The sequence below is a fragment of the Streptacidiphilus sp. EB103A genome (genome assembly GCF_041261405.1).
Taxonomy (GTDB): domain Bacteria; phylum Actinomycetota; class Actinomycetes; order Streptomycetales; family Streptomycetaceae; genus Streptacidiphilus.
Window position 1 is genome coordinate 114,246 of record NZ_JBGCAQ010000023.1, and the last position, 44,894, is coordinate 159,139.

Consider the following 44,894-nt stretch of genomic DNA (forward strand, 5'->3'; position numbering starts at 1 on the left):
GGGCCGTGTTCGTTCCGAAGCTGCGGCGCAGGCCGCGGAACTCGACGGTGGCTCCGGCGCTGTTGTCAGTGGCGGCTGCTGGAACGGGATCAGTGAGGGACGGGGTGTCGGCTGTGGGGGCCGTCTCGGTCATCTGGGGCTCCCTGGAGCGGGTCGTGGACATGTGGTCACTGGTTCGCGGGGGTGGCGGCGCCGCGGCGTCCGCCGCCGGCCGACAGGACGAGCAGCAGCAGCCAGGTGAGCACCAGGCTGACGATCGAGACGGCGACGGTCACCGGCCCCTGGCCGGCGGCGTTGCCGTTGACGATCCAGACGGCGAAGGGGACGTACCCCAGGATCGAGGAGACCGTGAACTCCCCGAGCACCAGCGCCAGGGTGAGGAACGCGGTGTTCAGCAGGGCGCCGCGGAGGTTGGGCAGGATCACGGTGACGATGGCGCGGGTGCGCCCCGCCCCGTTGTTCTGCGCGGCCTCCAGCAGGGTGCGCACGTCCAGCGCCCGCATCCCGGCGTCCAGGGTGCGGTACGCCAGCGGCAGCGCCATCACGACGTAGGCGAGCAGCAGGATCACCGGGAAGGTGGGGTTCTGGATGTCGATCAGCAGTTGCTGGATGAAGGTGGTCTGGCCGGGGACCATGTTGTCGCTGCCCCAGCGGAGCACGCTGGTGATCCCGGCGGTGAGCGCGATCGAGGGGACGACCAGCGGCAGGGTGCAGGTCAGCTCGACGAAGGTGCGCAGCCGTGGCCCGCCGAGCCGTACCGCGACGACCGCGGGGATCAGCAGCAGGTACACCACGGCGATGGTCGCCGCGGCGAGCTCCAGCGAGAGCTGCAGGGCCGGCCAGAGGCCGGCCACGCTGAAGATCTGGCTGTAGGCGCTGAGGTTGAAGCCCTTCACCGGGTCGTCGACGGTGAACAGGAAGGAGGCCAGGATCGGGACGGCGAAGTACAGACCGAAGATCACCAGCACGGCGGCGCGTCCCAAGCGCGGATGGCCACGACGGCCTGCGGACTTCTGCTTGCCGGGCGGCGGGTCCATCGCCTCGGTCAGCGTTGCTGCGGTCATACCAGCCATCGGGCGCTCCGGCGTTGCAGGGGCAGGTACACGGCCATCACCAGCACGGCGATGACCACCATGTCCAGGCTCATGGCCAGGGCGACATTGCCGGCGTCGGCGGCCACATTGCCGTTGAGGGCGTTGGCGATCTGCAGGGTGATCAGCGGCACCGAGGCGCCGACCATCGCGGCCGCGGTGGCGTACGCGGCGAAGGCGGTGCCGAAGAGCAGCACGAATCCGCCCAGCAGCGAGGGGGCGAGTACCGGCAGTGCGACATGGCGCCAGTACTGCCACGTCGTCGCGCCGTTGTTCTGGGCCGCCTCGCGCCACTGCCGGCGCAGCCCGTCCAGCGAGGGCAGCACGCTGAGCACCATCAGCGGGACCAGGAAGTAGAGGTAGACCAGATTGAGGCCCCAGAAGGTGTAGAGGCTCCAGCCCGCGTCCTGGAGGTGCAGACGCGTGGTCAGCACCCCGGCGTTGCCCAGGGTGGCGATGAAGGCGAAGGCCAGCGGGACCCCGCCGAAGTTGGCCAGCACCCCGGAGGCGCTGAGCACGGCGTGCCGCAGCGCCTGGAACCGGGAGGTGACCACGGCCTGGGCCAGCAGCAGCCCGCCGACGGTGGCGATCAGCGCCGACGTGGCGGACAGCTTGACGCTGCCGATCAGCGCGGTCAGGTAGCCGCCCTGGAGCGAGGCGCTGAGGTTGCCGGAGGTGAAGGCGGAGGGCGTGCCGGGGGTGCTGGAGGTGTTGGTGGTGAACGCACCGTAGGCCATGGCGACGGCGGGGATGCCGAACGCCACGGCGACGAAGAGCAGCAGCGGGACGACGGCGAGGCGCCCCGCCGCCGCCCGGCGCAGCAAGCTGCCCGGGCGGCGGCGGAGGCCTGCGTCCCCGTCGATCGGAGCGGGGTCGGCGGTGCTCACCCGGCGATGGCCTTCGCCCAGCCGGAGGCCAGGGTGGCCTTGGCCTTGGTGATCTGGGCCTGGGTCGGGAAGGTCGGGGTGCCGGTGACGGCGGGCAGCTTGGCGGCGGCGGCCGTGTCCAGGGTGCCCGCGGTCTTCATGGCGTCCATCTCGACCGGGCGGGCGAAGCCGCTGAGGAAGAGGTTCTGGCCCTCGGCGCTGTAGAGGTACTCCTCCCACAGCCGGGCGGCGGCCGGGTGCGGCGCCCACTTGTTGATGGCCTGGTTGTAGTAGTTGGCGTACAGGCCGTCGGTCGGGACGTTGACCTGCCAGTTGATGTTCTTGGCCTTGAACTCGGCGGCGTAGCCGGCGTTGAGGTAGTCCCAGTCGATGGTGATCGGGGTCTCGCCGGACTCCACGGTGCTCTGCTTGGCCTGCACCGGGTTGAAGTTGCCCGCCTTCTTCAGCTTGGTGAAGAAGTCCAGGCCGGGCTGGATGTTGTCGAGGCTGCCACCGTTGGCCAGGGCCGCCGCGTAGACGCCGGCGAAGGCCGCGCCGGCCTGGGTCGGGTCGCCGTTCAGCGCGACCATGCCCTTGTACTCGGGCTTGAGCAGGTCGGCGAAGGTCTTGGGGCAGTTCGGGACCTTGGTCTGGTTGCAGCCGATGGAGACATAGCCGCCGTAGTCGAAGGTCCAGGAGCCGTCGGCGGCCGCCTGGCCGGTGGGGATGGAGGAGAAGGTGGCGACCTTGTACGGGGCGAACAGGCCCTGCTGGGCGCCGCTGAGGGCGAAGGCGCCGCCGAGGTCCAGCACGTCGGGCGCGCGGCCTTGGTTCTTGGTGGTGGTGACGGCGTTGATCTCGTCCTGGCTGGAACCCTCGGGGTTCTCGTCGTTGATCTTGATGCCGTACTTCTTGGTGAAGCCGTCCATGATCGCGCCGTAGTTGGCCCAGTCACGAGGGAGGGTGATCGCGTTCAGCGTTCCCTCCTTCTTGGCGGCCGCGACCAGGGCGTCCATACCGCCCAGGTCGGCCGCGGAGGTCGCGGTGGCAGCGCTCTTGGTGCCGGACGTGGAGCCGGCTGCAGTGGTCTTAGACGTCGAGGAACCACAGGCGCTGACAGCGAGCGCTGCGGCCACCAGGACGCCGGTGAGGGCGGCGGCCCGGGTACGGGAGGGGGTCACGAGGTCTCCTGACGAGGCGTCTGAAAGGCGAGACTTGTTTGGACAAGCTGGTGACAGTACGCCCGAGGATGATGACAGCACGGTTAACGCGGCGTAGACACTTGCGCTCCTCTGGCTGTCGTTATCCTGCGTTCTGGGCCGGTGTTTCACGCCTCACCCAGGTAACGGTACGATCACGCAGTCGGCTGCACGGGGTCGCGCCGGGGTCCGGTCGCCGACAGTACTGTGCACAATCCAACCGCACTCACAGGGAGGTTCACACGGTGGCAGCACGCCACGAGGAGATCGCCGAGGAGCTCCGCCGCGCCATCGACCGCGGCGAGTACCCCGTCGGCGGCACCCTTCCCACCGAAAGTGACCTCGCCGCCCGCTACGAGGTGTCCCGGGGCACGGTCCGCCAGGCTGTCGCCGCCCTCACCTCCGAGGGCCGGATCGGCTCCCGGCAGGGCGCCCGCCGGGTGGTCCTCGGCAACCGCCGCAGCCAGAGCTTCGCCGAGCTGCGCAGCTTCGCCCAGTGGGCCAGGGCCATGGGCCGCACCGCCAGCGGGCGGGTGATCGAGCAGTACCGCCGCCCGGCCACCGCCGAGGACACCGAGCGGCTACAGCTCCCGCCGGGCTCCGATGTGCTGCAGGTGCTCCGGGTGCGCGGTCTGGACGGCGAGGCGGTCCTGGTCGAGCGCAACGCCTACCCGATCTGGGTGGCCGAGGCCGTGGAGCGGCTCCCGGCGGACTGTGAGTCCGTGGTCCAGGCCCTCTACGACGACATCGGCATCATCTTCGCCTACGGCGAGCACACCATCGACGCCGTCGCCGCGGGCACCCAGGACGCCGAACTGCTGGGCATCCGCCGCGGCGGACCGCTGCTGCGGATCCGCCGCACGACCACCACCCATGCCGGACGGCCCATCGAGTGGTCCGACGACCGCTACCGGCAGGGCTCGGTGAGCTTCGCCGTGTCCAACTCCATCGGCTCCAACCCGCTGGCCCGGCACGTCGGGTGAGGCATCGTCAACTACCGGTGGTTCCCGACGGGTTGGACTTGGCGGTGACCGGTCTGTCGTTCTGGATCTCGTCGAACAGCGTCGCCGAACCGCTGGGCGACCACAGCACCGCCGAGGCGCCGCCGGGTGTGGTGTAGTTCTGCGTGGACAGCGGCACCGTCACGGTCTTCCCGCCCGAGCCGCTGACCCGGTGCATCTGCAGGCCGAACTGGCTGAGCGTCCACATCCCGGTCCCCCGGTCCACCGTCAGCGAGTCCAGGGCGGCGCCCAGGAACGGGTACAGGGTGAACGGGTTGAGCCAGGTGCCAGGACTGACCACCTGCTTGGCCATGGCCTGCAGGAACTGCTGCTGGTTCTGGATCCGGCTGAGGTCCGAGTCCGGCAGCGAGTAGCGGGTGCGTACCAGCTGCAGCGACTGGGTTCCCTTGAGGGTCTGGCAGCCCGCCTTGAGGTCGGCGCCGGACTTGGCGTCGACGACCGGCGCGGACAGGCAGATCGGCACCCCGCCCAGCGCGTTCACGATGTCGACCACCCCGGTGAAGCCGACCTCGGTGTAGTGGTCCAGGTGGATTCCGGTGGTCGTCTCCACGGTCTTCACCAGCAGTTGCGGACCGCCGGCCGCGAAGGCGGCGTTGATCTTGTCCTTGTGCGACGCGTGCGCGGTCCCGCTGCTGCTCGTCCAGGCGGGGATCGTGACGTAGGAGTCGCGCGGGATGCTCATCAGCACCGGGCCGTTGGAGCCCTTGTGCAGCACCATGATGGTGTCGGTGTTGACCCCGGTGTCGGAGCCCACGTGCAGCTCCTGCTGCTGTTGCCTGGTCAGCCCGGCCCGGCTGTCCGAACCGACGATCAGCCAGTTGGTGCCGGGGCCGTCCGCCGGGCGCCCGCTGTAGTCGGTGATCGCGGCCACCTTGGTGAGCCTGCCGTCGGCCCAGATCCAGGTGCCGGCCACGACCAGCAGCAGAAGCACCACCAGCACACCGAGCAGGAGCAGCAGCGACTTCCACCGGCTGCGCCGCCGCCTGGGCCCGCGCTCGGCCTTCCGTCCGCTCCGCCCGGCCCGGTAGGCGCCGCCGGTCGCGGGGTCGGCCTGCTCCCTGGGCACCCCGCCGAGTCTGGCGGCCTGTGCCCGCGGCGACAGCTCGGGCGGCAGGGGGTCCTCGGGGCTGGTCATGATCCGATCATCGGCTCCGCCGCGCGGAAAGCGTGAGGGGCGCACGGCGGCGGGCCGGAAATTGGCCCGTCCGCCGTACGCCCCTCACTCCGGCCCCTCGACCGCCCGGTGTCAGCCGGCGTCAGCTGGAGAAGGTCGGCACCGTGGTGTCGTTCTTGAAGGCGTTGAAGACCTGCTGCGCCTCGGTCATGTTCCACTTCACCGCGTCGCCGTCGGAGGCGGTCGGGTAGTTGGCGTTGGCGATCGGCACGGTGATGGTCTTGCCGTTGCCGCTCTTGACGTCCTTCATCGCGAAGAACATCGAGGACAGGTCGGTGAGCCCGGTGCTGTTGTCCACGGTCAGCAGCGACAGCCCGCTGTTCAGCGTCGGGTACAGGGTGAACGGGTTCAGCAGCGTGCCGGCCGAGGTCGCCTTGTGCGACAGCGCCGCCAGGAACTGCTGCTGGTGCTGCATCCGGGCCAGGTCCTGGGTGGCCTCCTGGTGCCGCTCGCGGACGAAGGCCAGCGCCTGGGCGCCGTTCAGGGTCTGGCAGCCGGCCTTGAGGTTGGCGCCCGAGGCCTTGTCGACGATCGCCTTGGTCAGGCAGATGTCGATGCCGCCCAGGTCGTTCACCACGTTGACGAAGCCGGAGAAGCCGATCTCGGCGTAGTGGTCGATGTGGAGGCCGGTGTTGTACTCCAGCGTCTGCACCAGCAGCGCGCCGCCGCCCTCGGCGAATGCGGCGTTGATCTTGTGCTTGGCGGCGCTGTGCTTGACGCCCTTGCTGTCGGTCCAGGCCGGGATGGTGACATAGGAGTCGCGCGGGATGCTCATCAGCGTGTTCCCGTTGGAGCCCTCGTGCAGGATCATCATCGAGTCGGTGCGGGCCCCGGTGTCGTACCCGGTGTGCAGCGCCTGCTGCTCCGCCTTGGTCAGGCCCTGGCGGCTGTCCGAGCCGACGACCAGCCAGTTGGTGCCCTTGCCGGTGGCCGGGCGGCCGGCGTAGTCGACCAGCACATTGCTGTGGGTCAGCTTGGAGTCCGCCCAGCAGTAGGTGCCGACGCTCACCACCAGCAGCGTCAGGACCACGGTGAACAGGGTGAACCTGACCTTGCGGCTGCGGGACCACTTGCGTCGGCCCGAGCCCGGACCGGTCCCGCCGCCCTTGCCGCCGCGGCCCGGGCCGCGCGGGTCCAGCTCCGGCGGCAGACCCGAGCCGGGCGGGCCGGCCGGCGAGCCCTGCCTCCCGTAGGACGGCTGCTGCTGCGGTACGGGCCGGCCGACCTGCTGACCCCCGGACCGCCGGCCGGCGCCGGGGCCGCGCGGGTTGAGCTCGGGCGGCAGCGGCTGCTGGCCCTGGCTCTGCGCCCAGGGCGCCCCGGCCTGGCCGGCCTGGCCACCCTGGCCGGGCCGGCTGGTGCGGGTCTCCCAGCCACTGATGTCACCGGCGCCCTGTCCGAAACCGCCGTTGTTCCGGCGTGCGCTGGACCCGTCGTCCCAACCGTCGTGCGTCGTCATACGCCGAGGATGCCCTCTTTTGCTGTCCGTCAGGTGCGAAGAAGGCCGTTATGGGCAGGCTGTAGCAGTTTTGATGCACGTCGGTGAAGGGTCCGTGGCGCTGTCCGCGCACGTCGACAGCGGACAGCGCTGATCAGGACGCCGCTGATCAGGACGCCGCTCACCGGCAGACCACGGTGTCACCGCGAGTGGCGGCGATCGCGGACGCTCCGCCGGGGGAGGCGCTGGGGGCGGCGCTGCTCGTGGCCGGGGCAGGGGCGGGGGACTTCGCCTGCGCGACCGTCGCGGCCTTGGCGATCCTGGCGACGCCGGTGAAGTCCTTGCCGAGCACCACCTGCATGGTGCCGCCGAGATTCGGCACCGGTACCAGCTCGGCCCGGGGCAGCGCGGCGGCCAGGGTCCGCACCGACTGGTCCCAGCGCGGGTCGTACCGCACCACCGTCCGCGCCGCGGTGTCCGGGCCGGGGGCGTTGCTGGCGTAACCGCTGGTCGCGAACCCTTCGGCGCGCAGCAGCCGGTCGGCCCTGGCGCCCAGGCCGGCGACCCCGGAGCCGTTCTGCACCTGCACCCGCACCTGCCCCGGTGGGACGGCCGACGCGCCCGGCGCGGCCGACTGCCCGCTCGCCGGCGGGGAGGGCCGCGGGGCCGGCGGTGTCAGCGGCCGGTCCTGGCGCAGCGCCGTGAACAGCGCGCCGGCCCGCTCCTTGTCCCACAGCACGGTGGAGCCCCAGCCGGGGACCTGGTGGTTGAGGTCCGACAGCGGCACGGTCGCGAACGAGGCGGACGAGGGCCGCAGGTCCTTCATCCGCGCCACCAGGCCCAGCAGGTCCTTGTCGCTGAGCCCCTCGTCCGCCTTCACCGAAGCCAGCGCCGTCGAGAGCACCCGCTGCAGCCGCAGCGGATTGAGCAGCGTCCCGGAGCCGGTCGCCTGCTGGATGATCTGGGCGACGAACTTCTGCTGGCGCTGCATCCGGCCCAGGTCCGCGGTGGGGTCCACATAGCGGGCGCGGACGTACTTCAGCGCCGTCGCGCCGTCCAGCCTGGTGGTCCCGGCCGGGAGGTCCAGACCGGACTTGGGGTCGTGCAGCGGCCGGTCGGTGCAGACCGGCACCCCGCCCAGGGCGTCGACGGTGCTGACGAAGCTGAGGAAGTTGAGCTGGAGGTAGTGGTCGATGTGCAGCCCGGTGGCCTGTTCGACGGTCGCCACGGTCAGCGGGGGCCCGCCCATGCCGTAGGCGGCGTTGATCTTGCCCATGGACTCCGGCACCGGCTGCTGAGTGGCCAGGTCCTGGTGGGCCGGGATGGCGACATAGCTGTCGCGCGGGATGCTGACCACGCTGGCCCCCTCCCCGGAGGCGGACAGGTGCACCAGCATCATGGTGTCGGTGCAGTGGCAGGCCTCCCCGCCGGCGTGCAGCGACTGCAGCACCCGCTCGGGCACGCCGTCCCGGTCGTCGGTGCCCACGACCAGGATGTTGGTGGCGGCGTCGTTCGCCGGGCGGTGGGTGAGCCCGCCGAAGACATTGATCCGGCCGATGGAGTCGCCGACCCCGCTGACCACGGCCCGGCCGATCCCGCTGGTGGCCAGTACCGCGCAGGAAAGCGCCGCGGCGGTCCACAGCACCCGGCGGCGCAGCGGCGAGGCGGCGGCGGGGTCGCGGCGGGGTGTCGGCTCCCGGGGTTCGGCAGGCATCCTTCGGATCGTAGGACGGGGCGGGCGTCACGCCGCGCAGCAGCGCCGGGGTGTCGTGGCCGTCCACCCGTCCGGTGAATTCATTCTGATGATGCGACCATTCCGCCCCGGGGTTCGGCGGCGCACGGCGGGCGGCGGTACGGTTGCCCGCATATGAACGCCATCGCCGCCTCCAGCGCCTCCGGGGCGCAGCCGCTGCCGTCCGTCTCGGTGATCATGCCGGTGCTCGACGAGTCACGGCACCTGCGTGACGCCGTCCGGCAGATCCTGGCCCAGGAGTACCCCGCGCCGATCGAGGTGGTGATCGCCCTCGGCCCCTCCTCGGACGACACCGACCGGATCGCGGCCGAGCTGGTGGCCGAGACGGCGGGGAGCGACCGCGAGGTGCGGACCGTCCCCAACCCGAGCGGCCGGACGCCCGCGGGGCTCAACGCCGCCATCCGCGGCTCGCGCTTCCCGGTCGTGGTCCGCGTCGACGGCCACGGACTGCTCACCCCCGGCTACATCGCGACCGCCGTGCGGCTGCTGGACGGAAAAGGCGCCGCCAACGTCGGCGGGATCATGCACGCCGAGGGCGAGACGGAGTGGGAGAAGGCCGTCGCCGCCGCGATGACCTCCCGGATCGGGGTCGGCAACGCCGCCTTCCACACCGGCGGCGAGGCTGCCCCGGCCGACACCGTCTACCTCGGGGTCTTCCGCCGCGAGGTGCTGGAGAAGCTCGGCGGCTACAACGAGGAGTTCCTCCGCGCCCAGGACTGGGAGCTGAACTACCGGATCCGCCAGGACGGCGGCCTGATCTGGTTCACCCCCGAGCTCAGGGTCACCTACCGGCCGCGCCCCAGCGTGCGCGCGCTGGCCCGGCAGTACCGGGACTACGGGCGCTGGCGCCGGGTGGTGTCCCGCTACCACAAGGGCTCGGTGAACCTGCGCTACCTCGCCCCGCCGGTCGCGGTTCTGGGCGTGGGCCTGGGCCTGGTCGGCGGCGTGCTGCTGCACCCGCTGCTGTTCGCCGCCCCCGGCGGCTACGCGGCGCTGATCCTGCTCGGCTCGCTGCGCGAGGGACGCGGGCTCTCGCCCGCCGCCCGCGCCCAGCTGCCGCTGGCCCTCGCCACCATGCACATGTCCTGGGGCTGGGGCTTCCTGACCAGCCCCCGCTCACTGGCCCGCCGCGTCATCGCCAGCACCGTCCCGGTGGCCGGGGCGGTCGACAGCGAGGGCGCGGCGGCGCACTGACGCCGCGTCAGAGCTTGGGCTGCGACGGCGGAGTGGTGCCCTTCCACTGGTAGTTGGGCATGACGTTCATGCAACTGCTGTTGTCGTCGGCGTTCTTGGCGTGCGAATCCTGGGGCACCGATCCCTGCTTGGGCAACGTGGTGCTGAAGTCGTCGCCGCTGGGCCAGTCCAGGCCGATATCCAGGGTGATCCCGGTGGCGCCCGTTGACTGTTTCACGACGGTCGCGGTCAGATGCAGTGCCGTCGCGACCTCCGCGGCCTGGGCCTGCATGGCCGTGGGGTAGGTCAGCGTACTGGTCTTCGCCGCCGTGGCCGGGCTGTTGCCGACCTTCGACTGGGTGAAGCCCAGCCCCTTGAGCGCGGTCACCATGCTGGAGGCGCGGTTGTTGAAGGCGCCGCCGCTGGCGTTGACCACGGTGACCGGGAAACCGCCCTTGGCGGGCGGCGGGGTCGCGCTCTTGGACGGACTGGGAGCGGGCGTCGCCGATGCGGAGGCGGCGGGGGCGGCTGAGTTGCTGTCCAGCGGGATGTCATTGGCGATCATCGAGAAGAGGTGCTGGGCCGTCCCGGCCTCGGGCACCAGCCAGGCATTGGGGTTTTTCGGGTCCGCCGCGTGCGGCATGGTCACCGAGACGATCCGGTCCGTCTTCACCCCCTTGAGCTGGTCCGCCAGCCCCAGCAGCTTGGTGGCGCTGTTGAGGTTGTCCGAGAAGACGATGCTCTTGATCGCGCTCTGCGCCAGGCTGAGCATCTTCGTCGGGTCGGTCACGGTCCCGTTCGAACGCAGGGTCCGGATCAGCGAGTTGAGGTACATGTGCTGGGCGTCGGCGCGGCCGATGTCGCTGCCGTCCGGTGCGAAGGCGTGCCGGGTGCGCAGCCACTCCAGCGACTGCGTCGAGTTGAGCACGATGTGCTTGCCGGCGGCCAGGATCAGGTGCGAACCCTGGTCGTGCAGGCCGGTGCTGTCCCGGTAAACGTAGTTGTCGTCGATGTTCTGGCTGAGGCAGACCGGGACGCCGCCGACGGCGCCGGCCATCGCCACCACCCCGCTGAAGTCCACGGTCATGGTGTCGGTGATGGAGATGCCGGTCAGCCGCTCCACGGCGGCCTCGGTACAGCCCGCGCCGCCGCGGCCGAAGCTGGAGTTGATGATGTTGTGGACTGCCGCGTACCTGGTGCCGTTGCTGCCCGTGCACGCCGGTATGTCCGTGTCGGTGTCGCGGGGGATGCTCAGCATGGACGCGTTGCTGCGGTCGGCGGAGACATGCAGGATGATCTCCACGTCCGCGTTGCCGGGGCCGCTGTCGGCGCAGGAACCGCCGAGCGCGCAGTCCGCCGCGCTGCTCCGGGTGTCCGTCCCTATCAGCAGGATGTTCAGCGCGCTGTGGCCGCTGGCGTCCTTCTTGGGCGGTGGGAGTTTGTGGTCGCCCACGAAGTGGCTGGTCCTGATATTCCCGTTCAGATACGACACGTAGGCGAAGGCGGACCCGGCTCCCAGTACCAGAATTCCGGCACTTCCGTATGCCGTGTACTTCAGTATTCGTTTCCAGCCGGTCGCTTTTGCGCGGCCTGGTCGGCCGCTCCGCCGGGAGCCGCCCGCCCTGCGGGCCGCCGCACGGCCTCCCCAGGGTTCCTCCTGGCCTCCCCGCCCGGTCGGCGCTGACACATTTCGGTCGGAACGGCCGTTTTTCGGCACCACAGGACAACACCCCCAGGATCGTGACGGCATGGCCCGCTGCACCCCCGTGCGGAGCCCGACGGCCGCGCTCTCCCCCGCGGCCGTTGAGGAACGACTATATCGATTCGAGATCTGCCGTCCAGTTTCCCCTGTTCGGAGAAAAGAAAGAGCGCGGCCGGGCCCGATAAATCCGTCCGACCAAAAGGGACGTTATCCGGACTGTTCCGGCGCATTTCGTCACCATGCGTAAACGGGGTTCACCTTTGCGCATTTGCTCTGGTCGCCGCTCTGCTGGGCCGCGGTGGTCGGCACCGCGCCGGCGGACGGGGTCGCCACGGCCGGGAAGGTGCTGCCGGCGGGCCAGTCCGCGCCCACCACCAGGAGCGGCTGCGGCGTTGCCGCGGACTCGTGCAGGTCCGCCGACGGCAGGTGCAGGGCCTTGGCGACGAGCTGCGCGCCGGCCAGGTCGCCGGGTGCGTAGCTCAGGGTGGTGGTGTGCTGGTGGCCGGGGGCGTTGAGGCCGTTGCGGGTGTGGGTGAAGCCTCTGGCGCGCAGGGCGGTGGTGAGGGTGGTGGCCCGGCCGGCGACGCCGCTGCCGTTCTGCACGGTCAGGTGCACCTCGGCGGGGCGGGTCGGGGCGGCCGGGGCAGCGGTCGGCGGGGGCGATGCCGGAGCCGGGGTCGCGGCCGAAGGGGAGGCCGTGGTCGCCGGATTGCCGTGGGCGTCCAGCGGGATGTCGCCGCGCACCATCGAGAACAGCCGCTCCGCGTCGCCGGGCATCGGGATCACCCAGGCCTTGGGGTTGATCGGATCCTCGGCGTACGGCATGGTCACCGTGGTCAGCCGGTCCGGCTGCAGGCCCTTCAGTCGGTCGGCGAGCCCGGCCAGCCTGCCGACGCTGTCCAGGCCGTCGTCCACGGTCAGCGCCTTGGTCGCGGCGTCGGCCAGGGAGAGGATCCGGCCCGGGTCGGTGAGCGTCCCGGCGGAGCGCAGCTGCCGCAGCATCGAGGTCAGGTACATGTGCTGGACCTGGGTCCGGTAGAGGTCGCTGCCGTCCCCGAAGCCGTGCCGGGTGCGCAGCCACTCCAGCGCCTGGACGCCCTTGATCACATGGGTGCCCTCGGTCAGCCGCAGATGCGAGTACGGGTCGGCGACGTTCCCCAGGGTGCAGACCGGCACCCCGCCCACCGCGTCGGCCATGCTCACCACACCGCCGAAGTCGACCATCATGTAGTGGTCGATGTGAATGCCCGTCAACTGGTGCCAGGTGTAGACGGTGCAGCCGGGACCGCCGTGCGACAGGCTGTCGGTGATCTGCTCGTGCGGCGACTCCGGGTAGGTCTTCCCGGTCGCCGGGTCGGTGCAGGCCGGGATGTCGACCATGGTGTCGCGGGGAATGCTGATCAGCGAGGCGTTGCTGCGGTCCGCCGAGACATGCAGCAGGATCTCCACGTCGGCGTGGACCGGGCCGCCCACGCTGGCCCGCGCCCCGCCCAGGGCGAGATCGGCGGCGGTGTCCCGGGTGTCCGAGCCGATCAGCAGGATGTTCAGGGCGCTGTGCCCGCCGGCGTCCTGGGAGGTGTCGCCCTGGTCGCCGAAGCTGAGCGCACCGTGCTTGATGTTGCTGTCCAGGTACTGCACATAGCCCCAGGCGCAGCCGGTCCCGATGAGCAGCAGGAGCACACAGCCCAACGCGATCCGGCGGATGCGCACCCGCGAGCGCCGGGGCTCGCGGGTGCGTCGCCGCCCCTGGGGTTCGGCCTTGCGGCGGCTGCCGGTCTGGTTGGTGTCGGGCTGGTTGCTGCTCATCGGCGGTGGCCTGCCTTCGTGCTCTCGGGCGTCTGCGCCCGGTCCGCACCGGGCTAATGGCTGCCGCAGGCCGCCGTCGCTCGACTGCCGGCAGCGGCTGCGGGGGAGGGGGCCGCGAACGGCTTGCCTATGCCGCGGAAGTCCTGACCCAGGGTCAGCACCATGGGGTCCCGCAGGCCGGTCGTCTTTCCGTCGCCGTGCAGGGCGGACGCGGGCAGGCCCATCGCCGCGGCCACAGTGCGGGCCTGGCTGATGTGGTTGGGCGCGTACACCAGGGTGGTGGTCGGTGTCTTGGCCGCCGGGCCGCCGTTGCTGGTGCGGAGCCACTTCTCGGTGTTCTGCATCCAGCTGAGTACCGTCTCGGCCTCGCCCAGGGTGCCGCTGCCGTTCAACACGGTCACCCGGGTGTCCAGCGCGGCGGCCTTGGCGCCGGCCAGGAAGGTGCCGGAGACGGCGGGTTCGGGCACCGGTGCGGCAGCCTTGGCCGGCGCGGCGGTGCAGGTCGCGCTCGGGCTCGCGGCGGCGCTCCCGGCGGCGTTCCCGGTGGCCGCGGCCTGGGTGGTGGAACCGCTGTTGGCGCTCTTGGCCAGGACGTAGACGCAGCCGCCGCCGACGGCCAGGAGGAAGCAGGCGACCCCGGCCAGCCAGGGGCCGCTGCGCGCCTGCTGCCGCCGCCGGGGGGCCCGGCGGGGCTCAGCGGGCTTGCCGGGCTGCCGCGACGCGTCGGGCGCGGGCGCCGGCCGGGATGCTGCCGGGCGGGGTACCTCACCGGGCAGCCGCATCCGGTACTCGCCGGTGGCCGGATCCAGGACCCAGAGGTCGGCCGGATCAACGGCTGCGACGCCGTCGACGCCGGGATCCGGTCCCGTCCCGTGGCCCCTCTGCACGTTCCGCTCCGCTCTCCTCAGGATTCCTCTGAGTCGGCCACAGTAGCCGGTCTGTTGGTGAGGGTGGTGCGAAGGCAGGCGAGAGAGGTCAGGATGATGCGCAGATGTCCTGGTTTGCGGTACGTCCGGAGAAGGTCGGACCGGGAGTTGTAGGTGATGGCGTGCTGACGGTCTTGGTCGTAGCGTCTCCGGCCGCGGCGGTCGACGGCGACGCGGAGGCGGAGGCCGTACCGGAGACCTGCACCGGCTCGTCGTTCCTTATCCGCGCGAACAGCTCGCTCGCCTGGGGCTGCTGGAACTGGTCCCGGTTGGAGTCGTAGACGTACGGCTCCCTCGGCGCGGTGAGCAGCACCAGCTTGTCGCTGGGCAGGTTCTTGAGGCTGGTCGCCAGGTCGTACAGCTTGCTGACGGTGTTCAGACCGGGGTCGACGGTGATGGCCGAGGTCGCCGCGTCCAGCAGCGGGTACAGCTTGGTGGGGTTGAAGAGCACCCCGTTGCTCTCCACCTTCTGCGTCAGCGAGGAGAGGAACTGCTGCTGGCGGCCCATCCGCTCGGTGTCGCTGCCGTCGCCGAGGGTCTCCCTGGCGCGGACGAATCCCAGTGCCTGGTCGCCGTTGATGGTCTGGCGTCCGGCGGGCAGTATGAGGTGTGCATTGGGGTCGTTGACAGGCTTCGACAGGCAGACCTGGACCCCGCCGACGGCGTTCACCATGTTCTTGAAGCCGTTGAAGTCCACCACCATGAAGTGGTCGATGCGGATCCTGGTGAGGTTCTCCAGGGTGCGGATGGTGCAGGCGGTGCCGCCGAATTCGAACGCCCAGTTGAACTGGGCGAACTGGGCCCGGGTGTGGCTGCCGTCGGCGAGCTCGCAGGCGGGGATCTGCACCATGGCGTCGCGCGGGATGCTCATCGCGACCGCGCTCCTACGGTCCTTGGACAGATGCAGCAGGATCGTGGTGTCCGACCTGGCGGTGCCGTTGGGATCGCCGTAGGCGCTGTTCGCCCCGTCCCTGCTGTCGGAGCCGATGATCAGTATGTTCTCGGCGTTGTAGGCGACCGGGGCCACGGTGGGGCGCTGCGCCGGCGGGCCGAGCAGCCTCACGGTGGTGGTGTCGGTGTGGATGTTGTGGTTGAGCTTGCGGTAGCCGAGCCACACCGTCACCGAGGCCCCGACCAGCACCACGCCCAGGCCGAGTGCCACCCAGCGCAGGATGCGCCAACGGCGGCGGCGACGGTGCGGGGCTGCAGGGGCGCTGGGGTCGGTCGCTGCGTCGGTCCCTGTCTCGGTCCCTGCGTCGGTCCGTGCGTCGATCCCGGAGGAAGGATTCTGCTCCTGCTCGTCCCCCGACTGCTCGGGCACCGGCGAACCACCCCCTTGAGAACGTGTGTTCACCTGTCAGACGCGCGAACAGCGCAGGAAGTTGCACAGCTTTTCCCATGCTCACCGCAGAAGCCGTCGAGCATGCCGCAGACGACACCACAACTGCTCCGAAAGGGACGCTACCCGGCGCCGAATGGTCCACACCGGAGGCGGACGATCAGCTGATCCTGCGGGTCACCCGCTCCGACGCCATCCGCTGATCCAGCGCTTCGTCCGCAAGCTTCTCGCTGTTGCGGCACAGCACCACCGAGCCGCCGGCCGCCAGCGGCGCCAGCAGGCCGCCGCCGAGCCCGGCCCAGTCGTCGAAGGACAGCGTGCTCAGCACCCGGTCGCCCGGGCCGAGCTCCAGACGGGTCGCCTGCTCGGCGGCCAGCGAGACCACCTGGGCCCCCGTCAGCTGCTCGCCGTCGATCACCAGGGCCGGACGGTCCGGGTCCACCGGGGCATAGGGGACAAAACGGTCGCCCTGGGCCGGCACCTCGGCCGCGTAGTCCAGGAATCCGTTCGGCAGCTCGGGGAAGCGCCCGCCCAGCGGCCGCAGCGCGAGCGCCACCCGGTCACCGGGGCAGGCCAGCGCCTGCTCCAGGGTGTCGGGTCCGCTCACGACCAGCGACGCCTCGGCCGGATCGCCGCCCGGGAGCACCGTCAACCCCACCGACCAGCAGGCGAACAGCCAGATGGCGGTCTGCCAGTGCGCGGGCAGCAGCAGCGCCGCCCGGTCGTCCGGGGCCGCGGCGAGGTCGTCCTGCAACAGATTGGCGGTCTTCGCCACCCAGTTGTCGAAGGTCTTGACGGAGAGTTCGACTCTCTCGCCGGTCGCGTCGTCGTAGTAGGTGATCAGTGGACGGGCAGGGTCGGTCGCGAGGGCGGAGCGCAGCAGATCGGCGGGGGTCTCTGCGCCGCTGAGGGGTGTCTGGCTCATGGTGGTGCTCAGCCTATGCCCTGAGGATCGCGGGATTGCGACCCCATCCAGCACCGGACGGAGAAACCCGGTCAGTAAACGACAACCTCCCCCACCCGCGGAACCACCGTACTCACCCCCGCCGCACCCCGTACCCTGGCGGGATGCGTACGGACGAGGCGGCTGAGGCCCAGCGGGTCTGGCGTCCGGAGGGGGCGCTCGATGTCGCCGGCACCCTGGGGGTGCTGAAGTTCGGTCCACGCGACCCCGCCTTCCGGCGCACGCCGGACGGCGCGCTCTGGCGCTGCTCGCGTACGCCCGGCGGGCTCGGCACGCTACGGCTGGCCGGCAGCCCGGCCGAGGTCGAGGCCCGGGCCTGGGGTCCCGGCGCGAACTGGCTGCTGGACCGGCTGCCCGCCCTGCTCGGCGCCGAGGACGACCCCTCCGGGTTCGACCACTGCGGCAACGCCCTGCTCCGCGACGCGCACCGGCTCAACCCCGGGCTCCGGATCGGCCGCACCGGCCTGGTCATGGAGTCGCTGGTGCCCGCCGTCCTCGGCCAGCGGGTCACCGTCGGCGAGGCCCACGACGCCTGGCGCACCCTGCTGCTGCGCTACGGGGCGCCCGCCCCGGGCCCGGCGCCGGCCGGAATGCGGATCATCCCGTCGGCCCGGGACTGGACCATGGTCCCGTCCTGGGAGTGGCACCGAGCGGGCGTCGACGGCAAACGCTCCGCCACGGTGGTCCGCGCCGCACGGCTGGCCGCCCGCCTCGAACGCGCCTCGGTGCTGCCGACCCCGGAGGCCACCGCGCTGCTCACCGCGGTTCCCGGCATCGGGGTCTGGACGGCGGCCGAGACCCTGCAGCGCAGCAACGGCGACGCCGACGCCGTAACCGTCGGCGACCTGCATCTCCCCAACACCGTCGGCTGGGCCCTGGCCGGCCGCGAACGCAGCGACGACGCGGTGATGCTCGAACTCCTGGAGCCCTACCGAGGCCACCGCCACCGCGTGTGTCGGCTCCTCCGCACCACGAACTTGCGTGCGCCCCGGCATGCACCGCGGTACGCCCCGATCGATTACCGCGGGTTCTGACGTTTCCGGCTGTGGTGGGCTGGTCGCGCAGTTCCCCGCGCCCCTGGGGGCTGCAACTGACCCACTGTGGGCAAGTTGCACTATCAGGGGCGCGGGGAACTGCGCGACCAGCCAGCTACGGTCCGCAGCCGAAATCAGAGCTTCAGCGCACTTCAACAAAGGCGGCGCCGTCCCTGCGCGCCCGCGACGGCGCCGGCGCGGCCGGGTGCCCCACGGCGACCGCCCCCATCGGGTCCCACCCCTCCGGCAGCGCCAGCACTTCGCGCACCACGTCCCTGCAGAACATGGTGGACGACACCCACGCCGTCCCCAGCCCCTCTCCCGACAGAGTGACCAACAGATTCTGCACGGCGGCGCCCATCGCCACCACGAACATCTCCCGCTCCGCGGCAGCCCGCCCGGCGTCCGGGTAGTCGTGCGAGCCGTCCATCACCAGGCACGGCACCACCAGGTACGGCGCGTTGCGCAGCACGTCACCCCGGCGCACCCGGGTCGCCACCCGCTCCTCGCTCCAGCCGTCGAGCTCCCGCAGATCCCGGTTCCAGGCCGCGAGCATCGCGTCCAGCAGCCGGGTCCGCACGTCCGCGCTCTCCAGCAGGACGAACCGCCACGGCGTCGTGTGGTGCGGCGCCGGCGCGGTCACCGCCGCCGCGACCGCCCGCCGCACCGCGGCGCCGTCCACCGGCTCCGCGGTGAACGCGCGCACGGTACGGCGCCCGAGGACGGCCTCCCGGACCGCCTCCGACGTGCCCAGCCGGAACATGTCCTCGGCCGCGCTGCGGATCATCGGCCGGACGCCCGCGCCGTCCTGCTCCGTCACCAGCCGGCCCAGGCCCCGTACGACGGCCACCGGCAGGCCGCCGGCCTTGCCCTTCACCAGGTCGGCCGCGGCCGCCAGCTCGTCGGCCGTCGCGGTGACCGTCATCGAGAGCTCGTTGCCGTGCGAGTCCAGCCGACCTCTGTGGTCCTCCAGTACGTCGATCCCGGCCGCGCCGATCGCGACATCCGTCAACCCGTTGCGCCAGGGTCGCCCGAAGGTGTCGGTGATCAGCACCGCCACCCGACGACCCGTCAGCTCGCCGAGCCGCTTGCGCAGCGTCCGGGCCGAGGCGTCCGCGTCCTCCGGCAGCAGCAGCACGGTGCCCGCCGGGGTGTTGGACGCGTCCACTCCCGCTGCGGCCAGCACCATCCCCTGCCGGTTCTCCACGATCCTGGTCCGCCCGCGCCGGGCGACCACCCGCACCGTCTCGGCGTCGATCGCGGCCTCCCGGTCGTGGGCCCGTACCAGCCGGCCCTCGGCCTTGCTGACCACCTTCGAGGTCACCACCAGGACGTCCCCGTCCTCCAGCGAGTCCCCGACCGCACCGGCGACCAGCTCGCCGAGGTCGTCCCCGGCCACGATCTCCGGCAGCCCCGGTACCGCCCACACCCGCAACGCCGTCACCGGTCCCGCACCGCCTCCGCGAACGCCAGTGCCTCCCGAGCCATGGCCGCGCTCGCGTTCACGTCCGTCATCCACAGCGGCACCGCCCGGCACGGAATCCCGGCGGCCTCGACCTCGGCCACCGCCTCGGCGTCCGACTCGTCCACCAACCATCCGTCCAACAGATCAGAGCCGTAGTGCTTGGCCACCGCCGCGGCCGAGGTCTCCACCCCCACCGCCTCCAGCACCTTGTCGGCCATCCCGCGCACCGGCGCCCCTCCGATGATCGGCGAGAGCCCGATCACCGGAGCCTGCGCCGCGACCACGGCCTGCCGGATCCCGGGCACCGCCAGGATCGTCCCCACGCTCACCACCGGGTTCGACGGCGGCAGCAGGATCACATCCGCTTCGGCGATCGCCTCCAGCACCCCGGGCGCCGGCTTCGCGGTCTCCGCGCCGACCGGGATGATCGCGAAGGCGGGCACCGTGGCATGGTGCTTCACCCAGTACTCCTGGAAGTGCACCGCCTTGCGCTCCCCGTCGACCTCGGTCAGCACATGCGTCTCCACCCGGTCGTCCGACATCGGGATCAGCCGCACCCCCGGCTGCCACCGGTCGCACAGCGCCTCGGTGACCGCGCTCAGCGGGTACCCGGCGGCCAGCATCTGGGTCCGCACGATATGCGTGGCGAAGTCCTTGTCGCCGAGCCCGAACCACTCCGGACCGACCCCGTACGCCTTCATCTCCGCCTTGATGGAGAAGGACTCCTCGGCCCGGCCCCAGCCCTGCTCCTCGTGGATGCCGCCGCCGAGGGTGTACATCACGGTGTCCAGGTCGGGGCACACCTTCAGCCCGAAGAGATGGATGTCGTCGCCGGTGTTGCCGACAACGGTGATCTCCCCTTCGCCGACCGCCTGCTTCAGCCCGCGCAGAAAGCGCGCGCCCCCGATTCCTCCGGCCAATACCACGATGCGCATGGCGTCCATCCTCGCAGGTACCTCTGACGATCTCCTTACGTGGCCCCGCAGCGCGCCACGCGGCGCCCGGCCACCGCCTAGCGTCGCCGGCATGGATGTCCTTCTCACCGGCGGTGCCGGTTTCATCGGCTCGGCCGTCGCCACCGCGCTCACCTCGGCCGGCCACTCCGTACGCGTCCTCGACGCCCTGCTCCCCGCGGTCCACCCGACCCGGAAACCGCCGCCCTTCCCCGACGGAGTCGAGTTCGTCCGTGGCGACGTCCGCGACGCCGCCACCGTGGACGCGGCCCTCGACGGAGTGTCAGCCGTCTGCCACCAGGCCGCCATGGTCGGCCTCGGGCTGGACTTCGACGACGCTCCCGACTACGCCGGCTGCAACGACCTGGGCACCGCCGTCCTGCTCGCCGCCATGGCCCGGGCGGACATCCCGCAGCTCGCGCTGGCCGGCTCCATGGTCGTCTACGGCGAGGGCCGCTACCGCTGCCCCGACCACGGCGACGTCGCCCCGGGCCCCCGCCGCCCGGCCGATCTCGACGCCGGCCGATTCGAACCCCCGTGCCCGCACTGCGGCGCGGCGCTGACCTCGCATCTCGTGGACGAGACCGCGGCCCCCGACCCCCGCAACGTCTACGCCGCCACCAAGCTCGCCCAGGAGCACCTGGCCTCCGCCTGGGCCCGCGCCACCGGCGGCAGGGTGATCGCCCTGCGCTACCACAACGTCTACGGCCCCAACATGCCGAGGGACACCCCCTACGCCGGGGTGGCCTCGATCTTCCGCTCCGCCCTGGCCCGCGGCGAGGCCCCGCAGGTCTTCGAGGACGGCGCCCAGCGCCGTGACTTCGTCCATGTCGCCGACGTGGCGTCAGCCAACCTGGCGGCGCTGACCGATCTGTCCGACCGTCCGCCGGGCCACTTCCGCACCTACAACGTCGGCAGCGGCACCGTCCACACCATCGCGGACATGGCCGGGGCCCTGGCCGACGCCGCCGACGGCCCGGCCCCCGTCGTCACCGGCCGGTACCGCCTCGGCGACGTCCGCCACATCACCGCCGACTCGCGCCGGCTCCGCGAGGAGCTGGACTGGCAGCCGCAGATCTCCTTCGCCGTCGGCATGAAGGAGTTCGCGACCGCCCCGCTCAGAGCCTGATCCAGATCACGCGACGGCGCCGGCCGGCGGACCTCACCCGCCGGCCGGCAGCGCGATCTCGAAGCAACAGCCGCCCATGACGTTGTGCACCGACGCCCTGCCGGCGTGCGCCTCCACGATGCCCCGGACGATCGCCAGCCCCAGCCCGGCCCCGGTGTCGCCGTGGTGCTGCACGGCTCCGCCCTGCACCGTCCCACCCCAGGGCGCCCGCGGCGTCCTGGCGCTGCCGCCGCGCCAACCGGTCTCGAAGACCCGGGCGAGATCCTGCTCGTCGATGCCGCCGCAGCCGTCCGTGACGGACACCACGACCTCTCTTTCGTCCCGCCGCGCGGCCACCGCGACCGTCCCGTCCGCCGGGGTCGAGCGGATGGCGTTGAACAGCAGATTGCCCAGCACCCGGGTGATCTCCCGGCTGTCCACCTCCACCGGCGCCGGCGCGACATGCCCGCCGACGAGATGGACGCCGCGCTCCTGCGCCAGCGGGTACGCCCCGGCTATGGCATCGCCCACCAGGTCGTAGACGGACACCCGGGAGAGGCTGAGGGTCAGCGCCCCGGCCTGGATCCGCGACAGCTCGAACAGGTCGTCGACCATCCCGGTGAGCCGGTCCACCTCGATCCGCATCCGCGAGTGGTACCGGCCCGGGTCGTCCGCGACCCCGTCCTCCAGCGCCTCGGCCATGGCCCGGAGCCCGGCCAGCGGTGTCCGCAGGTCGTGCGAGATCCAGGCGATCAGCTCGCGCCGCGAGTGCTCCAGCGACCGCTCGCGCTGCCGGGACTCGGCCAGCCGGGCACTGGTCGCCTGCAACTCCGAGCTCAGCGCCGACAGCTCCGCGTTCAGCGGAGCTGCTGGTGCGGTGAAGCCCTCGTCGCTGCCGACCGTACGCGCGGCGCGGGTGAGGGCCCGGCTGCCGGAGACCACCTGCCTGCTGAGGAACGCCGCGACGATCAGCGAGACCACGCAGCCCATGCCCAGAATGGTTATCACGACGAAGTAGTCCTGCCGCATCAGCAGCATCGCCTGGGCGACCGCCACGGTGCTCGCGGTCAGCGAGGCCGCGGTCACCAGTGCGACGGTGAACAGCGACAGCGCCAGCGAGCGCCGCCGCAGCAGCACCACGGCGGGCCATCCCAGCAGTCCGGCCGAGGCCGCGCCGAGCGCGGCGTAACAGGCCATCATCACGTAGTCGTTCATGCCGCAGCCTCCTCGACCGGGTCGAAGCGGTACCCCACGCCCCACACCGTGGTGATCAGCTGCGGCGCGGCCGGATCGTCCTCGACCTTTTCCCTGAGCCTGCGCACATGCACCGTCACCGTCGACATGTCGCCGAAGTCCCACCCCCACACCTTGTTCATCAGCTCCTCCCGTCCGAAGGCCGTACCGGGGTGCTGCACCAGGAAGGCGAGCAGGTCGAACTCCCGCAGTGTGAGCGTCAGCTCCCGTCCGGCCCGGTGGGCGCGCCGCGCGGACGGGTCCAGCACCAGGTCCCCGGCCTGTACCGGGGCGGTCGGCTCGGCACCGGCCGCGCCCTCGGATCCGGGCGCTCCGGCTGTTCCGGCCGCGCCGGACGCCGCGCTGCGCCGCAGCACCGACTGGATCCGCAGCACCAGCTCCCGCGGCGAGAAGGGTTTGGTGACGTAGTCGTCCGCGCCCAGCTCCAGTCCGTTGATCCGGTCCTGCTCCTCGCCCTTGGCGGTGAGCATGACGATCGGCACTCCGCGCGCTGCGGGGTCGGCGCGCAGCCGTCGGCAGACCTCGAGACCGTCTATCTCGGGCAGCATCAGGTCCAGCACGACCAGGTCCGGTCGGACGGCTGCGGCCTGCGCCAGCGCGGCAGCGCCGTCGGCCGCACGTTCGACGGCATAGCCGGCGTGGTGCAGATAGCGGGTGACGACCTCGGCGATGGTGGGGTCGTCGTCGACGACCAGAATGCGGGATGGGGGCACAGGGTCGAGCGTAGAAGGCTCTGGGCTGCGCGTACGGGGTATGGACAGACGGCGTAGGACTTCCGTAAGGATCCATTGAGGCATTTGTCCCCCTTGTCGCTCCTACCGTGTCCGCCATGACCAAACCTCATCAGCCCTTCCAGGCAGACGTGGTGCTGCCCTGTCTCGACGAGGCGGAGGCCCTGCCCTGGGTTCTCGAACGCATGCCGCCGGGATTCCGCGCGATCGTCGTCGACAACGGTTCGACCGACGGTTCCGCGGAACTCGCCCGGAGCCTCGGCGCCCTGGTGGTCTCCGAGCCGCGGCGCGGCTTCGGCGCCGCCTGCCATACCGGGCTGCTCGCCGCGACCGCGGAGTACGTCTGCTTCTGCGACTGCGACGCCTCACTGGACCCGGCCGAGCTGCCGTCCCTGCTCGATCCGGTCCGTGAGGGATCGGCGGATCTGGTGCTGGGGCGCCGCCGACCCACCGTGCGCGGAGCGTGGCCGCTGCACGCCCGGCTGGCCAACGCGGAGCTCGCGCGGCGGCTGCGGGCCCGCACCCACGCGCAGCTGCACGACCTCGGCCCGATGCGCGTCGCCCGCCGCCGACGCCTGCTGGACCTCGGACTGGGCGACCGCCGGTCCGGCTACCCGCTGGAGATGGTCCTCGCGGCCGACGCGGCCGGGATGCGGATCGCCGAGCGGGAGGTGGCCTACCTCCCCAGGGCGGGCCGCTCCAAGGTCACCGGTACCCTGCGCGGCACCAGGCAGGCGATCCACGACATGGGCGCCATGCTCGCGGCTCCCGCGCCGACGCTGATGGTGCTGGCCAAGTCCCCGGTCCCGGGCAGGGTGAAGACAAGGCTCACCCCGGCCTGCACCCCCGAGCAGGCCGCCGCCCTGGCCGAGGCCGCGCTCGCGGACACCCTGGAGACGCTGGGCCGGGTGCCGGCCGGGCGGCGGGTCCTGGTCCTGGAAGGCGCGCCGGGGCGCTGGCTCCCCCCGGGCTGGGAGGTGCTCCCGCAGGCCGGCGGCGGCCTGGACGTACGGCTGGCGCAGGCGTTCGCCGCGGTGGCGGGCGACACGGCGGGGGACCGGACAGCAGGGAACAAGACGCCGGCGCTGCTGGTCGGGATGGACACCCCGCAGCTGAGCGCCCGAACGCTGGCCGAGGCGCTCTCGCCTGCGGGCAGGACCGGGGTCGACGCCTGGTTCGGCCCGGCGGTGGACGGCGGCTTCTGGACCCTGGGGCTGGCCCGCCCCAGCGCCGAGCTGGCCCGGCAACTGCTGCTGGGCGTCCCGATGTCCACCGCGACCACCGGAGCCGTGCTGCGCGGCCGGCTCGCCGCGGCCGGCCTGCGCGTCGCCGCGCTCCCGGCGCTGACCGACGTCGACACCGTCGCCGAGGCTGCCGAGGTAGCCGAGCTCGCCCCGCACACCCGCTTCGCCGAAACCTGGCGCATGGTGTCGCGGACCGTCCTGTCGCCGACCGCCGTGACCAGGCCCGCCATGTCCAGGACCGTCCTGTCCGCGCCGGGAGGTTCGGCCCGGTGACCCCGACGACCACCGCCGCTCCGACCGAGACACCGACCCCCGCCGCGCACCCGCCCCCCACTCCCGCGCCCTGGTCCGCGGACCCCTTCGCCGAGGCGATCCGCCGCGGCCGCGGCCCGCTCTGGCTGCGCCGTACCGACGGGCACCGCTACCCGCTGGACGTGGCCCGCTGGTGCGCCGCCCCGGACGCCGCCGACCGGACCCTGCTGCACCGCTGCCTGCACCGCGGCCTCCCGGCCATCGACCTGGGCTGCGGCCCGGGCCGCCTGGTCGCCGAGCTCCAGGCGCACGGGCTGCCCGCGCTGGGCGTCGACATCACCCGCGCCGCCGTCATCCGCACCCGCGGCCTGGGCGGCAGCGCGCTGTGCCGCTCCGTGTTCGACCCGCTGCCGGGGGAGGGTCGCTGGGGCACCGCCCTGCTCGCGGACGGCAACCTCGGCATCGGCGGCGATCCCGGAGCGCTGCTGGCCAGGGCCGCCGACCTGCTCGGACCCTCCGGACACCTGCTGGTCGAGGTGGAGCCGGAGGAACTGGAGGAGCGGATCACGGTGGCGGTCGAGGACGGCTCGGGCCGCCGCGGGCCGACCTTCCGCTGGGCCCGCCTCGGCGCCGCCGCGACCATGCGCGAGGCGGTGAGCCGGTTCGCCCTCGCCGACTCCTGGGCCTCCGGCGGTCGCAGCTTCCTCGCCCTGGAGCGACGATGAGCACGCCCCGGACCAGCACGGCCGGCGCCGTCCGAACCTGGCTCTGCGCCGCCGTGCTGGCCGCCCTGACCGCTGCTCTGGCCAGGACCTTCACCAGCGGCGTCACCCTCTATCACCTCCGCGCGCTGCACCATCTGTACGTCCTGGACGGGGTGCTGTTCGCGCTCGCGGTGTTCCTGCTGCGCCGGGTCCCGCCACGGCACACGGCGGCGCTGGTGCTGGTCGGCGCCGTCGCCGTGGCCCTCACCGGGCTGCTCGCACCACCCCGGACCAGCGACGACGCCTACCGCTACCTCTGGGACGGCCATGTCCAGGCGGCCGGGATCTCGCCGTACAGCTATGCGCCGACCGACCCGGCCCTGGCCCCGCTCCGCGCCGCCGACCCCGCGCTCTTCCCGGTCGGCAGCTCCTGCTGGGGCTGGGACCTGCACCGGGCCGGCCCGGTCTGCACCCATCTGAACCGGCCGACGGTGCACACCATCTACCCGCCGGTCGCCGAGGTCTGGTTCCTCGGCCTCTACGAGGCCGGACGGCTCACCGGCGGCCACGGAGTGCGGACCGCGCAGGTCGGGGGAGCGGCGCTGGCGGTGGCCACCTCCGTCGCGCTGCTGCTGGTGCTGCGCCGCAACCGGTTGCCGCTGCACCGGGCGGCGCTCTGGGCCTGGTGCCCCGGAGTGGCGATCTGGGCGGTCAACGACGCGCATGTGGACACCCTGGGCGTGCTGCTGGCCGTCTGCGGACTCGCCGCGGCGGCCCATCCGCGTCGAACCGCCGCCGGGGTCCTGCTCGGGGCGGCCGTGGCGACCAAGCTGATCCCCGTCCTGGTACTTCCCGGGGCGCTGGCCGGGGTCCTGCGCCGGCGGCCGTCCTGGCGCGACGCGCTGGTGCCGGTCGTCGCCGGGCTGACCTTCCTGCTCTGCTATCTGCCCTATGTGCTGGCCTCGGGCCCGGCCGTGCTCGGCTACCTCCCCGGCTACCTCAAGGAGGAGGGCTACGACCAGGGCACCCGGTTCGGCCTGCTGAACCTGCTTGGCCTTCCGCAGCAGTACCTCCCCGTGCTGGTCGCGGCGGTCCTGCTCGCCGCCGTGCTGCTGGTGCTGCGCAACGGCGACCCGGCCCGGCCGTGGCGCGGGGCGCTGACGGTCACCGGCACCGCGCTGTTCCTCGCGGCTCCCGGCTACCCCTGGTACGGGCTGCTGGTGGTGGGCCTGGTCGCGCTGGACGGCGACTGGGAGTGGCTGGCCCTGCCGGCGGCGGCCGAGGTGATGATCGTGCTGGGCCGTGAGCTGCAGCAGCAGGCGTACGCGGGCGCGCTGTGCGTGGTGCTCGCGGGCGCCGCGCTGCGCGCGCTGGCCCGGACGGCGGACCTGGGCGCCGCGCTCAGTGCTCCGGCAGTGCCTCAGCCGGCGCCGTGGCCCGCGCCGCAGCCTGCTCCTGTCCCTGCTGCGACTGCTCCCGCCCCCAGCCCGATCCGTACGGGGTCATTTCGGTGAGCCCGGGGAAGTAGACATGCAGGGTCACGGCCGGCTCCAGCGAGGTGTTGACCACCTCGTGCAGGTAGCCGGGGGCGAAGACCCGCTGCGCGCCCTCGGCCAGCACCCGCTCGGACTGCCCCGCGCCGGTGAGCGAACGCTCCGTCAGCTCGCCCTCCAGCACGGTCAGCACGCCGGACGAGCGGCCGTGGTCGTGGCGCCCGCTGCCCTGTCCGGGCAACCAGCTGAGCAGCCAGACCTCGTATCCGGGCCCGGTCTCCAGCTGTGCGTACCAGCGGGTCAGCGCGTCGTAGCGGACCAGCGGCTGCCAGCGGGCCCGGTCCGCGGCGACCCGTCGGGCCAGGGCGGCGAAGTCGCCGACGCTGACCGGGTGGGGGACCGGTTCGGGCGCGAGGTGGGGCCAGGCGAGCGGGTCGCCGGCGATGCTGACGTCGCTGAGGCCGTCGGCCCAGGGGGAGCCCGCGCGGGAGGCCGACGGTGCGGCTGGGACCGATGGTGAAGGTGGGGACGAAGCCATGGAGTGCTGATGTCCTTGCTGGCGCTGCGGCTGGGGAGGGTGTTTCCCGATGGGGCCGGGCGCGGAGCCGAGGAGACGCGGCGCCGGGAACGACCACGGGGCCGGACCGCGAGGTCAGGCCCTAGCTACAGCGGCAACAGAGCGCGCTGGCGGCACGGCGGAGCTCGGTGACGAGGCTCTCGGAGTGGGCGCGCTGCTCTGACATAGGCACAAGAACATCCCCTTCTGGTACCCGCTGTCAAACCTGACTCCCGGACCAGTGGCGGACATCACCCGATCGGGGGATAAATCACCTCTCGGGTTTGCCACTCAAGATCGCCGGGAACGAGGCGCTCAACACCCGTGTTTCGGCACTGCCTCCTGGGGCTGCTGTTGTGCAACCGGGTTCTTCGTGACTCTCGTCCTCCACTGTGCGGGGCTGCGTGAAGCGCGAATGGCGAGCAATCCGGTATGCCCGGTTATGCACACTTATGGTGGCGGCTTGGTTCCAGGGAGTGAATCCCGGACCCAATACCAGAGCATGGCTTGACTGGGCCAGAGTTGCGCACTTGTAATTTCACTCGTGTCGTTCAGTCGCACGAACAACGACCGCACCACGGGGACGCACGCTGAAGAGGGGCAGGAGGCGCGCTGATGAGCGAGCTCTTTGAGTTGATGATCGCCGACGAGGACGCCGGTGAGGAAGAGCTTGGCTGGCAGGAACGCGCCTTGTGCGCCCAGACCGATCCTGAGTCGTTCTTCCCGGAGAAGGGGGGATCGACCAGGGAGGCCAAGAAGGTGTGCCTCGCCTGCGAGGTCCGCTCCGAATGCCTGGAGTACGCACTGGCCAACGACGAGCGGTTCGGTATCTGGGGCGGCCTCTCCGAAAGGGAGCGGCGCCGCCTCAAGAAGGCCGTGGTCTGACATCCCATTCTGATCCACGACTCTGGTCCGACGATTCTGATCCACGACTCCGCAGAGCCCCGCCGGCAACCCCGGGTTTCCCGTGGCCGGCGGGGCTCTGCCGCGTCCCGGTCCGGGTACATATCCGGAACCCCTGCCGCTGCTATTTCCACACCGGCACTCAACGCCCTCAGTCGCAACCGTTAGTGTGGGGCGCTCACCCAGCACTCAGCCACTCAGCGAACCGGGGCCACCCACCGCGATGACTGCTACAGCGACGAGTCCCTACGGCCAACCCGCTCCCCAGCGGCCGCCCGCCTACCCGAGGCATCTGGTCACCGCCGTCCTGGTCAGCCACGACGGCGCCCGCTGGCTGCCGCAGGCACTGAACGGACTGCTCGGCCAGGAGCGCCAGGTCCAGCGCGTCCTCGCGGCCGACACCGGTTCCGCGGACCAGTCGCTGCAGTTGCTCTCCGACGCCCTCGGCCCGGACGCCGTGCAGCAGTTCGGACGTCGCACCGGCTTCGGCACCGCCGTCAACGAGACCGTGCGCGCCACCACCCCGCTGCGCCCGCACGACCTGCCCTACGCCATCTCCGCCAGCGGCTACGACCCCGTCGGAGGCGCGGCGCACGACCAGTTCGGCGACCCGCTGGGGCACCACGACGAGCTCGCCGACGAGCAGTTCGGCGCGGGCACCTCGGTCGAGCCGGTGGAGTGGCTGTGGCTGCTCCACGACGACTGCGAGCCCCGCCCCGACGCGCTGCTCAAACTGCTCCAGGTCGCCGAGACCACGCCCAGCGCCGCCGTGGTCGGCCCCAAGCTGCGCAGCTGGTACGACCGCAGGCAGCTGCTGGAGGTCGGCGTCAGCATCGCCCGCAGCGGCCGCCGCTGGACCGGCCTGGACCGGCGCGAGCAGGACCAGGGCCAGCGCGACCAGGTCCGGCCGGTCCTCTCGGTCTCCAGCGCCGGCATGCTGATCCGCCGCGACGTCTTCGAGGAGCTCGGCGGGTTCGACCCGGCGCTGCCGCTGATGCGCGACGACGTCGACCTCTGCTGGCGGGTGGCCGCGGCCGGCCACCGCACCGTGGTCGCCCCCGACGCCGTCCTGCGGCACGCCGAGGCCGCCAGCCGTGAGCGCCGCCCGATCGACTGCGCCCGCTCCGACCGCCCGCACCGGATCGACAAGTCCGGCGCCGTCTACACCCTGCTCGTCAACTCCCGTACCGTGCTGCTGCCGTACCTGCTGCTGCGGATCACCCTCAGCACCGTGCTGCGCGCCCTCGGCTACCTCCTCGGCAAGACGCCGGGCCAGGCCGTGGACGAGTTCGCCGGCCTGGCCAACGTGCTGCTGCGGTTCGGCCGGATCCTCGGCGGCCGGGTCCGCCGGGGCAGGACCCGCCAGCCGGACGCGCTGGACGACCGCAGCCTGTTCCCCGCGCCCGGTGCCACCACGCGGGCCGCGGTGGAGAACCTGGTCGCCGAGTTCGCCGGGAAGACCGGAAACGAGGCCCAGTCCAGCCGGCACGGCTCGGTCGAATCGGGCCCGGTCGACGACGACTCCGAGTTCCTGGAGATCGAGCAGTTCGCCCGGCTCAAGCGGATCGCCCGCAAACCCGCCCCGGTGCTCTTCGCCGGGTTGCTGGTGCTCACCCTGATCGCCTGCCGCGGCCTGCTCGGCAGCGGCACCCTCTACGGGGGCGCGCTGCTGCCCACCCCGGGCGGCGCCATGGACCTCTGGCGGCAGTACGCCGACTCCTGGCAGGCCACCGGCGTCGGCTCGTCCGGCGGGGCGCCCCCCTACCTCGGGGTGCTGGCCGCACTGTCGACCATCACCCTGGGCAGTCCCGGACTCGCCGTCACCCTGCTGCTCCTGCTCGCCGTGCCGCTCTCCGGGGTCTCCGCCTACCTGGTCTCCCGGCCGCTGATCGACTCCCGGCTGGTCCGGGCCTGGGCCAGCGCGGGCTACGCGCTGCTGCCGGCGGCCACCGGGGCCCTGGCGCAGGGCCGGCTCGGCACCGCGGTGCTCGCCATGCTGCTGCCGCCGCTGGCCCGCGCCGCGGCCGTCGCCGTCGGCCTCGGCATCCGCCGCGAGACCGCGGCCAAGGGCGGACGCCCCGGCTGGCGCAGCGCCTGGGTCGCCGCCCTGCTGCTCACCCTCACCACCGCCTTCGTACCGCTCGCCTGGCTGCTGGGCCTGCTGCTCGCCGTCGGCGCGCTGCTCGCCGCCTTCCTGCGCGGTGGGGCCTTCGGGCAGGGCCCGGAGGTGCTGCGCAGCCTCGCCCCGCGCTGCCTGGCCATCGTCGCCACCCCGCTGCTGGTGCTCGCGCCCTGGTCGCTGGGGCTGCTGACGCACCCCGCCCGGCTGCTGCTCGAAGCCGGCATCCCCGGCGCGGTCGGCGCCACCGCGACCCCCACCGGACTGCTGCTGCTCGACCCCGGAGGCAGCGGGACGGTCCCCGGCATCCTGGTCGTCGGCATCGTGCTGGCCGCGCTGGCCGCCCTGCTGCGCGCCGACCGCCGCCGCGCGGTGGCCGTCGCCTGGGGCGCGGCCTCGGTCGCCATCCTCGGCGCGGTCCTTGTCGGCACCACCAAGGTCGTCCCCGGACCGGGGGCGCAGGCCGTCTCCGCCTGGGCCGGACCCGCCACCCTGATCGCCGGTATCGCCCTGCTGTCCGCCGCCGCCATCGGCGCCGACGGCGCCCGAGCCCGGGTCGCCGGCATCGACTTCGGCTGGCGCCAGCCGGTCGCGGCGCTGGTGCTGGTCACCGCCGGGCTCGCACCGGTCGCGGCCGCCGGATGGTGGCTGATCCACGGAGCCGGCGGACCGCTGCAGCGCGGCAACGGCCAGCTGGTCCCGGCCTTCATCGCCGAGCAGGCCGGCACCGTCGACCAGGTCCGCACCCTGGTCCTCAGCACCAGCAGCTCCGGAGGGGTCGTCAGTTACTCGCTGGCGCGCGGCGCCGGGCCCACCATCGGCAGCGCCGAGACCTCCGTCGCGGCCGGGCCCTCCAGCAACCTCAACGCCCTGGTCGCCAATCTGGTCGCCGGAGCCGGCGGCGACCAGGCCGACGCGCTGGCCCAGTACGCCATCCAGTACGTGCTGGTGCAGGCGCCGGTCAGCACCCAGGTCAACGACACCCTGAACGCCACCGCGGGCCTGACCCGGGTGAACCAGCAGCAGAGCTCCAGCATCTGGCGGATCACCGCCAATGTGGCCAGGGCCGTCATCCAGACGCCCGGGGCCGCCGACACGGCCGTCCCCGCGGGCGCCGTCTCGGTGAACGCCACCATCCCGGCCGGGGCCGAAGGCCGGGTGCTGCGGATCGCGGACGCGGCCGACCCCGCCTGGCGGGCCACGGTGGACGGCACGGCACTGACTCCGGTCACCGTGGACGGCTGGGCGCAGGGCTTCCAGCTGCCGGCGGCCGGCGGCAAGCTGGCGGTGAGCTACCACGAGAGCCCGATGCACCTGGGCTGGATCGCCGGACAGTGCTTCCTGGCGCTGGTGGTGCTGGTGCTGGCCCTGCCGGGGCGGCGCGACCACAACGACGACGACCTGCCGGACGAGGGCGACGTGGACCAGCAGGCGGCCGCCGAGGCGCCGCTGCCCGGATCGCGCCGGGCCCGCCGCCTGGCCGCAGACGACCCCGGGTCGGACGCCCCGGCAGCGGACCCGGCCGCGGAGCCGGCCGCTTTCGCGGCGGCGCCGGGCTTCCAGGAGCAGGCGGCGCAGGAGCAGGCGGCCCAGGAACAGCCGGTGTACGCGGCCTATCCCGGGCAGCAGTACCAGGACCCGGCGGCGTACCAGGATCCGGCCTACCAGGACCCCGGCTATGCCCAGGGCTACCCGTCCACCGGGTACCCGGACCCCGCTTATCAGGGCCCCGGATATCAGGACGCCGGATATCAGGAAGCCGGCTACCAGGACCCGGCCTATCAGGACGCCGCCTACCAGGCCCAGCCGTACCCGCCCTATCCGGAGCAGCCGCCGCTGCCGCCGCAGCCGTACTACGACGAGCAGGGCTACCCGGTCCAGCCGCAGCCGTACGGCGACCCCCAGTTCGCCCAGCAGCCCCCCGCCCCGCACGGCTACGACTGGAACGGAGGCGCGGCTCCGGCGGCGGTTCCCGGCCAGTCCGGAGCGCCGCACGACACGGCCACCGGCGCCTACGGCTCGCTGCCGCCGGACGATCCGTGGCTGCAGGCCCAGCAGCCGGTCCGCCACCCCAACGACGAAGCCGGGAGCTGAGTGATGATCAGCCGTACCACCCAGTCCCTGCTCGCGGCGGTCGGCGTGCTCGCCCTCGCCGTCGGCATCGCCGAGGTCCATCCGCCGACCGGGCAGGCCGCGGTCGCCGGTGCCACCGTGCTGACGGCGGTTCAGCACACCACGCTCATCTGCCCGCCGCCGGTGCAGGGCGGCAGCGGCAGCACCGGGTACAGCCTCGCCGTCCCCGGCGCGCTGTCGGGCGTCGCCCCCGCGACCGCGAGCGGGTCGGGCAGCGGTGCGGCCGCCGCCAACGGCGCCTCACTCGGCAGCCTCACCCCCGGCGGAACCGGCTCCAAGTCGCTCGCCAAGCAGAGCCAGGTCGGCGGCAGCACCACGGCCAAGGCCGTCAGCGGTGACAAGGCCCCGGCCCTGCTGGCCGGTTCCGACGGCACCACCGCGCCAGGCTTCACCGTCCAGCAGACGACCAGCGGCGTCGGCTCGACCCTCTCCGGCACCGGCTGCACCGCCCCCGGCACCGAGTTCTGGTTCTCCGGGGCGGACACGAACAAGGGCAGCACCGACTACCTGGAGCTCAGCAACGCCGAGGCCACCGCCGCGGACGTGGACATCCAGATCTTCGGCCCCAGCGGCGAGGTGGACAACACCCAGGCCTCCAACATCAATGTGCCGGCCGGCGGCACCGCCTCGCTGCTGCTGTCCACCCTGATCGGCCCCGGCAACGACAACAGCTCGCTGGCGGTGCACGTACTGGTCCGCAGCGGCCGGGTGGCGGCGGCCCTACACGCCGACAGCGGTTCCAAGGGCGCCGACTGGATCCCGGCCACGACGGCCGGCGGCACCCAGGTCATCGCCGGGCTGCCGGGCGATCTCACCGACGCCACCCTGGTGGTGGCCGCGCCCGGGACGGCCGACGCCGACCTGAAGGTGCAACTCGCGTCACAGAGCGGCTGGATCACGCCGGCCGGCCATGAGACCGTGCACGTCAAGGCGGGGATGGTGACCTCGGTCGACCTGGGGAACATCACCCGCGGCCAGCCGGCCGCGCTCCGGCTCACTCCCACCGACCCCAAGCAGGCCACTCCGGTGGTCGCCGGTATCCAGGTGGTGCGCGGCGGCAGGAACGGGACCGACACCGGCTACCTGGCCGGCAGCGGCTCGATCGGGCAGCGGGCCACCGCGGCCGGGAGCACCGGCAACGACACCACGCTGCTGCTCACGGCCACGGACACGACAGCCGTGGTGAAGGTCGGCACGATCGGCTCCGGCACCACCCCGAGCAGCACCAGCGTCTCCGTCCCGGCCGGGACCACGGTGTCGGTCACCCCCAAGGCGCCGGGCAACGGGACCTATGCGGTGACGGTCGAGCCGGTGTCCGGGGGAAGCGTCTATGCGGCGCGCATGATCACTCACACGAGTGGTTCGGTCCCGGCATTCACCATCCAGCAGCTCACCGACGACCGCAGCACGGTGCAGATCCCGCACGCGGTACAGGACAACTCGATCCTGACGCGCTGACAGGTCGCGTCAGTCGTCGTCGGGGGAGGGGTCGACCGCGTCCGGATCCATCCCGAGCAGCTCGGCGACCTGCTCCACCACGATCTCGTGGACCAGCGCGGCGCGCTCGTCACGCCCCTTGGCACGGGTCTCCACCGGGCGCCGGAACACCACGATCCGGTCCGGCCGGCCCTGCCCGGCCGGAATCAGCCGGCCCAGCGGGACGTCCTCCGCACGGACGTTCTCCAGGTCGGCCTCGGGTTCCCCGGGCAGCGGGGCCGGGACGTCCTGCACCGCGAACTCCACCCCGGTCAGCTGCGGCCAGCGCCGCTCCAGCCGCTCCACCGACTCGCGCACATAGTCGTCGAAGAGCTCGGAGCGACTGAGCGACAGCGGCACCTGCGGGGGCGCGAGCGGCCCGCGCAGTCCCCGGCCGTGCCGGTCACGCCGACGAGGGCCACGCCCCGACCCTGACCCTGCTGGTCTGTCCATCCCCGCAGCTTACGGGCTGGGGAGCGATAGGGGCCGGGCGCCCACCGCCTGGCACGCGCTGATCCGGCCCCTATCGCTCCCCAGCCCGTGAAGGCTCCACGCGGCCGTGAACTCCGGCGACCCGACGCCGGATTGCGGGCGACACGGGGCGAGTCGTCGCGGACAGGTCGCCCGGTGAGGTACCGTCCATCGTCGTGAGCCCTGTACGTCGCTGTTCGCGCACCGCGTGCGGTCGTCCCGCCGTCGCGACGCTGACGTACGTCTACGCGGACTCGACAGCCGTCCTCGGACCGCTCGCCACCTATGCCGAGCCGCACTGCTACGACCTCTGCGCCGAGCACTCCGAGCGGCTCACCGCCCCCCGTGGCTGGGACGTGGTACGGCTGACCGTCGACTCCGGGCCGATCCGGCCCAGCGGCGACGATCTGGAGGCCCTGGCCAACGCGGTCCGCGAGGCCGCCAAGCCCCCGGTGCGCCGCCAGGACGGCGGCAGTCCGGCCGACCCCACCGAGGTCGGCCGCCGGGGCCATCTCCGGGTGCTGCGGTCGCCCGATCCCCAGCAGTAGCCTGCTCACAGCCCGTCCTTAACAAGCACCGGGTAATCTCCCCCTACCAGCTGTGACCGCAGACCTGTGACCGCAGACCAGAATGGCGGAGATTCCGAGTGCGTGACCTGAAGCAGATCGTGAAGGCGTACGACGTGCGAGGCGTCGTCCCCGACCAGTGGGACGTGCCGCTCGCTCGCGCCTTCGGTGCCGCGTTCGTCCTCGTCACCGGCGCGGACGCGATCGTCACCGGACACGACATGCGCCCCTCCTCCCCGGGGCTGTCCCGCGCCTTCGCCGAGGGCGCCGCGGCCCAGGGGGCCGACGTCGTCGAGATCGGCCTGTGTTCGACCGACCAGCTCTACTTCGCCAGCGGCAAGCTCGACCTGCCCGGCGCCATGTTCACCGCGAGCCACAACCCGGCCCAGTACAACGGCATCAAGATGTGCCGGGCCGGCGCCTCCCCGGTCGGCGAGGACACCGGCCTCGTCGAGATCCGCGAACTGGTCGAGTCCTGGACCGCCGAGGACGACACCGTCACCATCCCCGGCTCGGACGCCACCGCGGGGACCATCGCCCAACAGGACGAACTGCAGCCCTACGCGGACCACCTGAACGGGCTGGTCGACCTCCGTGGCATCCGCCGTCTGAAGGTCGCCGTTGACGCCGGCAACGGCATGGGCGGCCACACCGTGCCCACCGTCCTCGGCGGTCTCCCGCTGGAGATCGTGCCGATGTACTTCGAGCTCGACGGCACCTTCCCGAACCACGAGGCCAACCCGCTGGACCCGAAGAACCTGGTCGACCTGCAGGCCAAGGTCCGCGAGGTCGGCGCCGACATCGGTCTGGCCTTCGACGGCGACGCCGACCGCTGCTTCGTCGTGGACGAGCGCGGCGAGCCGGTCTCGCCCTCCGCCATCACCGCCCTGGTCGCCGTGCGCGAACTGGCGCGGGCCAAGGCGGACGGCGAGGAGGAGCCGACGATCATCCACAACCTGATCACCTCCTGGACCGTCCCCGAGGTCGTCCGCGAGCACGGTGGCAAGGTCGTTCGGACCCGGGTCGGCCACTCGTTCATCAAGCAGGAGATGGCCCGTACCGGCGCCGTCTTCGGCGGCGAGCACTCCGCGCACTACTACTTCCGGGACTTCTGGCGCGCCGACACCGGCATGCTCGCCGCCATGCACGTCCTCGCCGCGCTGGGCACGCAGGACGGCACCCTCTCCGAGCTGGTCGCGGAGTACGACCGCTACACCGCCTCCGGTGAGATCAACAGCACCGTCGAGGACCAGGCCGCGAGCACCGCCGCCGTGCGCGAGGCCTTCGCCACGACGCCGGAGGTGACCTTCGACGAGCTCGACGGTATGACCGTCACCACCAAGGACTGGTGGTTCAACCTGCGCGCCTCGAACACCGAGCCGCTGCTCCGGCTGAACGTCGAGGCCCGTGACGAGGCCACCATGGCGAAGGTCCGCGACGAGGTGCTCGCCATCGTCCGCGGCTGACGGCCCGCCCGCCCGTCCCCCAGTCGCCCGTCCCGCTGTACCGCCGCCGTACCGCCCCCGCGCCCCTGCCGTCCCCGACGGCCGCGCGGCGGCGGTACGGTAGCCATCCAGGGGCGAACGACGCCCCCGCACCCACCCGTCCCGTCCCCACCCGGAGCGCACCGGCCATGAGCATCGACCCCGCCCTGCTGGAGATCTTCGCCTGCCCGCAGTGCCACGCACCGCTGCGTGAGTCGGACCAGGAACTCGTCTGCACCTCTGCCGACTGCGGCCTGGCCTACCCCGTGCGCGACGGCATCCCGGTGCTGCTCATCGACGAGGCCCGGCGCCCGGCCTGACCGTCGCCACCGTCCCCGCCCGGGAGGCCACCGCATGATCGAGGAACGCGTACTCGACAACCCCGACGAGCTGGCGCGTGCCGACGACACCGAGGTCCTGCTCGACCTGGCCTCCGCGGGGGCCATCGTGCGCACCGCCGTCCGCCTCGCCGGGGAGGCCGGTCTCGACCGACTCCACCCCGAGGGGCGTCCCCGGGCGGTCTTCGTGGCCGGCCACGGCACCGCCGCCCTGGCCGGGGAACTGTTGGCTGCCCTCGGCAGCGGCAGCTGTCCCCTCACCGTGCTGCGTCCGACCACCGCGGACGACTCCGCAGGCTCCGCCATCGCCTACACCTCCGCTCTGCTGTGGAACCTGCCCGGCTGGGCGGGTCCGTCCGATCTGCTGATCGCGCTGTCCAGCACCGGGGCCGAGCCCGGCCTGGTCGCCCTGCTGGAACAGGGCTATGCGCGCGGCTGCTCCACCGTCGTCGTCGCGCCCGCGGACAGTGCCCTGTCCGAGGCGGCGCTGCAGACCCGGGGCCTGCCGCTGCCCTTCCTGGCCCGGGCCGAGGCGCCGCGCCACCGCACCGCGTTCCCGGAGGGGGACCTGCCCCGGGAGCTTCCCTCGTCGCTCTGGGGACTGCTCGCCCCGGTCCTCGTCCTGACCGACCTGATCGGGGTGGTCGACGCAGCCCCGGCCTCGGTGCAGGCGGCGGCCGACCGGCTCGACGAGGCCGCCGTACGCTGCCGCCCCGGCGCGGAGACCTACGGCAACCCCGCCAAGACCCTCGCCGTCCAGCTCGACGGGGTGCTGCCGCTGCTCTGGAGCGACGGCCCCTGCACCGGGGCGGTCGCCCTCAGATTCGCCGCCGCGCTGGCCGACCTGGCGGGCCGCCCGGCTGTCTGCGCGACCCTGCCCGAGGCCCTGAGCACCCAGTACGGCCTGCTGGCCGGGAACCTCGCGCCCGACCCGGACGAGGACGACTTCTTCCGGGACCGTGCCGAGGACGGGGCCGAGCTCAGGCTCAAGGTGCTGCTGCTGCACCGCTCGCCGGAGCCGGACCAGCACCCCGACCCCTTCGCCGACCCTCTCTCCGACCCGCCGGCGGACCAACGGGCCGACCAACAGGTCGGCGACTGGGCCGACGAACGGGCGGAGCAGGGCCGGACACCCACCTCCCGCCGGATCCTGGCTCGGGCCCGGCGCCTCGCCATGGACCATCAGATCGCCGTCAGCGAGTTGGCCAGCGCTCGTTCCGACAACCTCGAAGCGATCGCGGAGCTCGTCGCCCTGACCGACTTCGCCGCCGCCTACCTAGGTCTCGCCTCCTCCGGCACAGCTGACGTCCCCGCCGGCGCGGCACCGGCCGATACCTAGACCTTCCCTCAGCCCCTCCTTTCGTCCCTTTCGTCGACTGCTCATCGCCCGATGCCCAGAATCAGGAACTTCACCGTGGACCGCCTCAACAACACCATCCGTCCCTACGCATGGGGGTCCCGCACCGCCCTTCCGGCTCTGCTCGGCACGCCGGCCACCGGTGAGCCGCAGGCCGAGCTCTGGATGGGCGCGCACCCCGGAGCACCCTCCACCGTCCACAGGGAAGGCGGGCCGCAGACCCTGGACGCCGTCATCGACGCCGACCCCGAGGGCGAGCTCGGCGCCGCGGTCGTGGAGCGCTTCGGCCCCACCCTCCCCTTCCTGCTCAAGGTCCTCGCCGCGGGCGAGCCGCTCTCGCTGCAGGTCCACCCGGACCTCGACCAGGCCAGGGCCGGGTTCGCCGACGAGGAGAGCCGGGGCGTCCCCATCGACGCCCCCTACCGCAACTACAAGGACGCCAACCACAAGCCCGAACTCATCTGCGCCCTCGAAGACGCTGGGGGACGCGAGTTCGAAGGACTCTGCGGATTCCGCGCACCGGATGAGACCGCACGGCTCCTGGAGAGCCTGGCCGTACCCGCACTCGCGCCACTGGTCGAGATCCTGCGCTCCAAGCCCGAGGAGGAGGCCCTCCGTGAGGCGCTGACCCTCGTCCTCACCACCGATCCCGCCGCGGTGCGCACCACCGTGGCCGAGACCACCGCGGCCCTGGAACGAGCCGCCGCGGACCCGCACGGCGACCTGCCCGCGGAGATCCACTCCGCCCTCGGTTCCTACGCCGCCCTCGGCCGTGCGTTCCCCGACGACCCCGGAGTCATCGCGGCCCTGCTCCTCAACCACGTCCGGCTGCAGCCGGGCGAGGCGCTCTACCTCGGGGCCGGAATCCCGCACGCCTACCTCAGCGGCATCGGCGTCGAACTCATGGCCAACTCGGACAATGTGCTGCGCTGCGGCCTGACGCCCAAGCATGTGGACGTCCCCGAGCTGCTCCGTATCGTTCACTTCCGCAGCACCGACCCCGGCGTGCTGCGTCCCGTCCCGGTCCCCGGCTCGGACGGCGAGGAGCTCTACCCGACGCCCATCGACGAGTTCCGGCTCTCCCGCTATCTGCTGGACTCCGGAAGCCGCCGCGTCCCCACGACGACCCCGCAGATCCTGCTCTGCACCGAGGGGACGGCGGTCCTCACCGAAGAGGACGGCGCCTCACTCACACTTCGTCGCGGTGAATCCGCGTTCATTCCCGCCCAGGGCACGAACCTGCTCGTTGCCGGGGCACCCGGCGAGGCCCGCAGCACGGTCTTCCGGGCTACGGTCTCGCTGACCTAAGAAATACACCCGGGCACCGACAGACGCCCCGGGTTCCGGCGGAAAATGCCGGAACCCGGGGCGAAGATCACTCGTACGAGTGGCGTCGGAGTCAGCCCCCGAGTACCAGCTTCTGCAGCGCGGCCCGCGCCCGGGCATCGGAGCGGGCCCGCAGCGATACCGCCGTCGCCAGCGCGGTGGCCCACTCGTCCAGGGCCACCGGCTTGCGCGACAGCACGACTCCGCGCACGACCGTGGCGACCTCGCCCTGAGGGCGCCCGTGTGCCAGCGTGAGGATCAGCCGCCGGTCGTCCAGCGAGACCTCCAGCTTCTCGACCCGGCCCTCCCGACCGGCCAGCCGGTCCCCGACCGACCGCTTGCGCTCGAAGACCACCGACCCGGGCGGCAGCGCGTCGGCCAGTGAATCGGTCAGCACCTTGACGTAGATCTCCAGATCCGCCGAGTCCTGGCGCAGCGCGGCGGCCAGCATGTCGATCGACGCCTCCGGAGCCTCGGCCACGCCGTCGACGGCGTCCGCACCCTCGACGGCGCCGTTCACGTCGTCCGGCCGAGCGGGCAACGGGTCATGCTCACTCATCGTCCATCCCCTGCGTCGTCCATCCCTGCGTCAGCACCAACCGGACCTTCGAAGCTTCTCACCCGTCCAGGCTGAGCACCATCGTCGGCCGCTCGATCTCATGGTCCGCCCGCAGTGGGCGGACCGCCGTGCCGATGGAGAAGAACTCGGTGGTGTGGCCGCCCCAGCGGTGGTTGTGCGCGTTCAGCTGCACCCCGACGACGCCCTCGGCGTGCAGCGCCTCCGCCTCGGCCTGCATCCGCGCCATGGCCAGCTCGCGGGCGTCGTAGAGGGCCTGGGTGAACTGCTCGATCTCCACGTTCTTGCCGAGGTTGGAGAAGACCGCGCCCATCTTCTGGTGGGCGATGTGGTAGACGCAGGTACCCATCACCATGCCCAGCGGCGCGTAGCCGGCCCGGATCAGGGTCCAGAAGTCCTGTCCGGACAGGTCCGAGGTGAAGGGCTGGCCCTTGTTGTTGCGCCAGCTGCCGCCGCCGGGGGGCGGGTTGTCCGCCTTCACGGCGGTGCCGATCGCGATGAACTCGGCCACGTCGTTGCCGAACTCGCGCGCCTCGACCGTGAGCCGCACCCCGACGATGCCGTCCGCCCCCAGCGCGGCGGCCTCGGCCTCCATCCGGGTCATCGCCAACTCGCGTGCGTGGTACATGGCCTGACTGAGGGTCTCCAGTTCCTGGTTCTTGCCCCAGCGGCCGATCTGGATGCCCACGTGGTAGATCGAACTGCCCAGCACCAGGCCGATCGGCTTGAACCCGGCCTCCCGCACCAGCAGGAACTCGTTCACGGACAGGTCGCTGGTGAAGATCGAACCGGGTTTGCCCGGCTCCAGCTCGGCCAGTCGCCGCATCGCATCCGCCGGAACGCCCTGGGCGTTCGGCTCCGTGTTCGTCATCTCGCTACCCCTCGTCACACCAAGCAGTTCGGACAGTCGGTTCTGTGGCTTTGATCGGTCGGTGACGCTAGCCACCCGTCTCGTTCAGCTCCTGCACCAGCCGCTGGTACTGCGCCCGGTCCCCGTAGGGGCTGGACGCGACCGCCGCCAGCCGCCGTTTCAGCAGCTCGCCGCGGTCGCCCAGGGGCATCACCGAGAGCGTCCGGGGAGGCTCACGCCGGGCCTTGAACCTGGCGATGGTGGTTCCCACCATCGTGGACTCGGCGACGTGGTCCTCCTGCTCGGAGTTGTTGCGGTTACGAGCCCGCAGGCAGGACTCCCGCCAGACCCGCAGATCGCTGCTGGCCATGATGACCGCGTCCCCGCCCTGCCGGGAGCCCTGGAGCTGCAGCTGCCGGCGTGCGTCGGAGCGCACCTCGTGGATCAGGTCGCTCCAACCGGTGACCTCGATATTGCGCCAGGAGTAGCTCTGCGACTGGGTGCGGTAGTCGTCGTGGCGCACCCCGATCGACATCCCCACCAGCAGCTCCACCGGCACCCAGCCGGAGGCGACCAGCTTGGCGAAGCCCTGCCCGTCCAGGTGCGAGGTGAACGGGTGCTTCGGCCGCACCGTCCCCTGGGCGCGTACCGCCGTGCCGATCACCTTGAACTCCAGGCAGTTCGGCTGAGCCACGAACGGGGCCATGGTGAGGGCAGCCGAAACCACTCCGTCCCCGCCCAGCGCCAGGCACTCGGCCGTCATCCGCTGCAGTGCGGTCTGCCGTGCGCTGTTGAAGACCCCGACCAGCGCCGCGGCCGGTGACCCCTGTCCGGAGACCGCGATCGGCGCGTCGCCCACGTTCCCGTAGCTGAAGCCGTACCCGGCTCCGGGGAACAGGCAGTCGTGATAGCCCCAGTACCGCCCGCTCCGGCCGACGTGGAAGACCGCCGACCCCATGACCTGTCCGACCGGCTCGAAGCCGACCGAACGGATCGACGCGAACTCACCGGTCGACAGCGCCGAGGTCCACGTCCCGCTCGCCCTGACCTCGGCCATGCGCTCCGCTGCCGCCGGCGGCAGCCCGCTGCCGCTCCATGGCACCGACATCCGCTCCACCCCATCCGCCGCGCACCTAGGACGCGCCCTAGGACGAAGATTCGACCGTGCGTATCGGAATGTACGCCTGTCCTCTCGAATCCATCACACACCCCCGAGGCCGAATCCGGCCGTCTCGCGGGCGACGCGTCGGCGGGTCGGTGTAGATTCGTTGCAGAGCCAGACGTCGCTGCTGATGGCGGTCGGTGAGTTCGGGCAGGTCGTCCCGCAGGGGAGGGCAGTCCGGGCCAGCCGAGGGAGAGAGGGCCTCCGACGCACTGGGCCGCACAAGGCACGACCTCGCAGACTCGCGCACCCTGCGCGACGTCGGCGCTGCTCGTCGTGTCCGCGTCCCACCACTGCCCGGGCCGGCGCAGCCGGCGCCTCGTAGCGATAGCGATGGAGACCAAGCATGTCCGCAACTCCCACCGGCGACTTCAAGGTTGCCGACCTCTCCCTGGCCGCCTTCGGGCGCAAGGAGATCCAGCTGGCCGAGCACGAGATGCCCGGCCTGATGTCCATCCGCAAGGAGTACGCGGCCGCCCAGCCGCTGGCCGGCGCCCGGATCACCGGCTCGCTCCACATGACCATCCAGACCGCCGTGCTCATCGAGACGCTCACCGCTCTCGGCGCCGACGTCCGCTGGTGCTCCTGCAACATCTTCTCCACCCAGGACCACGCCGCCGCGGCGATCGCGGTCGGCCCCGAGGGCACCTCCGAGAACCCGCAGGGCGTCCCGGTCTTCGCCTGGAAGGGGGAGAGCCTGGAGGAGTACTGGTGGTGCACCGAGCAGGCCCTCACCTGGCCCGGCGAGGTCGGCCCCAACATGATCCTCGACGACGGCGGCGACGCCACGATGCTGATCCACAAGGGCGTCGAGTTCGAGAAGGCCGGTGTCGCGCCGGACCCCTCGACCGCCGACAACGAGGAGTTCCGCATCGTCCTGGAACTCCTGAACCGCAGCCTTGCCGAGAGCAAGAGCAAGTGGACCGAGGCCGCCGCCGCGATCAAGGGCGTCACCGAGGAGACCACCACCGGCGTCCACCGCCTGTACGAGATGTTCCGCGACGGCAGCCTCCTGTTCCCGGCCATCAACGTCAACGACGCCGTCACCAAGTCGAAGTTCGACAACAAGTACGGCTGCCGCCACTCGCTGATCGACGGCATCAACCGAGCCACCGACGTCCTCATCGGCGGCAAGGTCGCCGTGGTCTGCGGCTACGGCGACGTCGGCAAGGGCTGCGCCGAGTCCCTCCGCGGCCAGGGCGCCCGCGTCATCGTCACCGAGGTCGACCCGATCTGCGCCCTGCAGGCGGCGATGGACGGCTACCAGGTCACCACCCTGGACGAGGTCGTCGGTATCGCCGACATCTTCATCACCACCACCGGCAACAAGGACATCATCCTTGCGAGCCAGATGGAGAAGATGAAGCACCAGGCCATCGTCGGCAACATCGGCCACTTCGACAACGAGATCGACATCGCCGGCCTCGGCAAGCTGCCGGGCATCGTCCGGACCGAGGTCAAGCCCCAGGTCCACGAGTGGCGCTTCGCCGACGGCCACACCATCATCATGCTGTCCGAGGGCCGCCTGCTGAACCTCGGCAATGCGACCGGTCACCCGTCGTTCGTGATGTCCAACTCCTTCGCGAACCAGACCATCGCCCAGATCGAGCTCTTCACCAAGACCGAGGAGTACCCGGTCGGCGTCTACGTGCTGCCCAAGCACCTGGACGAGAAGGTCGCCCGCCTCCACCTGGACGCGCTGGGCGTCAAGCTCACCGTCCTGACCGAGGAGCAGGCCGCCTACATCGGCGTCCCGGTCGAGGGCCCGTACAAGCCGGAGCAGTACCGCTACTGAGCCGCGCGGTGAGAGTGCGTTGAGCGCGTTGGAGTGGCCGACCCCCCGATCCAAGGGAGGTCGGCCACTCCGCTGTCCACCCATAGAGTCGGACCATGCCCAGCGGCCGCTACTCCTTCCACGACACCCACGACGACACCCCTCTCGGCGAGGAACGCTTCAGCTGCGCCCGTGGCCCGTCCGGCTGGCGCTACACAGCGCAGACCTTCTCCGCTTCGGGGGAGCCCGAGGGGTCGATCGACCTCACGCTCGACCAGTACAGCCGCCCGCTCCGGCTGGAGCTCCGGCACCAGGGCTGGCAGGTCCGCGGCGGTCTGCTGGACGGTCTCAGCTGGGTCCGCAGCCACGAGGACGACCCCACCGGCCAGCACGCCCGCGAGGGCACCGAACGCGCCCACGCCTTCATGGGCCGCTCCCCGGCCTTCCTCATCGCGACCGCCCGCCTGCTCCGGCTCCAGCCCGGCAGCACGACCCGGCTGCGCCTGGTGAACCTGACCGACCCGGTGCTGGCACCGCACACCATCGACCAGGGCTGGACCCTGGAGGCGACCGAGTCCCACACCACCGACAGCGGCCCACTCCTGGTCGAGCGCTACCGCGTGGCCGACCTCGGCACGGGCGAGGAGCGCGTCGTCCACCTGGCCGGCGATGTCCTGCTGGCCGCCCCCGGCATCGAGCTGGAGCAGCTGGAAACTCCACCCAGCAAAGCCGTTGACGGGCCCGGCGACGCCGGGTAGGTTCAAGCGGTTGCCTGCGATTGGACAAGTCGCATGGCAGGTGAGTAGTCTCTGACACCTCGCCCCCGAGGGCAGTCGAAATCCAGCAGGGAATCTGGCAGAAATGCCGGGTCAATGCTGTTCGCGCTGTCGCAGGCGGTGGGCCGTGAAAGCGGGTCGGAAAGCCTGATAAGCTTACTGACAACGGCGGGGAAATTCGCCGCCGGCACAGCAGTAAACGTAATTCGACTGGTTCGACCGGCCGAAACGGTCTGCTAAGCTGGAAAACGAAGGAAGCGCCCGGAGGGCTGGTGTGAAAGCCGCTCGAAGGAAGCGTCCGTACCTTGAGAACTCAACAGCGTGCCAAAAGTCAA

General features: G+C 72.0%; 38 protein-coding genes and 1 pseudogene (1 of these 39 only partly in view). 18 read left to right on the forward strand and 21 right to left on the reverse strand.

Translation table 11 applies throughout. The features are described 5' to 3' along the window. The 4 genes in view from ABH941_RS32895 to ABH941_RS32910 are tightly spaced (at most 34 nt apart) and all read right to left on the reverse strand, a layout consistent with a single transcriptional unit that may run on beyond the window. On the reverse strand, window positions 1–133 hold the start of the coding sequence (locus ABH941_RS32895; protein WP_370133245.1) for an ABC transporter ATP-binding protein. Its footprint begins 995 nt before the window's first position; only the first 133 of its 1,128 coding nucleotides appear in the window; its start codon is at window positions 131–133; the stop codon falls past the left edge of the window. Between the two features lie 34 nt (window positions 134–167). Beyond that, a complete protein-coding gene (locus ABH941_RS32900) occupies window positions 168–1,037 on the reverse strand; it encodes an ABC transporter permease (protein ID WP_370133280.1) in 870 nt (289 codons plus the stop codon). A gap of 23 nt (window positions 1,038–1,060) precedes the next feature. After that, window positions 1,061–1,954 (reverse strand): ABC transporter permease, encoded by an 894-nt coding sequence (locus ABH941_RS32905; RefSeq protein ID WP_370133281.1) that lies wholly within the window; start codon window positions 1,952–1,954, stop codon window positions 1,061–1,063. A gap of 20 nt (window positions 1,955–1,974) precedes the next feature. Beyond that, the gene (locus ABH941_RS32910) at window positions 1,975–3,138 is read right to left on the reverse strand and encodes an ABC transporter substrate-binding protein (RefSeq protein WP_370133246.1); all 1,164 of its coding nucleotides are present in this window, start codon (window positions 3,136–3,138) and stop codon (window positions 1,975–1,977) included. Between the two features lie 263 nt (window positions 3,139–3,401). Here ABH941_RS32910 and ABH941_RS32915 point away from each other — a divergent pair, with 263 nt between their 5' ends. After that, window positions 3,402–4,139, forward strand: coding sequence for a GntR family transcriptional regulator (locus tag ABH941_RS32915; RefSeq protein WP_370133247.1), 738 nt, complete (start codon window positions 3,402–3,404; stop codon window positions 4,137–4,139). A 7-nt stretch (window positions 4,140–4,146) separates the two neighbouring features. Here ABH941_RS32915 and ABH941_RS32920 read toward each other — a convergent pair whose 3' ends face one another. The 3 genes from ABH941_RS32920 to ABH941_RS32930 form a co-directional block, all read right to left on the reverse strand. Next, entirely contained in the window at window positions 4,147–5,313 is a 1,167-nt protein-coding gene (locus ABH941_RS32920) for an LCP family protein (protein ID WP_370133248.1), read from the reverse strand. 121 nt (window positions 5,314–5,434) lie between these two features. Continuing rightward, entirely contained in the window at window positions 5,435–6,811 is a 1,377-nt protein-coding gene (locus ABH941_RS32925) for an LCP family protein (RefSeq protein WP_370133249.1), read from the reverse strand. A gap of 160 nt (window positions 6,812–6,971) precedes the next feature. Next, window positions 6,972–8,504 carry an LCP family protein gene (locus ABH941_RS32930; RefSeq protein WP_370133250.1) on the reverse strand — a complete coding sequence of 511 codons (1,533 nt, stop codon included), beginning with the start codon at window positions 8,502–8,504 and terminating at the stop codon, window positions 6,972–6,974. A gap of 153 nt (window positions 8,505–8,657) precedes the next feature. Between ABH941_RS32930 and ABH941_RS32935 the strand changes: the two genes are divergently transcribed. Then, on the forward strand, window positions 8,658–9,737 hold the full coding sequence (locus ABH941_RS32935; protein ID WP_370133251.1) for a glycosyltransferase family 2 protein: 1,080 nt from the start codon (window positions 8,658–8,660) through the stop codon (window positions 9,735–9,737). Window positions 9,738–9,744: 7 nt separating this feature from the next. On the opposite strand, the gene ABH941_RS32940 is transcribed toward ABH941_RS32935, so the two are convergent. From ABH941_RS32940 to ABH941_RS32960, 5 genes are all read right to left on the reverse strand, one after another. Beyond that, window positions 9,745–11,169, reverse strand: a complete 1,425-nt coding sequence (locus ABH941_RS32940) for an LCP family protein (protein WP_370133252.1) — start codon at window positions 11,167–11,169, stop codon at window positions 9,745–9,747. Window positions 11,170–11,652: 483 nt separating this feature from the next. Further along, on the reverse strand, window positions 11,653–13,224 hold the full coding sequence (locus tag ABH941_RS32945) for an LCP family protein (RefSeq protein WP_370133253.1): 1,572 nt from the start codon (window positions 13,222–13,224) through the stop codon (window positions 11,653–11,655). Between the two features lie 53 nt (window positions 13,225–13,277). After that, entirely contained in the window at window positions 13,278–14,111 is an 834-nt protein-coding gene (locus ABH941_RS32950) for a LytR C-terminal domain-containing protein (RefSeq protein WP_370133254.1), read from the reverse strand. Between the two features lie 88 nt (window positions 14,112–14,199). Next, a complete protein-coding gene (locus tag ABH941_RS32955) occupies window positions 14,200–15,471 on the reverse strand; it encodes an LCP family protein (RefSeq protein ID WP_370133255.1) in 1,272 nt (423 codons plus the stop codon). Window positions 15,472–15,649: 178 nt separating this feature from the next. Beyond that, window positions 15,650–16,414 (reverse strand): TIGR03089 family protein, encoded by a 765-nt coding sequence (locus ABH941_RS32960; protein WP_370133256.1) that lies wholly within the window; start codon window positions 16,412–16,414, stop codon window positions 15,650–15,652. A gap of 143 nt (window positions 16,415–16,557) precedes the next feature. On the opposite strand from ABH941_RS32960, the gene ABH941_RS32965 reads away from it, so the two are divergent. Continuing rightward, window positions 16,558–17,487 carry a DNA-3-methyladenine glycosylase gene (locus tag ABH941_RS32965; protein WP_370133257.1) on the forward strand — a complete coding sequence of 310 codons (930 nt, stop codon included), beginning with the start codon at window positions 16,558–16,560 and terminating at the stop codon, window positions 17,485–17,487. A 142-nt stretch (window positions 17,488–17,629) separates the two neighbouring features. Here the strand turns inward: ABH941_RS32965 and ABH941_RS32970 are convergent, their stop codons facing one another. Together ABH941_RS32970 and cofD are read right to left on the reverse strand one after the other, a co-directional pair. Further along, the gene (locus ABH941_RS32970) at window positions 17,630–18,931 is read right to left on the reverse strand and encodes a coenzyme F420-0:L-glutamate ligase (RefSeq protein WP_370133258.1); all 1,302 of its coding nucleotides are present in this window, start codon (window positions 18,929–18,931) and stop codon (window positions 17,630–17,632) included. Next, complete coding sequence (gene cofD, locus ABH941_RS32975) at window positions 18,928–19,887, reverse strand: 2-phospho-L-lactate transferase (RefSeq protein ID WP_370133259.1); 960 nt, start codon at window positions 19,885–19,887, stop codon at window positions 18,928–18,930. Before cofD ends, ABH941_RS32970 begins: the two co-directional genes overlap by 4 nt. A 91-nt stretch (window positions 19,888–19,978) precedes the next feature. Here cofD and ABH941_RS32980 point away from each other — a divergent pair, with 91 nt between their 5' ends. Further along, the gene (locus tag ABH941_RS32980; RefSeq protein WP_370133260.1) at window positions 19,979–21,034 is read left to right on the forward strand and encodes an NAD-dependent epimerase/dehydratase family protein; all 1,056 of its coding nucleotides are present in this window, start codon (window positions 19,979–19,981) and stop codon (window positions 21,032–21,034) included. A 33-nt stretch (window positions 21,035–21,067) separates the two neighbouring features. On the opposite strand, the gene ABH941_RS32985 is transcribed toward ABH941_RS32980, so the two are convergent. Next, a complete protein-coding gene (locus tag ABH941_RS32985; RefSeq protein WP_370133261.1) occupies window positions 21,068–22,228 on the reverse strand; it encodes an ATP-binding protein in 1,161 nt (386 codons plus the stop codon). Next, the gene (locus ABH941_RS32990) at window positions 22,225–23,022 is read right to left on the reverse strand and encodes a response regulator transcription factor (RefSeq protein WP_370133282.1); all 798 of its coding nucleotides are present in this window, start codon (window positions 23,020–23,022) and stop codon (window positions 22,225–22,227) included. The genes ABH941_RS32985 and ABH941_RS32990 overlap by 4 nt, the downstream gene beginning before the upstream one ends. Window positions 23,023–23,096: 74 nt before the next feature. On the opposite strand from ABH941_RS32990, the pseudogene ABH941_RS32995 reads away from it, so the two are divergent. From ABH941_RS32995 to ABH941_RS33010, 4 genes and pseudogenes are all read left to right on the forward strand, one after another. Next, window positions 23,097–23,804, forward strand: a pseudogene (locus tag ABH941_RS32995) (glycosyltransferase family 2 protein); the annotation flags it as partial. Then, a complete protein-coding gene (locus ABH941_RS33000) occupies window positions 23,781–24,515 on the forward strand; it encodes a DUF2064 domain-containing protein (RefSeq protein WP_370133283.1) in 735 nt (244 codons plus the stop codon). The pseudogene ABH941_RS32995 and the gene ABH941_RS33000, both read left to right, overlap by 24 nt. Then, entirely contained in the window at window positions 24,512–25,219 is a 708-nt protein-coding gene (locus ABH941_RS33005) for a class I SAM-dependent methyltransferase (RefSeq protein WP_370133262.1), read from the forward strand. The genes ABH941_RS33000 and ABH941_RS33005 overlap by 4 nt, the downstream gene beginning before the upstream one ends. Further along, window positions 25,216–26,712: a glycosyltransferase 87 family protein gene (locus tag ABH941_RS33010; RefSeq protein WP_370133263.1), complete on the forward strand. Its 1,497-nt coding sequence runs from the start codon at window positions 25,216–25,218 to the stop codon at window positions 26,710–26,712. The genes ABH941_RS33005 and ABH941_RS33010 overlap by 4 nt, the downstream gene beginning before the upstream one ends. On the opposite strand, the gene ABH941_RS33015 is transcribed toward ABH941_RS33010, so the two are convergent. Next, window positions 26,600–27,229 carry a cysteine dioxygenase family protein gene (locus ABH941_RS33015; RefSeq protein ID WP_370133264.1) on the reverse strand — a complete coding sequence of 210 codons (630 nt, stop codon included), beginning with the start codon at window positions 27,227–27,229 and terminating at the stop codon, window positions 26,600–26,602. The genes ABH941_RS33010 and ABH941_RS33015 overlap by 113 nt on opposite strands. 633 nt (window positions 27,230–27,862) lie before the next feature. Between ABH941_RS33015 and ABH941_RS33020 the strand changes: the two genes are divergently transcribed. The 3 genes from ABH941_RS33020 (at window position 27,863) to ABH941_RS33030 (ending at window position 33,860) form a co-directional block, all read left to right on the forward strand. Beyond that, entirely contained in the window at window positions 27,863–28,132 is a 270-nt protein-coding gene (locus tag ABH941_RS33020; RefSeq protein WP_030264048.1) for a WhiB family transcriptional regulator, read from the forward strand. A 241-nt stretch (window positions 28,133–28,373) separates the two neighbouring features. Continuing rightward, window positions 28,374–32,363, forward strand: a complete 3,990-nt coding sequence (locus ABH941_RS33025) for a glycosyltransferase (RefSeq protein ID WP_370133265.1) — start codon at window positions 28,374–28,376, stop codon at window positions 32,361–32,363. Window positions 32,364–32,366: 3 nt separating this feature from the next. Next, window positions 32,367–33,860: a DUF5719 family protein gene (locus ABH941_RS33030; protein WP_370133266.1), complete on the forward strand. Its 1,494-nt coding sequence runs from the start codon at window positions 32,367–32,369 to the stop codon at window positions 33,858–33,860. Between the two features lie 9 nt (window positions 33,861–33,869). On the opposite strand, the gene ABH941_RS33035 is transcribed toward ABH941_RS33030, so the two are convergent. Next, the gene (locus ABH941_RS33035) at window positions 33,870–34,331 is read right to left on the reverse strand and encodes a metallopeptidase family protein (protein WP_370133267.1); all 462 of its coding nucleotides are present in this window, start codon (window positions 34,329–34,331) and stop codon (window positions 33,870–33,872) included. 194 nt (window positions 34,332–34,525) lie between these two features. Here ABH941_RS33035 and ABH941_RS33040 point away from each other — a divergent pair, with 194 nt between their 5' ends. From ABH941_RS33040 to manA, 5 genes are all read left to right on the forward strand, one after another. Beyond that, window positions 34,526–34,897, forward strand: a complete 372-nt coding sequence (locus ABH941_RS33040; protein ID WP_134004337.1) for a DUF3499 domain-containing protein — start codon at window positions 34,526–34,528, stop codon at window positions 34,895–34,897. 98 nt (window positions 34,898–34,995) lie between these two features. Continuing rightward, window positions 34,996–36,381 carry a phosphomannomutase/phosphoglucomutase gene (locus tag ABH941_RS33045; RefSeq protein WP_370133268.1) on the forward strand — a complete coding sequence of 462 codons (1,386 nt, stop codon included), beginning with the start codon at window positions 34,996–34,998 and terminating at the stop codon, window positions 36,379–36,381. A 167-nt stretch (window positions 36,382–36,548) separates the two neighbouring features. Then, complete coding sequence (locus tag ABH941_RS33050; RefSeq protein WP_084718490.1) at window positions 36,549–36,719, forward strand: Trm112 family protein; 171 nt, start codon at window positions 36,549–36,551, stop codon at window positions 36,717–36,719. A gap of 34 nt (window positions 36,720–36,753) precedes the next feature. After that, window positions 36,754–38,076 carry an SIS domain-containing protein gene (locus ABH941_RS33055; RefSeq protein WP_370133269.1) on the forward strand — a complete coding sequence of 441 codons (1,323 nt, stop codon included), beginning with the start codon at window positions 36,754–36,756 and terminating at the stop codon, window positions 38,074–38,076. A 75-nt stretch (window positions 38,077–38,151) separates the two neighbouring features. Beyond that, entirely contained in the window at window positions 38,152–39,402 is a 1,251-nt protein-coding gene (gene manA, locus ABH941_RS33060) for a mannose-6-phosphate isomerase, class I (RefSeq protein ID WP_370133284.1), read from the forward strand. Between the two features lie 91 nt (window positions 39,403–39,493). Here manA and ABH941_RS33065 read toward each other — a convergent pair whose 3' ends face one another. The 3 genes from ABH941_RS33065 to ABH941_RS33075 form a co-directional block, all read right to left on the reverse strand. After that, on the reverse strand, window positions 39,494–39,979 hold the full coding sequence (locus tag ABH941_RS33065; protein WP_370133270.1) for a hypothetical protein: 486 nt from the start codon (window positions 39,977–39,979) through the stop codon (window positions 39,494–39,496). Between the two features lie 58 nt (window positions 39,980–40,037). Further along, window positions 40,038–40,868 (reverse strand): heavy metal-binding domain-containing protein, encoded by an 831-nt coding sequence (locus tag ABH941_RS33070; RefSeq protein ID WP_030264025.1) that lies wholly within the window; start codon window positions 40,866–40,868, stop codon window positions 40,038–40,040. Between the two features lie 67 nt (window positions 40,869–40,935). Beyond that, window positions 40,936–41,955 carry a heavy metal-binding domain-containing protein gene (locus tag ABH941_RS33075; protein ID WP_370133271.1) on the reverse strand — a complete coding sequence of 340 codons (1,020 nt, stop codon included), beginning with the start codon at window positions 41,953–41,955 and terminating at the stop codon, window positions 40,936–40,938. Between the two features lie 400 nt (window positions 41,956–42,355). On the opposite strand from ABH941_RS33075, the gene ahcY reads away from it, so the two are divergent. Together ahcY and ABH941_RS33085 are read left to right on the forward strand one after the other, a co-directional pair. Continuing rightward, window positions 42,356–43,804: an adenosylhomocysteinase gene (ahcY, locus tag ABH941_RS33080; protein ID WP_370133272.1), complete on the forward strand. Its 1,449-nt coding sequence runs from the start codon at window positions 42,356–42,358 to the stop codon at window positions 43,802–43,804. A gap of 95 nt (window positions 43,805–43,899) precedes the next feature. Continuing rightward, window positions 43,900–44,541: a hypothetical protein gene (locus tag ABH941_RS33085; RefSeq protein ID WP_370133273.1), complete on the forward strand. Its 642-nt coding sequence runs from the start codon at window positions 43,900–43,902 to the stop codon at window positions 44,539–44,541. Window positions 44,542–44,894: the final 353 nt, after the last annotated feature.

What these genes read in the sequence shown, in the direction of transcription:
- ABH941_RS32900 (WP_370133280.1), bottom strand. Translation starts at nt 1,037, where the DNA reads ATGGACCCGCCGCCCGGCAAGCAGAAGTCCGCAGGCCGTCGTGGCCAT.
- ABH941_RS32920 (WP_370133248.1), bottom strand. Translation starts at nt 5,313, where the DNA reads ATGACCAGCCCCGAGGACCCCCTGCCGCCCGAGCTGTCGCCGCGGGCA.
- ABH941_RS32925 (WP_370133249.1), bottom strand. Translation starts at nt 6,811, where the DNA reads ATGACGACGCACGACGGTTGGGACGACGGGTCCAGCGCACGCCGGAAC.
- ABH941_RS32930 (WP_370133250.1), bottom strand. Translation starts at nt 8,504, where the DNA reads ATGCCTGCCGAACCCCGGGAGCCGACACCCCGCCGCGACCCCGCCGCC.
- ABH941_RS32935 (WP_370133251.1), top strand. Translation starts at nt 8,658, where the DNA reads ATGAACGCCATCGCCGCCTCCAGCGCCTCCGGGGCGCAGCCGCTGCCG.
- ABH941_RS32945 (WP_370133253.1), bottom strand. Translation starts at nt 13,224, where the DNA reads ATGAGCAGCAACCAGCCCGACACCAACCAGACCGGCAGCCGCCGCAAG.
- ABH941_RS32960 (WP_370133256.1), bottom strand. Translation starts at nt 16,414, where the DNA reads ATGAGCCAGACACCCCTCAGCGGCGCAGAGACCCCCGCCGATCTGCTG.
- ABH941_RS32965 (WP_370133257.1), top strand. Translation starts at nt 16,558, where the DNA reads ATGCGTACGGACGAGGCGGCTGAGGCCCAGCGGGTCTGGCGTCCGGAG.
- cofD (WP_370133259.1), bottom strand. Translation starts at nt 19,887, where the DNA reads ATGCGCATCGTGGTATTGGCCGGAGGAATCGGGGGCGCGCGCTTTCTG.
- ABH941_RS32980 (WP_370133260.1), top strand. Translation starts at nt 19,979, where the DNA reads ATGGATGTCCTTCTCACCGGCGGTGCCGGTTTCATCGGCTCGGCCGTC.
- ABH941_RS32985 (WP_370133261.1), bottom strand. Translation starts at nt 22,228, where the DNA reads ATGAACGACTACGTGATGATGGCCTGTTACGCCGCGCTCGGCGCGGCC.
- ABH941_RS33000 (WP_370133283.1), top strand. Translation starts at nt 23,781, where the DNA reads ATGGTGCTGGCCAAGTCCCCGGTCCCGGGCAGGGTGAAGACAAGGCTC.
- ABH941_RS33010 (WP_370133263.1), top strand. Translation starts at nt 25,216, where the DNA reads ATGAGCACGCCCCGGACCAGCACGGCCGGCGCCGTCCGAACCTGGCTC.
- ABH941_RS33015 (WP_370133264.1), bottom strand. Translation starts at nt 27,229, where the DNA reads ATGGCTTCGTCCCCACCTTCACCATCGGTCCCAGCCGCACCGTCGGCC.
- ABH941_RS33020 (WP_030264048.1), top strand. Translation starts at nt 27,863, where the DNA reads ATGAGCGAGCTCTTTGAGTTGATGATCGCCGACGAGGACGCCGGTGAG.
- ABH941_RS33025 (WP_370133265.1), top strand. Translation starts at nt 28,374, where the DNA reads ATGACTGCTACAGCGACGAGTCCCTACGGCCAACCCGCTCCCCAGCGG.
- ABH941_RS33030 (WP_370133266.1), top strand. Translation starts at nt 32,367, where the DNA reads ATGATCAGCCGTACCACCCAGTCCCTGCTCGCGGCGGTCGGCGTGCTC.
- ABH941_RS33035 (WP_370133267.1), bottom strand. Translation starts at nt 34,331, where the DNA reads ATGGACAGACCAGCAGGGTCAGGGTCGGGGCGTGGCCCTCGTCGGCGT.
- ABH941_RS33050 (WP_084718490.1), top strand. Translation starts at nt 36,549, where the DNA reads ATGAGCATCGACCCCGCCCTGCTGGAGATCTTCGCCTGCCCGCAGTGC.
- ABH941_RS33055 (WP_370133269.1), top strand. Translation starts at nt 36,754, where the DNA reads ATGATCGAGGAACGCGTACTCGACAACCCCGACGAGCTGGCGCGTGCC.
- ABH941_RS33065 (WP_370133270.1), bottom strand. Translation starts at nt 39,979, where the DNA reads ATGAGTGAGCATGACCCGTTGCCCGCTCGGCCGGACGACGTGAACGGC.
- ABH941_RS33070 (WP_030264025.1), bottom strand. Translation starts at nt 40,868, where the DNA reads ATGACGAACACGGAGCCGAACGCCCAGGGCGTTCCGGCGGATGCGATG.
- ABH941_RS33075 (WP_370133271.1), bottom strand. Translation starts at nt 41,955, where the DNA reads ATGTCGGTGCCATGGAGCGGCAGCGGGCTGCCGCCGGCGGCAGCGGAG.
- ahcY (WP_370133272.1), top strand. Translation starts at nt 42,356, where the DNA reads ATGTCCGCAACTCCCACCGGCGACTTCAAGGTTGCCGACCTCTCCCTG.
- ABH941_RS33085 (WP_370133273.1), top strand. Translation starts at nt 43,900, where the DNA reads ATGCCCAGCGGCCGCTACTCCTTCCACGACACCCACGACGACACCCCT.